This window comes from Aromatoleum aromaticum EbN1 (genome assembly GCF_000025965.1).
GTDB classification, from domain to species: Bacteria; Pseudomonadota; Gammaproteobacteria; order Burkholderiales; family Rhodocyclaceae; genus Aromatoleum; species Aromatoleum aromaticum.
On the sequence record NC_006513.1, the window covers coordinates 345286 to 402361 of the forward strand.

General features: G+C 65.0%; 51 protein-coding genes, 1 tRNA gene and 1 pseudogene (3 of these 53 only partly in view). 23 read left to right on the plus strand and 30 right to left on the minus strand.

What is annotated here, in order from left to right; translation table 11 throughout:
* Together EBN1_RS01555 and EBN1_RS01560 are read right to left on the minus strand one after the other, a co-directional pair.
* Positions 1-648, minus strand: partial view of a diacylglycerol/lipid kinase family protein gene (locus EBN1_RS01555; protein WP_011236162.1) — the 5' portion only. 336 nt of this gene lie to the left of the window's left edge; the window shows 648 of its 984 coding nt (coding positions 1-648); its start codon is at positions 646-648; its stop codon lies beyond the left edge, outside the window.
* 184 nt (positions 649-832) lie between these two features.
* On the minus strand, positions 833-1336 hold the full coding sequence (locus tag EBN1_RS01560; RefSeq protein WP_011236163.1) for an inorganic diphosphatase: 504 nt from the start codon (positions 1334-1336) through the stop codon (positions 833-835).
* A gap of 168 nt (positions 1337-1504) precedes the next feature.
* Between EBN1_RS01560 and trmA the strand changes: the two genes are divergently transcribed.
* The 6 genes from trmA (at position 1505) to EBN1_RS01590 (ending at position 9441) form a co-directional block, all read left to right on the plus strand.
* Positions 1505-2611 (plus strand): tRNA (uridine(54)-C5)-methyltransferase TrmA, encoded by a 1107-nt coding sequence (gene trmA, locus EBN1_RS01565; RefSeq protein ID WP_011236164.1) that lies wholly within the window; start codon positions 1505-1507, stop codon positions 2609-2611.
* Between the two features lie 67 nt (positions 2612-2678).
* Complete coding sequence (locus tag EBN1_RS01570; protein WP_011236165.1) at positions 2679-3893, plus strand: amino acid aminotransferase; 1215 nt, start codon at positions 2679-2681, stop codon at positions 3891-3893.
* Between the two features lie 749 nt (positions 3894-4642).
* Positions 4643-6715, plus strand: a complete 2073-nt coding sequence (locus EBN1_RS01575; protein ID WP_011236167.1) for an LTA synthase family protein — start codon at positions 4643-4645, stop codon at positions 6713-6715.
* Positions 6716-6896: 181 nt separating this feature from the next.
* A complete protein-coding gene (locus tag EBN1_RS01580; RefSeq protein ID WP_011236168.1) occupies positions 6897-7640 on the plus strand; it encodes a glycosyltransferase family 2 protein in 744 nt (247 codons plus the stop codon).
* 1 nt (position 7641) lies between these two features.
* Complete coding sequence (locus EBN1_RS01585; protein WP_041645506.1) at positions 7642-7914, plus strand: lipid-A-disaccharide synthase N-terminal domain-containing protein; 273 nt, start codon at positions 7642-7644, stop codon at positions 7912-7914.
* Entirely contained in the window at positions 7915-9441 is a 1527-nt protein-coding gene (locus EBN1_RS01590; protein ID WP_011236169.1) for an ArnT family glycosyltransferase, read from the plus strand.
* Positions 9442-9524: 83 nt separating this feature from the next.
* Here EBN1_RS01590 and EBN1_RS01595 read toward each other — a convergent pair whose 3' ends face one another.
* On the minus strand, positions 9525-9728 hold the full coding sequence (locus EBN1_RS01595; RefSeq protein WP_041645508.1) for a hypothetical protein: 204 nt from the start codon (positions 9726-9728) through the stop codon (positions 9525-9527).
* A gap of 276 nt (positions 9729-10004) precedes the next feature.
* Between EBN1_RS01595 and EBN1_RS01600 the strand changes: the two genes are divergently transcribed.
* Positions 10005-11453, plus strand: a complete 1449-nt coding sequence (locus EBN1_RS01600) for a tryptophanase (RefSeq protein WP_011236171.1) — start codon at positions 10005-10007, stop codon at positions 11451-11453.
* A 99-nt stretch (positions 11454-11552) separates the two neighbouring features.
* Here the strand turns inward: EBN1_RS01600 and EBN1_RS01605 are convergent, their stop codons facing one another.
* The 11 genes from EBN1_RS01605 to EBN1_RS01655 all read right to left on the minus strand — a co-directional run bounded on the left by EBN1_RS01605 (position 11553) and on the right by EBN1_RS01655 (position 19121).
* Positions 11553-11915: a diacylglycerol kinase gene (locus EBN1_RS01605; RefSeq protein ID WP_011236172.1), complete on the minus strand. Its 363-nt coding sequence runs from the start codon at positions 11913-11915 to the stop codon at positions 11553-11555.
* Complete coding sequence (locus EBN1_RS01610) at positions 11912-12595, minus strand: phosphatase PAP2 family protein (RefSeq protein ID WP_011236173.1); 684 nt, start codon at positions 12593-12595, stop codon at positions 11912-11914. The genes EBN1_RS01605 and EBN1_RS01610 overlap by 4 nt, the downstream gene beginning before the upstream one ends.
* Before the next feature lie 83 nt (positions 12596-12678).
* Entirely contained in the window at positions 12679-14763 is a 2085-nt protein-coding gene (locus EBN1_RS01615; protein WP_011236174.1) for a heavy metal translocating P-type ATPase, read from the minus strand.
* Positions 14760-15143, minus strand: a complete 384-nt coding sequence (locus EBN1_RS01620; RefSeq protein ID WP_041645511.1) for a YtxH domain-containing protein — start codon at positions 15141-15143, stop codon at positions 14760-14762. Before EBN1_RS01620 ends, EBN1_RS01615 begins: the two co-directional genes overlap by 4 nt.
* Positions 15124-15468: a hypothetical protein gene (locus EBN1_RS01625; RefSeq protein ID WP_049780146.1), complete on the minus strand. Its 345-nt coding sequence runs from the start codon at positions 15466-15468 to the stop codon at positions 15124-15126. Before EBN1_RS01625 ends, EBN1_RS01620 begins: the two co-directional genes overlap by 20 nt.
* Positions 15465-15827, minus strand: a complete 363-nt coding sequence (locus tag EBN1_RS01630; RefSeq protein WP_041645513.1) for a hypothetical protein — start codon at positions 15825-15827, stop codon at positions 15465-15467. The genes EBN1_RS01625 and EBN1_RS01630 overlap by 4 nt, the downstream gene beginning before the upstream one ends.
* A 1-nt stretch (position 15828) precedes the next feature.
* Positions 15829-16530, minus strand: a complete 702-nt coding sequence (locus EBN1_RS01635) for a ferritin-like domain-containing protein (RefSeq protein WP_011236176.1) — start codon at positions 16528-16530, stop codon at positions 15829-15831.
* Complete coding sequence (locus tag EBN1_RS01640; RefSeq protein ID WP_011236177.1) at positions 16523-16858, minus strand: HMA2 domain-containing protein; 336 nt, start codon at positions 16856-16858, stop codon at positions 16523-16525. The genes EBN1_RS01635 and EBN1_RS01640 overlap by 8 nt, the downstream gene beginning before the upstream one ends.
* Positions 16859-16884: 26 nt before the next feature.
* A complete protein-coding gene (locus tag EBN1_RS01645; RefSeq protein WP_011236178.1) occupies positions 16885-17400 on the minus strand; it encodes an HMA2 domain-containing protein in 516 nt (171 codons plus the stop codon).
* A gap of 157 nt (positions 17401-17557) precedes the next feature.
* Complete coding sequence (locus tag EBN1_RS01650) at positions 17558-18484, minus strand: c-type cytochrome (protein ID WP_011236179.1); 927 nt, start codon at positions 18482-18484, stop codon at positions 17558-17560.
* Positions 18485-18494: 10 nt separating this feature from the next.
* Entirely contained in the window at positions 18495-19121 is a 627-nt protein-coding gene (locus EBN1_RS01655) for a c-type cytochrome (RefSeq protein WP_011236180.1), read from the minus strand.
* A 301-nt stretch (positions 19122-19422) separates the two neighbouring features.
* Here EBN1_RS01655 and EBN1_RS01660 point away from each other — a divergent pair, with 301 nt between their 5' ends.
* Together EBN1_RS01660 and EBN1_RS01665 are read left to right on the plus strand one after the other, a co-directional pair.
* Complete coding sequence (locus tag EBN1_RS01660; protein ID WP_241762789.1) at positions 19423-20079, plus strand: mechanosensitive ion channel family protein; 657 nt, start codon at positions 19423-19425, stop codon at positions 20077-20079.
* 195 nt (positions 20080-20274) lie between these two features.
* Positions 20275-21357, plus strand: coding sequence for a type I restriction endonuclease (locus EBN1_RS01665; protein ID WP_011236182.1), 1083 nt, complete (start codon positions 20275-20277; stop codon positions 21355-21357).
* 152 nt (positions 21358-21509) lie between these two features.
* Here the strand turns inward: EBN1_RS01665 and EBN1_RS01670 are convergent, their stop codons facing one another.
* From EBN1_RS01670 to EBN1_RS01705, 8 genes are all read right to left on the minus strand, one after another.
* The gene (locus EBN1_RS01670; RefSeq protein WP_049780147.1) at positions 21510-21794 is read right to left on the minus strand and encodes a hypothetical protein; all 285 of its coding nucleotides are present in this window, start codon (positions 21792-21794) and stop codon (positions 21510-21512) included.
* 199 nt (positions 21795-21993) lie between these two features.
* The gene (locus EBN1_RS01675) at positions 21994-23352 is read right to left on the minus strand and encodes an IS1182-like element ISAzo1 family transposase (protein ID WP_011236184.1); all 1359 of its coding nucleotides are present in this window, start codon (positions 23350-23352) and stop codon (positions 21994-21996) included.
* Positions 23353-23382: 30 nt separating this feature from the next.
* Entirely contained in the window at positions 23383-23766 is a 384-nt protein-coding gene (locus EBN1_RS01680; protein ID WP_049780149.1) for a hypothetical protein, read from the minus strand.
* Positions 23767-23987: 221 nt separating this feature from the next.
* Complete coding sequence (gene istB, locus EBN1_RS01685; RefSeq protein ID WP_011236010.1) at positions 23988-24722, minus strand: IS21-like element ISAzo4 family helper ATPase IstB; 735 nt, start codon at positions 24720-24722, stop codon at positions 23988-23990.
* A gap of 22 nt (positions 24723-24744) precedes the next feature.
* On the minus strand, positions 24745-26304 hold the full coding sequence (gene istA, locus EBN1_RS01690) for an IS21-like element ISAzo4 family transposase (protein WP_011236187.1): 1560 nt from the start codon (positions 26302-26304) through the stop codon (positions 24745-24747).
* Between the two features lie 189 nt (positions 26305-26493).
* Complete coding sequence (locus EBN1_RS01695) at positions 26494-26727, minus strand: hypothetical protein (protein WP_041645515.1); 234 nt, start codon at positions 26725-26727, stop codon at positions 26494-26496.
* A gap of 159 nt (positions 26728-26886) precedes the next feature.
* A tRNA-Ser gene (locus EBN1_RS01700) sits at positions 26887-26980 on the minus strand.
* Positions 26981-27040: 60 nt separating this feature from the next.
* Positions 27041-28264 carry an aspartate kinase gene (locus EBN1_RS01705; protein ID WP_011236188.1) on the minus strand — a complete coding sequence of 408 codons (1224 nt, stop codon included), beginning with the start codon at positions 28262-28264 and terminating at the stop codon, positions 27041-27043.
* Positions 28265-28519: 255 nt separating this feature from the next.
* On the opposite strand from EBN1_RS01705, the gene EBN1_RS01710 reads away from it, so the two are divergent.
* Positions 28520-28822: a helix-turn-helix domain-containing protein gene (locus tag EBN1_RS01710; RefSeq protein WP_011236189.1), complete on the plus strand. Its 303-nt coding sequence runs from the start codon at positions 28520-28522 to the stop codon at positions 28820-28822.
* Between the two features lie 25 nt (positions 28823-28847).
* Here EBN1_RS01710 and EBN1_RS01715 read toward each other — a convergent pair whose 3' ends face one another.
* Complete coding sequence (locus tag EBN1_RS01715; RefSeq protein ID WP_011236190.1) at positions 28848-29702, minus strand: radical SAM protein; 855 nt, start codon at positions 29700-29702, stop codon at positions 28848-28850.
* A gap of 97 nt (positions 29703-29799) precedes the next feature.
* On the opposite strand from EBN1_RS01715, the gene queD reads away from it, so the two are divergent.
* Positions 29800-30249, plus strand: coding sequence for a 6-carboxytetrahydropterin synthase QueD (gene queD, locus EBN1_RS01720; protein WP_011236191.1), 450 nt, complete (start codon positions 29800-29802; stop codon positions 30247-30249).
* 53 nt (positions 30250-30302) lie between these two features.
* Here queD and EBN1_RS01725 read toward each other — a convergent pair whose 3' ends face one another.
* From EBN1_RS01725 to purN, 6 genes are read right to left on the minus strand one after another with little or no spacing between them, the layout of a single operon-like run.
* On the minus strand, positions 30303-31472 hold the full coding sequence (locus EBN1_RS01725; RefSeq protein ID WP_011236192.1) for a DesA family fatty acid desaturase: 1170 nt from the start codon (positions 31470-31472) through the stop codon (positions 30303-30305).
* A 14-nt stretch (positions 31473-31486) separates the two neighbouring features.
* Positions 31487-32899 carry a mechanosensitive ion channel family protein gene (locus EBN1_RS01730; protein ID WP_011236193.1) on the minus strand — a complete coding sequence of 471 codons (1413 nt, stop codon included), beginning with the start codon at positions 32897-32899 and terminating at the stop codon, positions 31487-31489.
* Between the two features lie 2 nt (positions 32900-32901).
* Positions 32902-33477 (minus strand): phospholipase D family nuclease, encoded by a 576-nt coding sequence (locus EBN1_RS01735; RefSeq protein WP_011236194.1) that lies wholly within the window; start codon positions 33475-33477, stop codon positions 32902-32904.
* The gene (locus EBN1_RS01740; RefSeq protein WP_011236195.1) at positions 33470-34753 is read right to left on the minus strand and encodes an RsmB/NOP family class I SAM-dependent RNA methyltransferase; all 1284 of its coding nucleotides are present in this window, start codon (positions 34751-34753) and stop codon (positions 33470-33472) included. The genes EBN1_RS01735 and EBN1_RS01740 overlap by 8 nt, the downstream gene beginning before the upstream one ends.
* A 13-nt stretch (positions 34754-34766) precedes the next feature.
* On the minus strand, positions 34767-35744 hold the full coding sequence (locus EBN1_RS01745; RefSeq protein ID WP_049780151.1) for a DUF3108 domain-containing protein: 978 nt from the start codon (positions 35742-35744) through the stop codon (positions 34767-34769).
* Positions 35726-36409 carry a phosphoribosylglycinamide formyltransferase gene (gene purN, locus EBN1_RS01750; RefSeq protein ID WP_011236197.1) on the minus strand — a complete coding sequence of 228 codons (684 nt, stop codon included), beginning with the start codon at positions 36407-36409 and terminating at the stop codon, positions 35726-35728. The genes EBN1_RS01745 and purN overlap by 19 nt, the downstream gene beginning before the upstream one ends.
* Before the next feature lie 240 nt (positions 36410-36649).
* Between purN and mutL the strand changes: the two genes are divergently transcribed.
* The 12 genes from mutL to EBN1_RS01810 form a co-directional block, all read left to right on the plus strand.
* The gene (mutL, locus tag EBN1_RS01755; RefSeq protein WP_011236198.1) at positions 36650-38551 is read left to right on the plus strand and encodes a DNA mismatch repair endonuclease MutL; all 1902 of its coding nucleotides are present in this window, start codon (positions 36650-36652) and stop codon (positions 38549-38551) included.
* 100 nt (positions 38552-38651) lie between these two features.
* Entirely contained in the window at positions 38652-40628 is a 1977-nt protein-coding gene (locus EBN1_RS01760) for a DNA topoisomerase IV subunit B (RefSeq protein ID WP_011236199.1), read from the plus strand.
* Positions 40629-40796: 168 nt separating this feature from the next.
* Positions 40797-41027: an antitoxin gene (locus EBN1_RS01765; protein ID WP_011236200.1), complete on the plus strand. Its 231-nt coding sequence runs from the start codon at positions 40797-40799 to the stop codon at positions 41025-41027.
* A 5-nt stretch (positions 41028-41032) separates the two neighbouring features.
* Entirely contained in the window at positions 41033-41464 is a 432-nt protein-coding gene (gene vapC, locus EBN1_RS01770; RefSeq protein ID WP_197531869.1) for a type II toxin-antitoxin system tRNA(fMet)-specific endonuclease VapC, read from the plus strand.
* On the plus strand, positions 41461-43821 hold the full coding sequence (parC, locus tag EBN1_RS01775) for a DNA topoisomerase IV subunit A (RefSeq protein ID WP_011236202.1): 2361 nt from the start codon (positions 41461-41463) through the stop codon (positions 43819-43821). Before vapC ends, parC begins: the two co-directional genes overlap by 4 nt.
* Positions 43822-44025: 204 nt before the next feature.
* Positions 44026-46923, plus strand: a complete 2898-nt coding sequence (locus tag EBN1_RS01780) for an SNF2-related protein (RefSeq protein WP_011236204.1) — start codon at positions 44026-44028, stop codon at positions 46921-46923.
* A gap of 190 nt (positions 46924-47113) precedes the next feature.
* Positions 47114-48235, plus strand: a complete 1122-nt coding sequence (gene fic, locus EBN1_RS01785) for a protein adenylyltransferase Fic (RefSeq protein WP_011236205.1) — start codon at positions 47114-47116, stop codon at positions 48233-48235.
* A gap of 21 nt (positions 48236-48256) precedes the next feature.
* The gene (locus EBN1_RS01790) at positions 48257-51616 is read left to right on the plus strand and encodes a site-specific DNA-methyltransferase (RefSeq protein WP_041645519.1); all 3360 of its coding nucleotides are present in this window, start codon (positions 48257-48259) and stop codon (positions 51614-51616) included.
* Between the two features lies 1 nt (position 51617).
* Entirely contained in the window at positions 51618-52724 is a 1107-nt protein-coding gene (locus EBN1_RS01795; protein ID WP_011236207.1) for an AAA family ATPase, read from the plus strand.
* Entirely contained in the window at positions 52721-53329 is a 609-nt protein-coding gene (locus EBN1_RS01800; protein WP_011236208.1) for a DUF4276 family protein, read from the plus strand. The genes EBN1_RS01795 and EBN1_RS01800 overlap by 4 nt, the downstream gene beginning before the upstream one ends.
* Positions 53326-56604 carry a DEAD/DEAH box helicase family protein gene (locus EBN1_RS01805; RefSeq protein ID WP_011236209.1) on the plus strand — a complete coding sequence of 1093 codons (3279 nt, stop codon included), beginning with the start codon at positions 53326-53328 and terminating at the stop codon, positions 56602-56604. Before EBN1_RS01800 ends, EBN1_RS01805 begins: the two co-directional genes overlap by 4 nt.
* A gap of 68 nt (positions 56605-56672) precedes the next feature.
* On the plus strand, positions 56673-57076 hold the 5' portion of the coding sequence (locus tag EBN1_RS01810; RefSeq protein WP_241762846.1) for a DUF262 domain-containing protein. Its footprint extends 4 nt past the window's final position; only the first 404 of its 408 coding nucleotides appear in the window; its start codon is at positions 56673-56675; the stop codon falls past the right edge of the window.
* Positions 57046-57076, minus strand: a pseudogene (locus tag EBN1_RS01815) (OmpA family protein); its annotated part runs 380 nt beyond the window's last position; the annotation flags it as partial. The gene EBN1_RS01810 and the pseudogene EBN1_RS01815 overlap by 35 nt on opposite strands.

A 57076-nucleotide genomic window follows, 5' to 3' on the forward strand; every position in this document is an offset into this window, starting at 1 on the left:
GAACACCGTCAGCGTCGACAAGTTCAGCGGCCGGCCGTCGATCTGCAGGGCCAAACGGTACGGACGGTGCTCACGCATCAGCGTGACGAGCCCGGAGACGAACGCGACGAAGCGGTTGCGCCCGAAGCGCCGCTTGTGCACCTCACGCGTTTCGAGAAGACGACGGTAAAGGCCGATGCTCGCGTTGTTGAGGAAGAGCCTGCCATTGACCTCGCCGATCGGGACGCGGCGAATCGACCCGTCCACGGCCACTTGCGCCGCAGCCGCCGGATCGAGCGGAATGCCGAGTTCTCGAGCGAAGTAGTTGAAGGTCCCGAGCGGGATGACCGCGAACGGCAAACTGCGCTGGTACGCGACCGAAGCCACGGCATTCAGCGTGCCGTCGCCACCGGCCGCCGCGAGGATGCCCGGGCGCCGATCGGCCGCCGCGCGAACGAGCGCCGCCAGTTCGCGCGGCCGCTTCGCGACCAGCAGCTCGACGTCGCGGCCGCTCGCCTCCAGCACTTTTTCGATCGCCGCGCCGGCTTCGGACTTGTCCTCGCGGCCGGAGCCGGCGTTCATCACGACGGTGATCGGCAACTGCCGCGGCCCGGCGGCCAGCGGCGAGGCGGGAGGCAGCGGATGAAGGGACAGGCTCTGGCGAGTCAACGTTTCCTCCAGTGCGACCGGGTGGTCGAGCAGTTCGGCTCGACGTAATGACGGCACGCTGCGCCGGCAGTTCCAGAAACACACTGGGGCAAAAGCAGCCGTCCGCGGGCCAACGGCGAGTCCCGCGTCACCGCAACGAGTGCCGAATGGGGCGGCCGTAGCAATAGCATCGACTGCCCTCCGATCAGAACCCGATCGCCGGTCCGCTCCACCTCCCGTCTCTCGGTCGCGCCCGGCCCATCGCTTCGGCGGCTTCGCACCAGCCTTCGCAGGCGTTGCGCCCCGCCCGGCCCCGCCACAGGTTCAGCAGCGCCTTGCAGCGGGCATAAAGATGAAAGAAACGCAGCACCGCGCGGCACTCGGCCGGACTCGGGCGACGCGCGGCGCACACCAGCTTGTCGTCGGTCATGCCGCGGTCCCTCAGGATCACCGCGCCCCAGGCCCTCGTCACGACCCGGCTGCCGAGCGCCAGGCGCGGCCCGAGCACGAGCGCGTCGAGCAGGTCGCCTTCGCATCCGAGGTAGGCCGGCACTGAGCCGTAATTGAACGGACAGGGCAGCGGCGAGATGAAATCGACGTGACCGGTCGAACCGCGTTTTACGAAGCTGCCTTTCGGAATCTCGATCAGGACTTCGAACTCGGGCGGCTCCTGATCGAAAAAAAAAGGACTCGAAGTTGCGTCGTTCATTGCGCAAGCCTACGCCGTTCCGGCGTGCGGGCACGGACAAGGGTATATTTCGTCCTCGGCCGGTGGCCCGGGCCACCGGGCCCTGCGGCTTTTTCGCCGTTTCGCGCGCTTCGCCCGGAAACGACCTCTCTTCGACACGGCAATACCCTCGCAATACCCACGGATTTCATGCCTCTACCCGCCATCGACCCCGCCGAGTACGCGTCGCAGCTCGCGGATAAAGTGACCCAGTTCAAACACGCTTTCACCCCCTTCGCCGTCCCCGAGCCGACGGTCTTCCCCTCCGCGCCGCTGCACTATCGGCTGCGCGCCGAATTCCGCATGTGGCACGACGGCGAGCGCATCGATTATGCAATGTTCGACCCCGCCGAGCCGAAGCAACCGATCGCAATCGAACAGTTCGACATCGCCGCGGAGCCGATCTGTGCGGCGATGCCTCGGCTGCGCGAACGGCTACGAGCCAGCGAAACCCTGAAGCGCCGCCTGTTCCAGGTCGAGTTCCTCGCCACGCTCAGCGGCGAACTGATGATCAGCCTGATCTATCACCGTCCGCTCGACGAAAGCTGGGAAGCGGCAGCACGGGAACTGGCGGCCGAACTCAACGTGCAGTTGATCGGGCGCAGCCGCAAGCAGAAAATCGTGCTGGACCGCGACTGGGTACTGGAACGGTTCGCGCTCGATGGCCGCCCGCTGCAGTACAAGCAGATCGAAGGCAGCTTCACGCAGCCCAACGGCGGCGTAAACCGGCAGATGCTCGGCTGGGCGTGCGAACAGGTGCGCGGAGTCGGCGGCGACCTGCTGGAGCTGTATTGCGGCAACGGCAACTTCACCGTCGCGCTGGCGCCTTTGTTCGATCGGGTGCTCGCCACCGAAGTCAGCAAGACGTCGGTCGAGGCCGCGCACTACAACCTCGCCGCGAACGACATCGGCAATGTCGCGATGGTGCGCATGTCGAGCGACGAGATCAGCGCCGCGCTCGCCCGCACGCGGGAATTCCGGCGCATGAAGGACGTGGACCTCGACCGCTACCGGTTCTCGACGCTGTTCGTCGATCCGCCGCGCAGCGGACTGGACGCGCCGACGGTCGAGCTCGCGCGCGGTTTCGACCGCATCCTGTACATCTCCTGCAACCCGCAGACGCTGCAGGAAAACGTCGCCGCGCTGCAGGCGACGCACGGCATCGCCGGCGCAGCGGTGTTTGACCAGTTTCCGTACACCCGGCACCTGGAGTGCGGGTTGCTGCTGACACGGCGCGGGGGTCCGCGAGCTCCTTGACTTATGCGGGGCGAACGGCACGATGATGTCCGATCCAACCACACCACTGCAAAGGACCCGCTTTCCCATGTTCGAGCACGTCGACGCCTATCCCGGCGACCCCATCCTCTCCCTCGTCGAAACTTTCCACCACGACCCGCGCCCGCGGAAGGTGAACCTCGGCATCGGGCTCTACTACGACGAAGAGGGCCGCATCCCGCTGCTCGGTTCGGTCGAGAAGGCCGAGGCAGCGCTGGCGGCAAATCCCGGTCCGCGGCCCTACCTGCCGATGGAAGGAGCGGCCGACTATCGCGCCGCTGTCCAGAAACTCCTGTTCGGTCCCGACAGCGCAGCGTTGCGCGCGGGCCGCATCGCGACGATCCAGACCATCGGAGGCTCGGGCGCATTGAAGGTCGGCGCCGACCTGCTCAAGCGGTATTTTCCGGCGAGCGAAGTGTGGGTCAGCGATCCGACCTGGGACAACCATCGTTCGATCTTCGAGGGCGCCGGCATCGAAGTGCACGACTACCCGTACTACGACGCGGCGAGCGGCGGCGTGCGCTTTGACGAGATGATTGAGACCCTGCAGTCGCTGCCCGCGCAGAGCATCGTGCTGCTGCACCCGTGCTGCCATAATCCAACGGGCGTCGACCTGTCGACAGCACAATGGCAGGAAGTGATCGCAGTGGTGGCGTCGCGCGGACTGATCCCGTTCCTCGACATCGCGTACCAGGGCTTCGGCGACAACCTCGACGACGATGCGTACGCGGCCCGGGCGATGGCCGACGCAGGGGTGAGTTTCTTCGTCAGCAACTCGTTTTCCAAGAACCTGTCGTTCTACGGCGAGCGCTGCGGCGGCCTGTCGGTCGTGTGCCAGGATGCCGATGAAGCCGAGCGCGTGCTAGGCCAGCTGAAATTCACCGTGCGCCGCAACTACTCGAGCCCGCCCGTGCATGGCGGCCGGGTCGCTGCCGCAGTCATGAACGATGCCGGACTGCACGAGGAATGGGTCGGTGAAGTGCGTGGCATGCGCGAGCGCATCAAGGCGATGCGCGAGAAGCTCCACGAAGTACTGAGCAGCACCTTGCCGGGGCGGGATTTCAGCTATTTCGTCAAACAGCGCGGCATGTTCAGCTATACCGGGCTGACTCCCGAGCAGGTCGATCGCCTGCGCGAGGAGTTCGCCGTGTACGTCGTGCAGTCCGGCCGCATGTGCGTCGCTGGTCTCAACCGGGGCAACGTCGATTACGTCGCGAAAGCGATGGCTGCCGTGCTGCAGGAGGCCGGCACCGCCGCTGCCTGATCCTTCCTTCCGCGCGCCGCGTGCGGACGCAGCGGCGCTCGTCGCCGCGCCGCGCGCCACGATTCCATTCGCCGCGGCGCATATCCTGACGCAGGTGCTCGCCTGTCAGCACCGGCCGTTCTACACCTTCACGCGCGCCGGTGACGACGCCAACCAAACGTTCGCGAGAGCACTCGTCGCCAATTGGGCAGGCGCCGCAGGCGAGAACCCGCCCGACGAACTCGACGTGGCGCTGATCTTCGCCCCCGCGGGCGAATTCGTTCCGGCACCGCCGGACACACGCGGCACAAACGGTCCCGCCGCGTTCCGCCCCGCCCCCCGGCGCTCCTTCACTTTCGATCTTCTGCGCCGGGAAACCTCGCGCCATGATTGCAGCGCGAGCAGGCAGTTCATGTTTTGTTCATGTTCACGCGTTTAGATTCTGCCCGTGCCCCGACCTGGGTGCGCTAACCAAGTCAGGACGCGCGTATGAAAAAGCTGCTCGCATCGGGGCGATGTTCACGGAAATCAAAGTCCGTTCCGGAGCGAATCGGCAGCGAGAACGACCTGCCTTGCCTCGACGCCGGCTTTCCCGTTTGCCACCCACTCCTTCGCCAAGCGCAGCTCATCGCGGCTCAACGAAATTTTCACCTGCATTGCCCCAAAGTCGCGGCGCACCGGCCGCCATGCCTGACTACGGCGGCTTCGCGTGGCGGGCCGGACGCAACCGTATCCACGGCATCGGGCCTCACCAGACTGGATCTTTCGACATGAGTCAACCGCAACTCCCGGAACCGCAGCAGCCCTCCGCTGCGGCGTCTGCGCCCACGCTCGGTTCCCACCTTGCATTCACGGCATTGTCCGCAATCGCCTTGCTGCTGATGTTCGCCGCGCTGCGCCTTGCGCTGCTCGTCTACAACCGGGCGTTGATCGGCGACACCGGGGTCGCAACCTTCACCGAAGCTTTCCTGACCGGGCTGCGATTCGACCTGCGGCTCGTCGTGTACCTTTGCGCGCCGCTGATTCTGGCAATGGGGGCCGTGCGGGCGATGGCAGCGCGAAGCGCGCACAGGGCCTGGCTGACCGCGGCGGCGAGCATTGCGCTGTTCCTCGGCCTGATCGAACTCGATTTCTACCGGGAATTCCACCAGCGCCTCAACAGCCTGGTCTTCCAGTACCTGCGCGAAGATCCGGCAACTGTGCTGAGCATGCTGTGGCACGGCTTCCCGGTGCTGCGCTACCTCGCGGCCTGGCTGCTGGCAAGCTGGGGACTGTTCCGGCTCTTCGCCGTCATCGACCGGCTGACTGCGCCACGGCGCGATGATTCCCGCAGTGCACGCCGCTTCGGTCCCGGCCCGCGCTGGCTTGCGCTGGTGCTGTGCCTCGCGGTTTCGGTCGTTGCCGCGCGCGGCACGCTGCGCCAGGGACCGCCGCTGCGCTGGGGGGACGCGTATACGACCGATTCGATGTTCGCGAACCAGCTCGGGCTCAACGGCACTCTCACTCTCATCGCCGCGGCGAAGAGCCGATTCTTCGAGTCCGGCGACAAGATGTGGAAAACCTCGATGCCGCAATATGAGGCGACCCGGATCGTGCGCAGCATGTTGCTGACCCCGGGCGACCGCCTCGTCGACGCCGAGAGCGCGAACATCCGCCGCGACGTCACTCCGCCCGTCGCCGGCACGTTGCCGATTCGCAACGTCGTCGTGATCCTGCTCGAGAGCTTCGCCGGGCATTATGTCGGCGCACTCGGCAGCAAGGACGGCATCACGCCGCAATTCGACCGGCTCGCGCGCGAAGGCGTGCTGTTCACGCGCTTCTTCTCGAACGGCACGCACACCCATCAGGGCATGTTCGCGACGATGGCATGTTTCCCGAACCTGCCCGGCTTCGAATACCTGATGCAGATGCCCGAAGGGGGACATCGTTTTTCCGGTCTCCCGCAGCTGCTGCGGGCGCGCGAGTTCGACGACCTCTATGTGTATAACGGCGATTTTGCGTGGGACAACCAGTCCGGTTTTTTCAGCAACCAGGGCATGACGCGCTTCATCGGCCGCAATGACTTCGTCAACCCGGTGGTTTCGGATCCGACCTGGGGGGTGTCGGACCAGGACATGTTCGACCGCGCAGCCGAAGAATTGCAGAAGAATTCCGACGGCAAGCCGTTCTACGCGCTGCTGCAAACGCTGTCGAACCATACGCCGTACGCGTTGCCGCAGACGCTGCCCGTGGAACCGGTCACCGGCCACGGTTCCCTCGACGACCATCTGACCGCGATGCGCTATTCGGACTGGGCGCTCGGGCAGTTCTTCGAGAAAGCGCGCAAGTCGAAATATTTCCGCGACACGCTGTTCGTGATTGTCGGCGACCACGGTTTCGGTGCCGACGAACAGATCACCGAGATGGATCTTCACCGCTTCAACGTGCCGCTGTTGCTGATCGGACCCGGCATCCAGCAGGCTTTCGGCATGCGTCGCGATACGGTCGGAACGCAGACCGACATCGTCCCGACGATCATGGGACGTCTCGGCGGCGAGGTGCGTCACCAGTGCTGGGGGCGCGATCTGCTCAACCTGCCGGCAGGAGACGAGGGCATCGGCGTCATCAAGCCGTCGGGAAGCGACCAGACGGTCGCGATCCTCAAGGGAAGCCGCATCCTCGTCGAACCGAAGGGCCTGGCACCGCGGCTCTATGACTACCGGCTCGGCGACGCTGCGGCTAGCACGCGGGTGATCAACGCCGCGGACGAAGCGCAGCTGCGCGGCATGCTGCACGCGTTCGTGCAGACTGCCACGCAGAGCCTGGTCGGAAACACCGCGGGCGTAGCCGCGCAAAGCCGGTGAGCCTGCGGCAGCCGGACCGGGCCAATGCAAAATCCGGATAAAATAATACCCTCGTCCGAAGTCGGGATATTTTCTTGCGAAAAATTGCCTCATCCCGGCCGCAATGCCGGACGTACTTTCGTCGGCAGCTTCGCGCACCGACTGGCGGGGCAACAACCTGTCGCAACAATCGAGTCACCCCATGCACGATAACGTTTATGTTTCCGTCCTTATTCCTGCGAGGAACGAAGCCGGCAACCTTGCGCCGCTCCTCGAAGAAGTGCGCAGCGCGCTCGCCGGCGAAGCCTACGAGGTCATCGTCGTCGATGACGGCAGCACTGACGGCAGCGCGTCCGAGCTGCGGGCGCTGAAAAGCGCGGGCTTCCCCCAGTTGCGCATCCTCAGCCATCCCCGCTCGCTCGGGCAAAGCACGTCGCTCTATCACGCAGTGCTCGCGGCGCGCGGCCCTTGGCTCGCGACGCTCGACGGCGACGGCCAGAACGACCCGGCCGACATTCCCGGCATGCTCGCGCTGGTGCGCGGCACCGAAGGTCGGCCGGACGGCATCAAGCTGGTGGCGGGCCACCGCGTCACTCGCCGTGACACGGCCAGCAAGCGCTGGGCGTCGCGCTTGGCCAACGGGCTGCGCAGCAGGCTGCTGAAGGACGCGACGCCCGATACCGGCTGCGGCCTCAAGCTCATCGAACGGGAAGCGTTCTTGCGCCTGCCTTATTTCGATCACATGCATCGTTTCCTGCCGGCGCTGATCCAGCGCCACCGCGGGCGAACGGTGGTTCATCCCGTGAATCACCGGCCGCGCAGAACTGGCACCTCCAAATACGGAAACCTCGACCGGGCCCTGGTCGGCATCCTCGATCTGTTCGGCGTGTGGTGGTTGATCAGGCGCACCCGCCTGGATGCGGTCGCGACCGAAACGGAGGGCTGAGATGGGCAAGGAAACACTCTGGCTGGTGATCGGCTTCGCCGGCCAGCTGACGTTCACCGGCCGCTTCGCGCTGCAGTGGCTGTACAGCGAATACAAGAAACGCAGCCTCATTCCGGTCGGCTTCTGGTACCTGAGCCTGGTCGGCAGTGCGCTGCTGCTGGCTTACGCGATCTATCGTGAGGATCCAGTGTTCATCGTCGGGCAGTCGTTCGGCTTCATCGTCTACCTGCGCAACCTGCAGCTGATCGCGCGACAAAAAGAGCAGGAAACTTGAGTGGTACGCAACACTTTTTCGCCGCGTGTGGAGCTCCTCGGCCTGATGCTGCTGGCGTTGCTGATGGTTGGCGCCGGACTGGGCCTGCGACAGCCGCTGAACGTCGATGAAGAGCGCTTTCTCGGCGTCGCGCTGGAAATGCTGCAGGACGGGTCGTGGTTCATTCCGCATCGCGCCGCTGAAATCTATCCGGACAAACCGCCGCTGTTCATGTGGACGGTGGCGCTGTTCGTTCAGCTCACCGGCTCGCCGGTGGTCGCGCTGTTCCTCCCGGCGCTGCTCGCCGGCGTCGTCGCGACAGCGTGCCTGTACGATCTCGGGCGACGCTTGTGGCATCGGCGCATCGGGATCATCGCCGCACTGCTGTTTCTCGCGAGCTACCAGACTTACAGCATCCTGAGGGCCGGGCAGATCGACGGTTTCCTGTGCCTGTGGATCGTCCTCGCCGTGTACGGCCTCGTGCGCCATCTCATGCTCGGCCCAGCGTGGGGGTGGTTCTATGTCGCGTGTGCCGCGATGGGACTCGGCGTCATCAGCAAGGGCGTCGGCTTCCTGCCGGCCCTGATGCTGATTCCGTACGCCTGGGCCGTGCACGCCGGCTGGTCGGGCGTCACCCGCATGCCTGGCGAGGGTGTGCGCTGGTCCCTCGGCCTCGCCGCGACGCTGGCAGCGATATCGCTGTGGCTGTTGCCGCTGGTCGTCATGGTGTTGCTGCAGGCGGACGCCGACAGTCTCGCGTACGTGAAAGAGATCCTGCTGCGACAAACGGCCGAGCGCTACACGAAGGCCTGGGCGCACCAAGAGCCGTTCTGGTATTTTTTTGCCGAAGTGATCCCGAAGTACTGGCTGCCGATCGTGCCGGCGCTGCCGTGGCTCATCCCGGCGTGGCGGCGCCAGCTGGCGAAGCGGGACGGCCGCACGCTGGTGCTGCTGGGCTGGGTCGCGCTGGTGCTGCTGTTCTTCTGCCTGAGCAGCGGCAAGCGCAAGCTGTACATATACCCGGCGTTGCCCGGCCTGGTGCTGGCGGTTGCACCCCTCGTGCCGTGGCTGCTGCGCCGCTGGTTTGCCCACCGCCCGCGCGCGCGAAAGATCTTTCTCGGTGCCGCCCTGCTCTGGTTCGTCGCCTGGTTCGTGGAAGGTTTCATCGAACCGGTCCGCGACGGCCTCAATCCTCACGAAGGCATCATGCGCCAGGCGGCCGAACTGACGGGCGGAGCGGAACTGGCACTGATCGACTGGCGCGAAGGGCACTGGTTGTTTGCGCGCCAACCGATCGTGCATTTCGGCTTTCAGTCGGAGGTCACGATGGACGATGCCGCAAGTTGGCTGCGAAGCCATCCGCAATCGTTCGCGCTCGTTCCGCTGCGGGATCTGGCACGATGCTTCCGGCATGACAGGGCGCGCAGGCTCGGCGAGACTTCCCGCGCCGACTGGTTTCTGGTCGGATTGGACGCGGATAACGGGCGATGCGGCGGCAAGCCGCCAGCCAGGGTGTACCGATTCACCTGGCACTCGGCGTTGCAGTAAGCGCCTGAGGGGATCCGGCTCAGCGGGGGCCCCAAAGAGTGCAGGAAGCACCGAGCGTTGTTTTCGGCAGCGCCCGGCTGGGGTTACGTGCTGCCGGACTCTGTCCCACCGTTCGCGGGTGGGGGCCGCAAGCCGGCGTCATCGGCCGACGGCGCTTCGTCGATGTCGGCCGGAGCTTCGCCAGCGCCGGCTTTAGCGGCGAGCTTCTGCCGGCGTTTTTCTTCCTGCCGGCTTTTCTTCGCCAGATCCCGCTGGCGCTTTTCGAACTGGTAATTTGGTTTTGCCAAGAGATTCCCTTTGGTTCGGCCAAGCCGATTGAAACGAGGTGGACGCGGGCCCGCGATCGAGCCTCCCTCCGCCGACTATGCCACAACCGCCCCGCCTGCGCTCGGCCGTACGGGTTTCATACCGTCTCTGCTGCCGTTCCCGCGGCGTGACGAAACGGCAAGGATCGTTCCGCGTTTGGTCCACCGCAACAGGCAGGGGATAATCGCCGCCGGCAATTCTTCCCTCGAGAATCGATTGCTTCACCCCGAAATTCCACAGCATCCGGAGGCAACAACATGGCACAGGTGAAGTTTTTCAGCGGAGAGCAGGTTCCGCTGGAAATGCACAAGGTACGCATCGTACAGAAGCTGAACCTTCCGCCGGTGGAACACCGGCTCAAGGCGATCACCGAAGCAGGCAACAACACTTTCCTGCTGCAGAACAAGGACGTCTTCATGGACATGCTCACCGACAGCGGTGTCAATGCCATGAGCGATCAACAGCAGGCCGCGATGCTGATCGCCGACGACAGCTACGCCGGCAGCGCGACCTACACCCGGCTCGAAAGCAAGCTCCGGGAAATCTTCGGCATGGCCTATTTCCTGCCCGCCCATCAGGGGCGCGCCTGCGAAAACATCCTGTCGCAAGTGCTGGTATCGCCGGGCTCGATCGTGCCGATGAACTATCACTTCACGACCACCAAAGCGCACATCACCCTGAACGGCGGGGTCATCGAAGAGCTGGTCTCGGATGCCGGCCTCGAAGTCGTCAGCGTCCATCCCTTCAAAGGGAACATGGATATCGCCAGGCTGTCGGCGGTCATCGAAGAGCACGGCAGCAACAAGATTGCGTTCGTCCGCATGGAAGCGGGCACGAACCTCATCGGCGGACAACCGTTCTCGCTCGAGAACCTCACCAACGTGCGTCGCGTGTGCGACAAGCACGACGTCCTGCTCGTGCTCGACGCGAGCCTGCTCGCCGATAACCTCCACTTCATCAAGAACCGCGAGGAAAGCTGCAAGGATCTGAGCATTCGCGAGATCACGCGCAAGATGGCGGACCTGTGCGACATCATCTATTTCTCGGCACGCAAGCTCGGCTGCGCACGCGGCGGCGGCATCTGCATCAGGACCGAGGAGCTGTACCGCAGGATGCGCGGGCTGGTCCCGCTGTACGAAGGCTTCCTCACGTACGGCGGGATGTCCGTGCGCGAAATGGAAGCGCTGACGGTCGGCCTCGACGAAACGATGGACGAGGACGTGATCAACCAGGGGCCGCAGTTCATCGGCTTCATGGTCGACGAGCTGCAAAAACGCGGCGTTCCCGTCATCACGCCGGCCGGCGGCCTCGGTTGCCACCTCAACGTCATGCAGTTCCTCGAGCACGTCCCGCAGGCGCAATACCCTGCCGGCGCGCTCGCCTCGGCGCTGTATATCGCCAGCGGCATACGCGGCATGGAGCGCGGCACGCTCTCCGAGCAGCGCGACCCCGACGGCAACGAAGTCTTGGCCAACATGGAACTGGTCCGGCTGGCGTTGCCGCGCCGGGTATTCACGCTGTCGCAGGTCAAATACGCGATCGACCGGATCTCGTGGCTGCACGAGAACCGCCACCTCATCGGCGGCCTCGTGTTCACCGAAGAGCCTGAAATCCTGCGTTTCTTCTATGGCCGGCTGAAGCCCGTTTCGGATTGGCAGCAAAAGCTGTTCGAGAAATTCCGCGAGGACTTCGGCGACAGCCTGTAGGACTGGGCCCAGTAACCGGCGGCCGTGCGGAAGGGGTGGCGGCCGCCGCAGCGGCCCCGTCGGCCGGATGCCTCCTGTTCTCGAGCGGCCATTTCAGTCTCAGGACCAGCCGCGGAACCACTGTGCGGCGAAAACGATCCCGACGACGAACGCCGTCGCGGTGGCGACAAGCACCGCGCCTGCCGCGATGTCCTTGCATGCGCCGATCTCCGCATGCCGTTCCGGGTGAAGATGATCGGCCAGCGTCTCGAGTGCGGTATTGACGAGTTCGGTCACCATGACGAAACCGGCCGTCAGCGCAAGCACCGTCCACCATACGAGAGGCGGCCGGGCCACCAGCAGAACGCACAGCACGCCTCCGCCAGCCAGAACATGCACGCGAAAGCTCCGCTCCCGACTGATCGCGAGCTGCAGGCCATGCAGCGCGAAACCGAGGCGTTCGCGGAAACAACGGCCCTTCATTCGCGCTCGCCGTTGCGGATTTTCACGAGCTCCGCTGCGCCCCACCACCCCAGCGCCCACGCGGCCCCCGCAGCCCAACCGGCGAGAACGTCGGTCGGCCAGTGCACGCCCAGATAGATCCGGCTGAGACCGACGATCACGGTCAGCGCCAGCGCGATCGACATCACATAGAGCTTGAGCCCACGCCGCGGCACCAGCCGCGCCAGCAAGGCTCCGAGTGTCAGATACACGACTGCCGAGAGCATTGCATGCCCGCTCGGAAAGCTTGCCGAGATGACGAAGTCGCCATGCGGAAAGATATCCGGCCGGGGCCGGGAGAAAGCACCTTTCAGCAAGACGGAAGCCAGCGTCCCGCTGCTCGTCCCGAACAGCACGAACATCGCCATGCGGTGCCGCTTGGCCAGAAGGAGAAAGACCGTCACCGCCGCAACCACCAGGCCCAGCACGCTGAAGCTGCCCAGCGCCGTGATGTCCCGCGCGACCGCTTCGATCCATGGCGGACCCAAGGGAGCGTCGGCGTCCCCGGGCGCCCGCAAGGCCATCAGGAGCGCGTTGTCGAGGGCGTGCGTATCCCCTTCGACAACGTCTTCCGCGACCTCGATGAAGATCCACAGCGCGGACGTCACGGCAGCGACTATGCCGAGTATCCGCGGCTCCAGCCAGTTCCGAAGAAAACGCAAATTATTGCCTCCGACGAACCACCGCCGGGCAGGTTGAGGTTCCTGCCGGTTCGGTTCCTTCTGGATTTGCGCTGCCGCGGCGTTCAGACGCTGCTGCGGCGCAAGGCGTTGAGCAGGATCGCGATCGTGCTGCCGTTGTGCAGCATGGCCGTGGTGATCGGCGACAGCAGCCCGGCCGCCGCGGCGGCGAGAATCCCCGTGTTGAGTCCTACCGTCAGTCGATAGTTGGAACCGATGAGCGCCATCGTGCCGTTTGCAAGGGCCTTGGCGTCGGCCACACAGGCGATGTCGTCCTCGAGCAGCGCCACGTCGGCCGTGAGGCGCGCAATATCCGCCCCCTTTTGCATTGCAATGCCGACATGGGCACCGGCGAGCGCAGGAGCGTCGTTGATGCCGTCGCCGATAAAGGCGATGCGCGCGCCTTGCCGCGAAAGTTCTTCGACGATCCGCGCCTTGTCCTCCGGCAGCAGCTCGGCATGGCAGCCATCGAGCCCGAGGTGCTCCGCAAGTTCTTCGGCCCGCTCGCGGTGGTCCCCGGTGAGCATCAATATCCGCCTGGCGCCCAATTCGCGCAGCCGGAGAATGGTCGCCGCGCTGTTGGCGCGTACTTCGTCCTTCAGCGCCAGCACGCCGAGGAACCTGCCGCCGAAGCCGATGTAGAGCAGCGTCTTGCCTTCCTCGTAAAGTCGGTCGACGGTCTCGAGATGTGCCGAAATGTCGATCCCTTCGTCATCGGCGACGAAATGTCGCGAGCCGATGACGATGCGCTGGCCATCGATGACGCTCGCGACGCCGTGGGCGACGATGAACTGCACTTCCTGGTGATCGAAATGCTGCCCGTGTATCGCGCGCGCCGCGGTGACGACCGCATGTGCGAGTGGATGGACGTAGTGCTCCTCGACCGAAGCCGCGAGGCACAGCAGATCTTCCGCGGTGTAGGTGCTGTCGAACGCGATCGAGTCGGTCACGGCGAGCGTGCCTGCGGTCAGCGTGCCGGTCTTGTCGAAGATGAAGGTGTCGGCATCGGCGAGACGCTCGAGGGCGCTGCCCCCCTTGACGAGGATTCCGGCACGCCCCGCCCCGTACATCGCTGACTTGAAAGCGACCGGCGTCGCGAGCTTGAGCGCGCAGGAATAGTCGGCCTGCAGCACCGACGCGGCCCGACGCCAGTCGCCCGAAATAAAATACGTGGCACCCGCCAGCCCCAGCACGATCGGCACGAGACGGTCGGCGAGGCGCGCGGCGTCGAGTTGTGCCGCGCTTTTCGCCGTCAGCGACTGTTCGACGTAGTCGGCGATGCGTGCAGCGGCCGTGCGGCTGCCGACCTGTTCCGCATACACTCTCAGGCGGCCCTCTTCGACCAGCGTCCCGGAAAGAACTGCGTCGCCCCGCCCCTTCGCTACCGCGGCGCTCTCGCCCGTCATCGTCGCTTCATTGACGGTGGCTTCGCCTCCCAGCACAGTGCCGTCAACGGGAACGACAGCGCCGTCCGCGACGATCACCGTATCGCCGACCGCAACTTCACCGGCCGCAACCAACACTTCCTGCCCGCCGCGCTCGATCCAGATCTCGTCGCTTGCCGGACGCAAAAGGTGTTTGAGCAGATCGTCCGAACGCCGGGCGATGGAAATCTCGAGGTACTCCCCCAACGCCAGCATGAAAGTGGTCGTATTGGCGGCCGTATAGTCACCACGCGCGAGCGAGATCGATACCGCCATCGCCTCCAGCACATGCGACGAAATGCCGTTGGCGACGAGGTCCTCCAGCGCATGCCTGAGCAGGGGCGCGGCCGCCCCGAGCGTCACCGGAAGCTGCAGCGGCTGCGGCAGAAAACGCGTGACGGCCAGTGTCACGAGACTCGCCACCATCGGCGCCGGTCCGCCCTGCTCGACAACGGCCGATCCTCGTGCGGCCGGAATCGGCGCGGACAAGGCTGCGAGCGCCGTGCGCAAGGTCTCGAGTTCGACCTCCTTGTCGTCGAAATGCAGCACCAGCGAACGTGCCGCGCGATTGACTCGCGCTTCGAGCACGCCGGGGATGTTTTCGGCCGCCCGCTCGATCGTCCTGGCATCGGTCGGCGTGCCCTTCCGGCAGCGGTAGCGAAAGCGCGCGCGCCCGCGCGTGCGGTGGGCGAGTTCCAGCGTGCCGAACCACGAACCCGAAGTCATGCCTCGTCGCGGCGCTCCGCTTCTGCTTCGGCCTTGAGGTCGGCCATCTGCTCCTTCATCTCCTCGAAGCCGCCGACCACGTTCGAATAGAGCTTGATGCCGGTTTTCACCAGCTTGGCGCGCAGTTCTTCGTCACTGAGCACGTACGCGGCCGCGGCCCCGATTACCGCGCCCATCACGAACTGTTCGTACTGGCCCGACTTGAGCCGGCCGGGAAGCCCACGCAGGAAATCCTCGTCGACCAGTCCGGCGCCGAAACCGCCCGCATGATGGCCCTGCGCGCCGAAACCGCTGTAATGCGGGTGTTCACCCCAGGATCCGCCGGCGTAAGCCGCGGCCTTGTCGCGGTGCTTCGCCTTCTTATGCTTTTTCTTGCCCAAGAGCCTTCTCCTTGTTGTCTTTGCGCGCGGGTTTGCGCAACAGGTAATCGACGGCGACTACCGCGGCCGCGCCGCCGGTGACAGCCACTACGGTCGTCCGGTAATCGCGACGCTGCAGGGCGTCTGCTGCCGTCCCGCCTGCCGCGAGGGCGATTCCGCCTTGCAGTGCCTGACACAGGATGGCTTTGCCGGCATTCGGCGCCGTGGCGCTTGCCGCCCCACTCGGCAGCGCTGCAAGGAGGCCGGTGGCGACGAATCCGCGGACAAAATTCGCCGACGCGGGATCTGTGGCGGGGGCCGGATAGGGGCGCAGCCGCCGCTTCACGACTGGTCCTCGTCGGGCTTGTCGGCTTGCGCGCGTTGACCGGCGGACTCGGCCCTACCGGGTGCGGGTTTGCGCCGGCGGCGTGGAGCCGCCTTCGATTGCGGTGCTGCCTTGGACTCCGCCTGGTTTGGCGCCGCTTGCGCCTGGGCTGCCGTTTCGAGCGGCGGTTCGGCGTCTGTGGCGAGCTTCGCGCGCAAGTGGGCCGACGAATGTTCGATCGCGCTAAGACTCGACACGGTCGCCTCCCGCAGGCGCTCCTGGGCTTTGTCGAGCGTGGCGCGGGTCTTGCCCGCCTTGAACAGCCGGATGCCCAAGGCACCGGTCACCAGGCCGACGGCGAATGGAAGCAAGGGGTACATGTCATCCCTCCTTTTCTTGTTGACTGAGTTTGCGCTTGCCCTTGACGAACAGAACGCCTGCCCCACCCGCCACGAGCCCGGCGATCATCGCGGGGCGAGTGTTGCGCAGGAGCGGGCCGACGACGCCGATGGCGTGGTGCTGGCTCCCAAGCACGGCGAAGGTTTTCTCGAGAAAATCGGCGAATAGACCATGCTGGATATACGCCTGTTCGGGTGCGACGCCCTGCCGCGCATGAAGCGCTTCCTGCCGCAGCGCATCGGCCACGGCGCGTTGCAGCATCGGCAGATGACGTTCCAGCGCGCTCGCCTGCAAACGCTGGAAGGTCCGGCGCACTTGCGGCTCGGCGATTCCCGTCAGGAGCGATTCGTAAAGGCGCACCCGTCCGATCTCGCCCGCCACCGCCCGCTCGCAGTTGGCGCGCCAGTCGGGCGCCAACGCGGTTTCGAGAGGAAATGGATCGAGCGGGAGCGGCACGCCGAAGCGCCGTGCGAGCGTGGAAAGGGTCGCCGTATGCTTCTCTTCCGATTTAGCGAGATCGGCGAACGGAGCACGCGGCCCGAACGCCTCGACCATCTTCGTGTAAAAGGCCCGCGCCGCATAGGCGTCGTAGAGCGCAATGCGCAGCCCCTGCTGCAGCGACGCAAACGGCGCAGCGGGGTCGATTCGCCGGCTGCGCAGGATCGCTTCGTCGTAGTTACGCACCAAGCAGCTCCCGATGCTTGGTCACCAGTATGTCCAGCAGTGTTTCCGCCGCGCTCGAGCGCACGCCGCCCAGCAGATCCGGCCAGGCGGCGGAGGGAATCGTGCTCGTGTCGTATTCGATCGTGCAGGAGCGGGCCAGAATATTGAGCTTGACCGAATGCACGCCGGAGATGCTGTCGAGCGCACGCCCGAAGCGTTTTGCGTCGCCGATTGCCGCGAGCCGAGCCGAGTCCAGATCGCCCTCGAGCTTGAGCCGTATGCGCCCCGGGATGTGGTGCGCGATACGCAGGTAGCCGGTGAAGCGTTGCAGTTGATCGAATTCGTCCATGGGGGATTCCAACACGGTATTTCGAGCTATTTCAGCAAGTGGCGCCGGTGCACGGCCATGTGAATCGCAAGCAGCGCCGTGAACACGCCTCCGCTGGCCGCGTGCAGATGCTTGTTCCCCACCGCGGCCAGCGCAAGCGACGCACCGAGACTGCCGAGCATGCCGATCTTCGAGTAGGTGTTGAGCCGCCGCGCGATTGCACGCCTCGAACCGAGCTTCCAGCGCCCGGGGGAAGGCGGCTGCACCGCGTTCGGCGCGCCCCGCACAGTCTCCGGGACTCCTCTCAGCACCTTCCCGGCCGCGGTCGTCACCTGCGCTTCCATCGTCGCCCTGTCGATCCGGGCGGTGTCGTAGCGCATCAACAGGCTGCCGGCGTTGATGCTCCCTTCGACGGCCAGAGTCCCATCGAGCCCCTCCAGCAGCGCTTGCAGGCGAGCATGTCGATCGGGTTCACGCAATGCCCGGTTGCGAAGCCGCAGCCGGCCCGGTATCGAGGAAACGATGCAATTCATGCGAGTCAACTGTGTCGATATTTCGAACATTATGCTCGACTTTACCGCTCGATGCCCGGGGCGAAGGCGTTCCGGGGTGAAGGACAAACCGGGTCTGCCCGGGTGGCCCAGCGACCATATCGGGCGGTTGGCGCTTCGAGCGCCATCCGGCACCGATCCGCGACGCTGGAACCGAAAGACCTGAGCATCATTCCACGCCCTGGCCCAGCATCCTGCCGTTGACGACCATACCGTACAGGTTCACGCCGTCGTTCGCGTGGTACTTGTCGCGCGTCTTTTCGACCGACCCGTCGATCAGCCGCGGGTCCTGCGGCCGCTCGTGGCTGTTCATGAAAGCCGCGACGTGCCAGGCGTCCTCGTCCGACAGCGTGCCCCCCTTGCCCAGCGGCATGTTCTCCTTGATGAAAGCCGCGGCAGTGTTGATTCGGTGCATCCCGGCTCCCCAGTTGAACGAGTCGGGCCCCCACAGCGGCGGGAAGATGAAGTTTTCGCCCGATTTCTGGCCCTCGCCATCGGCGCCGTGACATATCGCGCACTGGTCGGCGTAGATCTGTCTGCCCTTCGCGAGATCGAAGCCGCCTGCCGGCGGCGGCACTTCCGGATAGGCACGGCCGGGCAGCTCCTGTCCGGTCGGCGCCCCCATCGCGAGCCAGTACGAATATGCAGTAAGCGCAGCGATGACGCGGCCTTCGGCTTCGGGCGCCTTGCCGTTCATGCTGAACTGGAAACAGCCTTGCAGGCGCTCGGTGTAGCTGTTAACCCTGTCGTTTTTCTTGCGATAAGCCGGGTACATCGTGTAGGCGGCCCACAGCGGCGCGGAGTTCGCCCTTCGCCCCTGTTCGAGGTGGCAGTTGCCGCAGCTGAGCCCGTTGCCGACGTACTCCGGCGCGCGGTTCTTCGTATCCACGAAGATCGCGCGCCCTTCCTGAACCAGCTTGCCAAAAGCGTTGTCCGGGATTTCCCTTTCCAACGGCGGCCTGAAATAGCGCTCGCTCGCGGGCGAACCCGGGCGGGTGAGAATCTGCGACTGGTCTTCCGCGATTTCGGCGCCGTGCGCCACGAAGGAGGCAAAGCCGAAGGCGCTGAGCAGCACCGCCGTGCACGAGGTTTTCATGTCTGCGCTCCTATTTCTTCAGGCCGGCGAAGTATTTCGACACGGCCTCGATCTCGTCGGCTGTCAGGCTGCGCCCGATATGCCCCATGAGATCGTTCGGATCGTTCTTGCGCGTGCCCTGTTGCCAAGCTGTCAGCTGAGCGGCGAGGTACTGCGCGGGCTGGCCGGCGAGCGGCGGAAAGGCATTGCCGACTCCGCGTCCACCCGGCGCGTGACAGGCCACGCATTCCGGGATGTTGCGATCCCACGCGCCGCGCAGCGCCAGCGTTTCTCCCGGCTCCTGCACCTCGGCCGCCTTGCCGACCGGCGGCACCTCGGGATAAGCCTTGGCGGCAAGCATCGCGGCCAGAGCGTCGATCTCTTCGCGCATCAGCGCCGAAGCAATCGGCTGCATGAGCGGATTCGCGCGAGCGCCGGAAGCAAAGTCGGCGAGCTGTTTCCTGATGTAGTCGGCGGGCAAGCCCGCGAGTCGCGGGAAGCCGCCCGCTTCCATACCCTCCCCCTGCGCGCCGTGGCAGGTTGCACATGCCACGGCAGCGGGATCCGCGCCGCCGCGGCTGTAAACGTCGGCTGGAGCCTGCGCGTGCACCGCACAAGCGAGGAAAAGCCCGACGATAGGCCCATATCTGAGAATCATGAACGCCTCCGCGCAGTTCCGATCGAGCCATGACGGCCGTCACTGCACCGACAACCGCTGCCACCGAAAAGTGCCCTTCCGCCGCAGCATAGCCGCGGCGGGCGGATCCTCCCAGCGGGGAAAGGCCAGTCGGGACGAATATGTCGGCCGCGGCGGACTCCATTATTCCGGGTCGCTGCAGCTCAGGCTGACGGTTGCGCTGCATCGAGCAGCATCCGCTCGACCATGATGACGAGTTCCTTGCGCCGCGCGGTCAGGCCGGGCAGGCACTTGCCGGGCGAGCCCAGCGGCTTCAATCCTGTTGCCCGTCGCCGCGCGGCCGTATGGCGAGTCGGTCGGCTACAATCTGCGCCTCGCGGCCGGTGCCCGGGTCGCAACTCAGATCCTTCCGACGCCGATGACAGAGATTCTTCCCCAATGGGCCCTTCCCTGGCTCGCCACCATCACCCTCGGCCTGCAGGTCTTTCTGATCTTCATCGGCGCGGGGGTGCTGCGCATGGTGGTGAAACGCCTGATCCGGCGGATCGGCGATCGTTACAGCCTGCCGGCGGAAATGGTCATCGGCGCACGCAGAGGGAGCACGTTCCTCATCTACTCCGGCGCCCTCCTGCTGACCCTCGATCGCCTCGGCGTATCGGCCACCGTCCTGTGGACCGCGCTGACGGGCTTCGCCGCCGTTGCAGCGGTGGCCTTCTTCGCCGCGTGGAGCGTGCTGTCCAACATCTTCTGCACCCTGCTGATCCTCACCGCCCGGCCGTTTCGCCTCTTCGATCAGATCGAGGTGCTGGAAAACGGCGAAAAACCCGGACTCAAAGGCCGCGTGATCGATATCAACCTGATCTACACGACATTGCAAGAAACCTCCGCCGAGCAGGTCGAAACGGTGCTGCGAGTGCCCAACAGCCTCTTCTTCCAGCGCACGATCCGCTGTTGGGGGCGGGAATCGGCATCGGGATGATCGGAGAGCGACGACGGCCTTGGCGATGTCGGCCGTGGTCGTCCTATCGTAGCCTTGCCATCGACCTGACCGGCGAGATGTCCGAGAACGCGCTCATCCTCCGCCCACCCTCGCATCAGCGTCCGTTACCTCCAGTTGCATTCCTTGTGAGTATGGAAATACGATAAGTAAGTTTGACCGGCCAACGAGGGAGCCATGGAATTCATTGATAAGCTGAAGGGACTTGCCGCGAAGATCCGCCAGCAAGCCAGCGCGATTCAAACAGAGGAGGCGACCAAGAACGCCTTCGTGATGCCCTTCATCAGTTCGGTACTCGGATACGACGTCTTCGACCCGACCGAAGTGATTCCCGAGTACGTGTGCGACGTGGGCACGAAGAAGGGCGAGAAGATCGACTATGCGATCCTGAAGAACGGCGAGATCCAGATACTTGTCGAGTGCAAGAAGATCGGCGAGCCGCTGAACATCGGTCATGCTGGACAACTGTTCCGGTACTTCCATGTAACGAGCGCGAGGATTTCGATTCTCACCAACGGGCAGGTTTACAAGTTCTTCACGGACCTCGACGCGCCCAACAAGATGGACGAGAAGCCGTTTCTTGAGCTAGACCTTCTCGACATCGATGAACACTCGGTCCCTGAACTTCTCAAGCTGACCAAGTCTGCCTTCGACGTCGAGTCGATTCTCAGTGCTGCGGGAGAGCTGAAGTACGTCAGCCAGATCAAGAAGCTCATCGGCTCCCAATTCACTACGCCGGAGGACGACTTCATTCGATTCGTTGCCGCCCGCGTGTACGAAGGTGCGATTACCCAGAAGGTGCGCGAACAGTTCGCCATCCTCACCCGGAAGGCCACCATTCAGTTCCTGAGCGATCAAGTGAACGAGCGGCTCAAGTCCGCCATCAGCACTGGTGCGGTGGCGGGCACACCGACTCAGACGCCGACCCCGGAAGAAACCAGCAAGGAACCCACGCCCAACGATGCGGACAAGGTCGCTACCACGCTGGAAGAACTCGAAGGGTTCCACATCGTCAAGGCGATTGTTCGCTCTGTGCTGGACGCGAAGCGAATCGTGATGCGCGACACGCAGAGTTACTGTGGGGTCTTGGTGGACGACAACAACCGGAAGCCGATCTGTCGGCTGCACTTCAACCGCAGCCAGAAGTACCTGGGGCTGTTCGATGAAGCGAAGAACGAGACTCGGCACCCAGTAAGCTGCCTCGACGACATCTACCAATTTTCCGAGCAGTTGAAGACCGCAGCCAGCATTTACGCATAGCCGAGGGAGGGGGGCATAAATCGCAGGCCCCCGTACTACCGCTGCACGCCCGGAATAACGCACCAGAACATCCCGTACCCACCAGGGCGAACTTGGACGCGACCGAAAGGGTGCAAGTAAAACTGACAACCTCTCTCGCTATCCCGCGCCCGTCATTCGTCGTGGATCACTCGATGGACTTGAATGATTGCCGGTACGTACTTCTTCCCCGACGGCGGTCTCTTGTAGTGGACCGTCACATCGGCCCGAACTTGAAACCGACCAGCAACATCGCGTGGTGAAACTCCGTCGTCAAGCTCCATCCGGACGCGGCGGTCCACCCGCCCGGGAATGAGAGCAGCCCAGCCCCGGGTGGGGTGATCCAAGTTGGTGGCTCGAATTTGCAGATCGACATCGAGGAGGCGTTCGCTGGTTTCATCCGGCTCAACCTCCAGCATGGCGGGAGTCGCCTTGATGGCTTCGGGCGAAATTTGCAGCGCATCGTTACCATCGAATCGGAGACTAGCAGCGTGTCGGACTTGAGCACCGCCGGCGCTGTATCCGGGGGCTTGATTTCACAATGTGAGAAACGGTCGGCATTTCAGGTTCCAATCAGCGGTTTCCTGTCCGAAATCGCAATGCCCCTGTCCTTTTTTCTCACTGCGGACGCAATACGGCCATGCGCTTCAAGTTCCACGCCAAGCACACCAGGGTCCACTCGGCGCGCACGTTGTCGAGCCCGCGCAGCAGGAACTGGCGAAATCCCATCACCGACTTGATGATGCCGAACACCGGTTCCACGGTCTGTTTCCGGAGCGCGTAGGCGGCGCGGCCGGCCCGGGTCTTGAGGGCGTGCTTCATCTGTTCGACGGGGCTGGCGGGCTGCTCGAGCGGGGCGGGCTCTTCGAAGCGGCGGCGCCAATCCGGATGGTGCTCGTCGCGCCCGACCGCGATCAGCGGTTCGATCCCGGCGGCCTGGCAGCGCTCGACGTTGCGCTCGCTGAAGAAACCGGTGTCGGCCAGCAGTTGGTCGGGCTGATTGAGCCCTTCGGGCAGGGCCGCGATGCGGGCCAGCATCGGCTCGACCTGCTCCTTGTCGTTGCCCGCCTGGGTGAGGTGGGGCACCATCACCAGCATCGACTCCGTATCGACCAGCGCCTGCGCGTTGTAGCACTGCTCGAAGCCGCCGCCGGTCACTTTCATGATGCGCGAGTCTTCGTCGGTCAGATTGAGCTGGTCGTCCGCGCGCGGACCGGGGGCAGGCGGGGTCGGCGGCTTGCCGCCGGGCTTCTTGCCGGTGGCCGCCGCCTTGGCCTGACGCTTGGCCAGCTTGGCATCAAACTCGGCCTGTTCGCGCTCGAAGCGCTCCTTGGCGCGCGCTTCGATCTTGGCCTTGGCGGCCGCGATGGCGGCCAGCCGGTCTTCTCGGCGCTGGATCTCCGCGGGCAGATCCACGCCCTCGGGCACGCAGCTCCGATCGGCCGCTTCGGCCAGCGCGAGCATCTCCTGCACTTCGGCCTTGAGCTGGGCCTCGATCTTCTCGGCGTGCCCATACGAGAGCGCGCTGTGTCGGCTGGCGTTGGCGTGGATCTTGGTACCGTCCAGGCTCACGGTGCCAAAGCGCGAGAGCTGGTTCTCGCGGGCGACTTGCAGCACCTGCACGAAGGCATCGGCGAACTGATCGCCGAAACGGCGGCGGAACGTCGCCAGCGTGTCGTGGTCCGGATGCTGGTCGCACGCGATGAAGCGGAAGGCCAGCGAGTCGTACGTGGCCCGCTCGATCTTGCGGCTCGAATGGGTTCCCGTCGCGTAGCCGTAGATCAGCAGCGACAGCAGCAGCGCCGGGTGGTAGGCATCGCTACCGCGACCCGCGTAGGCGCGCTCCAATGCCGACAGGTCCAGCCCTTCCACCACATCGACCACGTAGCGCGCCAAGTGCGATTCGGGCAGCCAGTCCTGCACCGACGGTGGTAGCAGGTAGTCCGTTTGGCGATCGATCGGGCGGAAGCGGCTCATGCTCTCGGGTTCCAGGGGCGACGCGTCATTTTACAGGGGATAGTCCGACACGCTGCTAGCTTCGGGGTCAAGCCTCGCGGGTTTCAGCACGAGAGCCGTAGCCGACGCGAGTTCCTTCCTGCTCGACACGGCGGCCTCCACGACCGATTTGAACTGCTCGGGTGAAAGACTCGTTTCGCCCGCGCCGATGGTCATGATCACGTTGTTTGTTGCGGTGATCGTCGTTGTGTTGCCGCCCGCCGGGGCTGCAAGGAAGTGCATACCCAGACCAACGAGAGCAGCCACAACGGCACCTATCAGTACGACTTGACCCACGCCAGGCTTCCTCACGACGTTTTCACGTACCCATTCGACAAACCGCTCGAGCTCGTCTTCGTTCCGAAATACGAGGCGGATGCCCAGCTTCTCAAGCAACGACCCCGATTCGAGTGCGCATTCCGACGAACGTGACCGCCTGCACCGACGAACGTGACCGGGGGGTCTGCGCGCGAAGCGTGGTGTTCAGATTCTAACCGCGTCGGTCACGATCACGGTCAATTCGAGGCACGGCGCAGGCTTATCCACAGGCGGCCGCCAGCGCGCCTCATACGCTGGCGGGCGGGCGCCTGTGGGTAAGGCGTCTCGCGCGCACGGCCTCATGCCTTTTCCTTTCTTCTCATCGACTCGCCCTTGAGGGCGAGCTTGTGCGCGGCGTGCACGACGCGATCGAGGATCGCATCGGCGAAGGTCGGGTCGCCCAGGTAGGTGTGCCAGTGCTCGATCGGCAGCTGGCTGGTGATCACGGTCGAACGCGTGCCGACGCGGTCGTCGAGCAGCTCCAGCAGGTCGCTTCGCTCCTGCGCCGACGGCGCGGCCAGGCCCCAATCGTCGATGACGATGAGATCCATGCGCGCGAGCTGCATGAGGCGTCGGCTGAAGCTGCCGTCGGCATGCGCGATGCGCAGCTCTTCGAAGAGCCGCGGCAGACGCACGTAATAGGCCGCGAGGCCCTGCCGGCACGCGGCATTGGCGAGCGCGCAGGCGAGCCAGGTCTTGCCGCTGCCGGTGGGCCCGGTGATGAGGCAGTTCTGGTGATGGCGAATCCACTGGCCGGTTCCGAGCGCGGCGATCTGACTGCGCTCGAGGCCGCGCCCGGCGCGGTAGTCGACGTCCTCCAGGCAGGCGGCAGCGGCTTTGATGCGGGCGGCCTTGAGCAGCCGATCGATGCGTTTGCCGTCGCGCAGCAGGATCTCGCGATCGATGAGCTGGGCGAAACGCTCCTCGAAGCTGAGCGCGGTGATGGCGGGCTGGGTGAGCTGCTCCTCGAAGGCGCGGGCCATGCCTTCCAGGCGCAGGGTGCGCAGTTGTTGCAGGCTGTGTTGCATCAGCATCGATGTTCTCCGGTGGGTGGAATCAGTGGTAGTAGCGCGCACCGCGCAGGTTCTCGTGAGCGGCCGGTAGCGCGAGCTCGCTTTGCTGCGCAGTGGATGCGGGGAGCGGTGCGCGGTCGAGCCCGCTCTTGAGGATCGAGGCGACGTTGCGGTAACGCATCGCCCCGAGGGTGACGGCGCGGGTCGCCGCGGCTTCGAGCCGTTCGTTGCCGTATTGGCGACCGAGGCGCATCAGCCCGAGGCACGCCCGGTAGCCCTGCTCGGGGTGCGGCATGCGTTCGAGTTGGTGGCTGACCACCTGCTCGGTGTGCGGGCCGACGGTGGCGCCCCAGGCGATGAGTTTGCCGGGCGACCACTGGCGATGCGCCTGATGGGATGCGGGCATGTGTTCGGTGAGCGTGGAGTAGACGCCGGGCCGGTGGCTTCTCGCATGCACCGCGACGCGACGGCCCGCGGCAAAGCATTCGATGCTGCTCGCGGTGATGCGCAACTCCACCGCTTGGCCGGCGAGCGCATACGGCACGCTGTAGTAATGCCCGTCGAACTCGACGTGGTAATCGATATTGGGCTTGGCCCGTTTCCACTGGGCGAACTGGAACGCGGTGGCGGGCAACGGGCGCAGCGCCGGCCGATCGAGCGTCTCGAACGCTTCGTGGCGCGAGCCTGGCAGGCGCCGGAAGGCACGCGTGTTCAGCGGCTCGAGTAACGCGGCGATCGCCTCGTTCAACTCCCCCAGCGAGAAGAAACGCTGATGCCGCAGCCGCGCCAGAATCCAGCGCTGCACGATCTGCACGCCGACTTCGACCTTGGCCTTGTCCTGCGGCTTGTAGGGGCGCGCGGGCAGGATCGCCACGCCGTAGTGCGCGGCGAACTCGGCGGTGGTGCGCTGCAGTTGCGGCTCGTAGCGGTCGGCCTGCCCGACGAGCGAGCGCGTATTGTCGGGCACCACGAGCTCGGGCACGCCGCCGATGAAGGCCAGCGCCCGGGCGAGCGAGCCCAGCCAGTCGGCCTGCGACTGCGTCGCCGTGGCGCAGGCGAACGTATAGCTCGAGGCGCCGAGCACCGCGACGAAGATCTGCGCGCGCGAAATCTCGCCCGTGTCGGCGTCGACGATCGGCACCGTGTCGCCCGCGTAATCGATGAAGAGTTTCTCGCCGGCGCGGTGCACCTGGCGCATCGAGCGCTTGAGCGTGCGGGCGAACGCGCGGTACAGGTCGCAAAAGCGCGAGTACTGATAGCTCGGCCCGTCGGCCGTCTGCACGTACTCTTCCCACAGCAGCGCCAGCGTGACGTTCTTTCGCTTGAGCCCCTGATGCACCGCCGCCAGATCCGGCGGCACATTCGCGACGCTCGCGCCACGTCCACGCCGGGCGACCCCCAGCACCCGGCGCAACTCGGCCTCGTCGGCCGCCGACAACTCGGCCCACGGCCGGCCGCACTCCTCGGCCGCCTTCACATACTTGGCGACCACTCCTTTGGAAATCGACAGCGCGCGGGCAATGCGCTCGTGCGACAGCGCGCAGTCGTATTTGAGCCGCAACAGCTCCCTGATCTTGTGCATGGCAATCCGCTCCGCCGGCATCCTCGGTCTCCGCGCAAAGCGCGCGAGGGTAGCCGGCCTGACAAACGACGTTGCCACGCTTGGCCTCACAAACCCGTTCCGATTTGATCGTGACCATTGATTCCGACATCGTGACCGCCCATTCCGACAACTCGCCGAAATCGGTCACGATCAAATCGGAATCCGCGGTCACGACCGCGGATTCACCGGTCACACTATTTCGGAATCAGCGGTCACGTTGGGTCGGAATCCGCATTCGAGCTGTTCTACAATTACTTCAGCGTGGTCGATCGGGACGCCCGTAATAGCATGGAGCGCCTTCGGGCACATCTTAACGATGCGCTCGATGCCGAGGAGGGACTCGACGATCTCTTTGATCGGCACCGGCTCACGGTTGGAGAAGAAGATCTCGTGAGTCGTGGTGAAGACAAACTGGTCTGACAAGGCGATCGTTCCTTATAGCCGGTTTCGCCCTTCACCTGGTGGCCGCGTCGCGTGTGACCACAGCGGGAGGATCAGGTCGGCTAAACGCTTTTTCTTTGATGGGCCGGTTGATGGGTGCAAGAAAAAAGCGGCCCGGAGGCCGCTTGTTTCTTCATCGATTGGCGGAGAGTGAGGGATTCGAACCCTCGATGCGAGTTTTAGCCCGCATGCTCCCTTAGCAGGGGAGTGCCTTCGACCTCTCGGCCAACTCTCCAACCTTTAGAGGCCGTGATCATAACGATTCTGCGGCCACCGGTCAAACTTCGGCAGCAATTCAGGCGGATTCGAGACCGAAAGCCTTGTGCAGCACGCGCACGGCGAGTTCGAGATACTTATCCTCGATCACCACTGAGATCTTGATCTCGGACGTCGAAATCATCTGGATGTTGATGCCCTCTTCGGCGAGCGTGCGGAACATTTTCGATGCGACACCCGGATGCGAGCGCATCCCGACGCCGACAACCGACACCTTCGCCATCGCCTTGTCGGCCTCGATCGCCCGCGCACCGATGTGCGCCTTGACGCCCTCGAGGACCTTCGCCGTCTTGTCGAGCTCGCCGCGCGGAATCGTGAACGAGAAGTCCGTCGTGCCGTCATGGCCGATATTCTGGATGATCATGTCGACGTCGATGTTGGCGTCGGCGACCGGCCCGAGGATCTGATAAGCGATGCCGGGCTTGTCGGGCACGCCGAGTACCGTGAGCTTGGCCTCGTCGCGCGTGAAGGCGATGCCGGAGATGACGGGTTGTTCCATGTTCTGATCTTCCTCAACTGTGATGAGCGTGCCCTCACCTTCCTCCTGGAAGCTCGACAGGACGCGCAACTTGACCTTGTACTTGCCGGCGAATTCGACTGAGCGGATCTGCAGGACCTTCGAGCCGAGGCTCGCGAGTTCGAGCATTTCCTCGAAGGTGATCGTATCGAGCTTGCGGGCTTCCGGGACGACGCGCGGGTCGGTCGTATAGACGCCGTCGACGTCGGTGTAGATCTGGCATTCGTCGGCCTTCAGCGCCGCAGCGAGCGCCACGCCGGTGGTATCCGAACCGCCTCGGCCGAGCGTGGTGATGTTGCCGTGCTCATCCACGCCCTGGAAGCCCGCGACGACGACGATATTGCCTTCGTCCAGGTCCTTCTTGATCGGGGCTTCGTCGATATTGAGGATCCGCGCCTTGGTATGGGCGCTGTCGGTGAGGATGCGGACCTGGCCACCGGTATAGCTCTTCGCCTTGACGCCGATGTCGTGCAGGGCCATGCACAGCAGCCCGATCGTGACCTGCTCGCCGGTCGATACGACGACGTCGAGTTCGCGGGCATCGGGGTGCGTCGCGACCTCCTTGGTCAGCGCGATCAGACGGTTCGTCTCGCCGCTCATCGCCGACACCACCACCACGACCTTGTGCCCCTGCGCCTGGAACTTCGCCACTTTGCGGGCGACGTTCTTGATGCGCTCCGGGTTACCCACCGAAGTGCCGCCGTATTTCTGAACTATCAGTGCCATCGTCGTATCCAAGTGCCTGTGGATAAAGGGAGGAATTCTATCGAATGCGGCGAAAATTTGCAGGCCGGCGTCGTGCCCCCTCCCGATCGCACGATTTATTTATTTTGACTAGGTTAGGATGCGCCGGCTTTTTTCATTGTATGTGGAAAGAATAGTGATCTATACTTCGGCCATCCTACAACTTAAGTCGTAGGAACTCGGCTACGTACCGCGTTGTCTTATAAGCGGGCTGGATACCCTACAGAGGATGTGAGCATGAAAAACACCGACACCATCGACGTTCGCGAGATCCGGCGCAAGCTGGGTCTGAACCAATCGCAGTTCTGGTCGAAAATCGGGGTCACGCAGAGCGGCGGCTCGCGCTACGAGAGCGGACGCAACATTCCGCGCCCCGTGCAGGCCCTGCTGCGCCTCGTGCATATCGAGCAGATCGACATCAACAAGGTCAAGAAGGAAGACGTGGAAGTCGCGGAATTCCTGAAGACTTCGAACCCCGAGCTGTACAAGTCGCTAAAGAAGGAAGCGCGTGCCAAGCGCAAGGAACGCACGACGCGCTGACCCGGTTGTCACTTCCCGCCGCGGATCAGGGGCTGATGCGAACCATCAGCCCTTTTTTTCGCACCTTCGCTGCAATCGCCTCGAGCTCGACCTCATCGAGCGGCGCCAGATGCACGGCCTCGGGCTGCATCGACGGCCGCGCGATTCCATATAGCAGCACGCCGGCAATGCGCTCAGGCCCTGCACGCATAAGCAACTCGATATAAGCATCGATATCTTCACCGGGCGGTGAGGCGCCATCCCAGCGGAACATGCAGGTCTGGACCCACGTTGTGCAAAGGCCCGCGCTGACTGTGAGGTTGCGCGCCACGACGTCGGGATCGAGCGACACGCCGTTGATGCGTTCGATCGACGCCTGCGTTCCCGCATCGACCTTGAACCAGACTTCTCCGCCTGCCTCGCCGAGACGCCTTAGCCCTTCTCTCACCCTCGCCTGTCCGATCAGACTGCCGTTCGTGATCAGGCGCAGCGGCACCTCGCGACCGAGGCCGACGGCGTCGCGCAACCGCACGACGAGCGACACCACTTCCGGGAACGCGGCCGCGCTGGTCGGCTCGCCGTTGCCGGAGAATGCGATGTCGCGCACGACGCGCAAGCCTTCCGGGACATGGCGCTCGAGGTAATCGCCTTCGACCAGCGCATGGAGGAAATCCGACAGTTCGGCTTCGAGCAGCGACAGGTCGATCTCGGGCGCCCGGCCCCGCACGAGACCAGGCACCTGGCAATACGCGCAGTGCCAGTTGCAGGCGTTGTTCGGATTGAGATTGATGCCGACCGAGACTCCGCCCGCGCGCCGGGACAGCACCGGGTAAACATAGGTCAGCCCCGCCAGGTCGCGGTCGTGGTTGCGTATGGAAAGGGTCTGGTCGCGTGCAGTCATGGGTCGAAGCCGGTAAATGAAAAGGTGCCCGAAGGGCACGCCGGGAAGAGCATCGGGAAGCAGCTATAATTCGAGCCTGTTTTCCCCCGGATCAATCATGCGCATCACTCGCCGACTGGAATTCGACGCCGGGCACCGGATTCCCGATCATGCCAGCCAGTGCCGTCACCTGCACGGTCATCGCTACGCGATCGAGATCACGCTGTCGGGCGATATCATTGACGCCGCCGGCGAGGCCGTCAACGGCATGGTGATGGATTTCGGCGACATCAAGCTGATCGCCAGGACGCACGTCATCGATCGCTGGGATCACGCGTTCCTCGTGTACCGCGGCGACAGCGCTGTCGTCGATTTCCTGGCGACGATGCCGGCTCACAAGACAGTCGTGCTCGACACCGTACCGACCGCTGAAAACCTCGCCAGCGAAGCGTTCCGCATCCTCGACTCGTGCTATCGCGACCTCTACGGCAATCACCTGCGACTCGAACGCGTCCGCCTTTACGAAACCCCCAATTGCTGGGCCGACGCACTGCGCCCCGGGGAGTGAGCCCTTTCCGGCTCCCGTGACGTTTGGCCGGCGGGCGTGCGGGCCAGCGGAAATCAGGCGGTATACTGGCGCAAGCGGAACGAAAACTCCTGCAATTGCGCGATGCCGCTCTGCTCGGCGCGCGCGATCCAGTCGTGCAACTGCTTGAGCAGCTGCTCGCGGGAAGCTGTCGAACGCCCCCAGATCGCGACGAGGTCCCGTCGCATCGACGCAATCGTCGATAGCGCGGCGCTGTCGACGATCACGAGCTCGAGCGTGCGCCGGTCGTCCGGCGCGAGATTCCTGTCCTCTCCCGACAGCACCCAGCGGCGCAGCGCGCGCGGGTTGAAGCTCCTGCCGTGGGTCGCGGCGAGCCGCTCGATCTCGTCGCCGCAGAGGCGCTTGAGCGACGCGACATAGCGCGTCATCACGTCGTAGCGGTGGGTGATGATCGCCTGCAGCGTGTCGAGGTCGGGAACATTCTTGGCCTCGCCGAACTTCGGCGACGGAATGACTTTCCGCACTTTAGCGAGGCCGAGCAACGCGAGCATGCGGATATACATCCAGCCGATGTCGAACTCGTACCACTTCGCCGAAAGCTTGGCCGAAGTCGCGAAGCTGTGATGATTGTTGTGCAGCTCCTCGCCGCCGATGAGGATGCCCCACGGCACGAGATTCGTCGCCGCGTCGCTGCAATCGAAGTTGCGATAGCCGATGTAATGCCCCAGTCCATTGACGACGCCAGCCGCCCAGATCGGGATCCACATCATCTGCACCGCCCAGATCGTCAGCCCGAGCGGGCCGAACAGCACGAGGTCCGTGATCAGCATGATCGAGATGCCGACGATCGAATGCCGGTAGATATGGCGCTCCAGCCAGTCGTCCGGTGTGCCGTGGCCGTAGCGTGCGAGGGTTTCCTTGTTGCCCGCTTCGGCGCGGTAGAGTTCCGCGCCCTCGAACAGGACCTTGCGAATCCCCAGCACTTGCGGGCTGTGCGGATCGTCGGCGGTTTCACACTTGGCGTGGTGCTTGCGGTGCACCGCAGCCCATTCCTTCGTCACCATGCCCGTCGTGAGCCACAGCCAGGCGCGAAAGAAATGACTCGCGATCGGGTGCAGTTCGAGCGCGCGGTGGGCCTGATGCCGGTGCAGGAAGATCGTCACCGAGGCAATGGTCACGTGAGTGAGTCCCAGCGCGACGAGAATGTAACCCCACCACGGAAGATCGATAAGTCCTGCAAGCATATGGAACCCGTTCCTTAAATGTCGATATCCTCCGAATCATCGCGGAGGAGTGCTGTGCGCGATCCTGCCGCCCTACTCGCGCGGGTCGGCTCGTCGATCGCATGGCCTGCACCCGAAACCTTTCCCGTTTCCGCAAAAACGACCGAAGGCAGCGGTGACAGCAGCCGCACTTCGCGTTGCGGGAACGGAAACTCGATTCCTTCTGCGCGGAAGCGATGCCATACCGCGAGATTGATGTCCGAACTCACGCGGAGCGAGCCTTCCTGGGGGTCCGCAATCCATAGTCCGAGGCGCAGGTTGATTCCGTTATCGGCAAATCCCGTCAGGAAGACGTTCGGAGCCGGTTGGTCGAGCACTCGGGGCTGAACCTGGGCAACCTCCACGAGGATTGCCATTGCACGCTCGACATCAGAACCGTAACTCACCTGAAAGTTCAGGGGCACGGCGACCCGTGTGTCGGTGTACGTTTCGTTCTGCACCACCGAGCCGACCAGCACTTCGTTCGGCACCAGCGATTCGACGCCGCTGGGCGCGCGGATGACGGTGTATCGGGTGTTGATCTGCGTGACGATGCCGCGCTCGGCGCCGACGCTGATCATGTTGCCGATGCGCAGCGAGCGGTCGAGCAGGATGATGAAGCCGGAAACATAGTTCGCAGCGATCTTCTGCAGGCCGAAGCCGAGACCGACACCGAGCGCGCCGCCGAACACCGACAGCGTCGTCAGGTCGATGCCGACCATCGGCAGCGCGACGAGCACTGCCACCAGCACCAGCGCGGCCTTCGCGACGCGCAGCATCACGATGCGCACGTTCTCGTCGAGCCCGGCCGTCGTCGCCAAGCGGCGCTCCAGCAGCCCGGCTGCCCACAGCGCGACGAGCAGCGTCAACAGCACCATCGCGATGCCCTGCAGCACGGTCCACAGGGAAAGCCGCTGGCTGCCGAGCGTGAACGAAACCGAGTCCAGCCCGCCAATGACCTGTGGCAACCAGCCGACGATGTGCAGCGCGACGACCGACCATGCGACGGCAGCGAAGATCCGCTCGAAACTTGCGATCCAGCTCGACCGGGCGACGGCCTGCCGCACCGCGAACATGACGAGGCGGATCAGCGCGAGCGAGATCAGCAACGGCACCGCGACATTGAGCAGGCTCACGTTGTGAAACTCTTCCAGCACGGCACGCGCGCCGATGACCAACACCAGCGCCGCAAGCGGAAACAGCACGCGGCGCAATCCGCTGCGCCCGAATCGGTAAGCCGGGGTGTCGGCGTGGTTGCCCGCCGCGACCCGCAGCAGCGTCGAGCGCGCGAACAGCCACGCCAGCAGCAGGCAGCCGGCGAGCGCCGCAAGCTGCCACAGCACGGCAGGGCTTTGCAGATCGCGCCAGGTTTCGGTCAGCAGCAGTGCAAACTGCGAGTCACCACGCACGTTCAGGGCTTCCAGGGCAGACGGGTGACGGGGGTCGCGTCCTCGCGATGGCGACGCCAGTTGTCGAGATAGGCGGCGGCGAGCGGACAGTTGTCACGCAGCACGAGCAAGTTTTCGGCATTGCGCTTGTTCGCCGACCACGTGAAATTGTACGAACCGGTCGCGACCACGCACGCCGGTCCGCCGCCGTCGGCGATCAGCACCTTGTTGTGGGCCGCGGCGTAACGCGTCTCCAGCGCCACCGGCACGCCGGCGGCGAGGAGCCTGGGCAGCGCATTGCCTTTGCCGCGCCGGTTCATCTGGGCATCGGCGAGCACCTGGACCTGCACGCCGCGCCGATGAGCCTTGACGAGCGCATCGGCGATCGGACGGCTGGTGAATACGTACGCCTGCACATGCAGCGTTTCGCGTGCCGCGCCGATGACGCGCAGCAGCGCCTCTTCGCCACCATCCTCGGGCGAGAACACGACTTCGATGGAACCGCGCGCCGGCAGCGTGCGCCCGCCGGAAGCGGACGCGAGCGCCGGCGCCGCAAGCGCCACGAGCAGCAGCAACGCACGGCACAGATGTTCACGCATCGGCCGGCGCCCGCTCCAGCACCGCGGCGAAGAAGCCGTCGGTATCGTGCTTGCGCGGCGACAGGCGCAGGCGTGCGCCGGTATCGAGCGCGATGCCCTGTTTCTTCAGCACCTCGGTCGCGTCGATCTCGCGGAACTCCGGGTGCGCCGCCAGGAATGCGTCGACGACGGCGTCGTTTTCCTCGACGAGCAGGCTGCAGGTCGCATAGACGAGCCGTCCTGCGGGCTTCACGAGGCGCGCCGCCGATTCGAGGATCGCGCCCTGCTTGGCGACCATTTCGGCGACCGATTCCGGCGTCTGGCGCCATTTCAGGTCCGGGTTGCGGCGCAAGGTGCCGAGGCCGCTGCACGGCGCATCGACGAACACCCGGTCGGCCTTGCCGGCGAGGCGCTTGACCTTCGCGTCGCGCTCGTGCGCAATCAGCACTGGATGCACGTTCGACAGCCCGGCGCGCGCGACGCGCGGCTTGAGTTTCGCGAGCCGCTTCTCCGACACGTCGAATGCGTACAGCCGGCCGGTCGAGCGCATCATCGCGCCCAGCTGCAGCGTCTTGCCGCCGGCGCCGGCGCAGAAATCGACGACCAGTTCGCCCCGCTTGGGCTGCACGAGGAAGCCGAGCAACTGGCTGCCTTCGTCCTGCACCTCGAACGCACCTTCGAGAAACAGCGGATGCTTCTGCAGCGCGGGCTTGGCGCCGAGGCGGATGCCGTGCGGCGAGAACGGGCACGGCTTCGCCTCGATGCCGGCGAATTTCAGCTTTTCGAGCACTTCGCCGCGATCGGCCTTCAGCACGTTGACGCGCAGGTCAAGCGGCGCCGGCCGGTTCAGGCTGTGCGCGAGTTCGAGCACCTCCGCTTCGCCGTGCGTGGCGAGCAGCCGCTCCGCGAGCCAGTCGGGCAGGTCGGCGCGCTCGGCGAACGAGCCTTCGTCGAGTTCGCGTGCCTTGATACCGGAGATCCAGTCGCGCTCGGTCGCCGACGCGAGCCCTTCGAAATGGCGCATCGGCCAGCCTTCGCCGCGCGCAAGCCACGCGAGCAGCAGCGTGCGCGGCCGCACATCCTCGCCGACCAGGCGACGCAGCCAGCGCAGGCGGCGCACGATGCCATACACCGCCTCGGCGATGAAGCCGCGGTCGCGGTGCCCGATTTCGCGGTTCTCGCGGAAGTAGCGCGACAGCACCACGTCAGCCGGGTGTTCGAAAGTGAGCACCATCCCGAGAACGCGGGCGGCATGGATCAGCAGGCTGCGCGAGGCAGCCTCGTCGTGTTTGGACATCGTCAATCGGTTCTCACTCGTGGTTGGATGCGGCGGCGCGGTCGTCCGCCCGTAATTCGATCTTTTCCTGCGCTGCGGCGAGTGTGCCGACCGGCCCAGGCGAAGCGCCTTTGCCATCGTCGGACCCAACAAGCTTCACCGCGGCCTGGCCCGGGGGCGCCAGGCGCACTTCCACCGCCTGCTGATCGAGCACGTCGCCCTTGTCGTCGGTGATGCGGATGCGCACCGGCAACGTGCCGTATTCCCGCGCCAACCACACGTCGATCGAGAGTTTCCCGCTCAGCGCACGGGCGCGCAGGCGTTGCGTGTCGAGCCTGCCGATCGGCAGCACCAGCTGTTCGGCGCCGACCCGCTCGAGCACCGAAGGCGTCGCCGACTTGCCGCTGACGACCTTGAGTTCATCCGGCAGGGCGGCGGCGTCGGTCAGACCGATCTGGTGCCACAGGCTCAGCAGGTCCTGGTCGCCGCGTTCGACGGGCGCGGTACGAGTGCGGCTGCCGCGTCGCATCGTCACCTGTCCGGTGTTCCAGTCGAACTCCGCCGTCTCGGGTTTCTTGCCCGACTGCTCGACGCGGAAATGCTCGGGGACGAGCCCTTTCGGGCCGATTCGCCCCTCGCTGCGCTGCTCGTACTGCAGCGAGCGCAGCAGATCCATGACGCCGGTGGTCTTGAGGCTGACCGTCATCCGGTAGCGCTTGTCGTCGTGCGTCCAGTCGTGCAGCGCCTCGCCGACTTCGAAACCGCCTTCGCCGTACATCACGCGATAGCGGATGCTGCCCTGCGCGGGCCATGCAGCAACACCCGGTTTACTCGGAGCGGCCGACGGCACGGCGGCGAGCTGCAGCGGCCGTGCCGCCGCCGATGGCGCGGCCAGCGGCTGCATCCGGACAGCCGCCTGCGGCGGCGCGGCGAGACTCTCAGCCGCCCCCGCCAGCGCGGCATGGACCAACAGGGATGCGCCGACCGCGGCGATCAGGAGTCGGTGCCGCATGCTCCGCTCGCGCTTGTCGGCGTCGCTTCGAGCGCCGGGACGGTCCAGCCGGCGTCCGGCCGTGCTTCACCCTGCACCGACACCCTGCCTTCGGGGGAAAGCGCCAGGCGGCCTTCGACGAACCAGCGCACCGCCTGCGGATAGATGCGGTGTTCCTGCACCAGCACCCGCGCGGCGAGAGCTTCCTCGTCGTCGCCGCACAACACCGGCACGGCCGCCTGGATGACCACCGGGCCGCAATCGAGCGCCGCGGTGACGAAATGCACTGTCGCGCCATGGATCCGGATGCCCGCTTCGAGCGCGCGGCGATGAGTGTGCAGGCCCGGGAATGCGGGCAGCAGCGACGGATGGATGTTGAGCAGACGGCCTTCGTAATGCCGCACGAAATCGTCGCTCAGCACGCGCATGAAGCCGGCGAGGACGACCAGGTCCGGCCGATGCATGTCGATCGCTTCGGCCAGCGCCTTGTCGAACGCTTCGCGGGTCGCGAACGCCTTGTGATCGACGACGCCCGTCGCGATACTGCGGGCAGCGGCGAACTCGAGGCCCTTTGCGTCCGGCCGGTTGCTGATCACCGCGCTGATGATCGCACCGGGGATGGCGGCGCGCACGATGGCTTCCATGTTGCTGCCGCGGCCGGAAACGAGAATGACGATCGACTTCATAGGTGGATTCTTGAGGTTTGAATCGGGCGCGCCTTAACGCGCCGGCGGGAAAAACGGCGGCCCATGCCCTGCAGCGCCGCGGAGCCGGCCGGGATGATGCGCGCGAGGCTCCGCCGGCATGATACCGGAAGGCCGTCGAAGCTTCAGGCCGGCGGGGCAAATGAGCGCCCCTGGCTGCAGCGGCCGGTGCGGGCGCGCGGGCCCGTATAATCGTCGCTCCCCGAGCTTCCCGCTGCCCGCATGTCCGCCCATCGCCCCGCCGCCATCCGACCGCTCGCCGATGTCCTCGTCAACCAGATCGCTGCCGGCGAAGTCGTCGAGCGGCCGGCGTCCGTCCTGAAGGAAGTGCTCGAGAACGCGCTCGACGCCGGCGCACGCGCGATCGACGTGCAGCTCGAACAGGGCGGCGTGCGCCGCATCCGGGTGGCCGACGACGGCTGCGGCATCGCACGCGACGATCTCGCGCTGGCGCTCGAACGCCACGCGACGAGCAAGATCGCGACGCTCGAAGATCTCGAACAGGTCGGCACGATGGGCTTCCGCGGCGAAGCGCTCGCGGCGATCGCGGCGGTCGCGCGCCTGACGCTGACGAGCCGCGCCGAAGGCAGCGCACACGCATGGCGCATCGACGGCACCGACCGCAGCCTCGCGCCGGCCGCGCTGAACCAGGGCACTGTCGTCGACGTTGCCGATCTCTTCTACAGCACACCAGCGCGGCGCAAGTTTCTCAAATCCGAGGCAACCGAATATGCGCACTGCGACGAAGTGTTCCGCCGCATTGCGCTCGCCCGCCCCGACATCGGCCTGCAGCTTGCGCACAACGGCCGCGTCGTCCATCGCCTGCCCGCCGGGGACCCGCTGCGGCGCGTCGCGGCGCTGATGGGCGACGATTTCCTGCAGCACGCGCGCAACCTCGATGCCGATGCCGGGCCGCTGCGCCTCGCCGGCGTCGCCGCGCTGCCGGCATATTCGCGCACGAGCCGCGACGCGCAGTATCTCTTCGTCAACGGCCGCTTCGTGCGCGACAAGCTGCTGACGCACGCAGTGCGCCAGGCGTACGCCGACATCCTGCACGGCAGCCGTCATCCGGCCTACGTGCTGTTCCTCGAGCTCGACCCGGCCGGCGTCGACGTCAACGTGCATCCGGCGAAAATCGAGGTGCGCTTCCGCGAGGCGCGGGCGGTTCATCAGTTCGTGTTCCACGCACTGACGCGCAGCCTCGCTGCCTCCGGCGCCGGCATCGGCGTCACGGGCGACAATGCCAATGCGGCTGCGGTGGCTGCGGAAGCCGATCCGGGCGGTTCCACCGCGCCGGCACGCGCTGCGAATCCGCTTCGGTACGCGAACGCTGCCGGCCACGACGCGGCACCGGTGCAGGGCCGCCTCGCGATGGAGGCGGCGAGCCGCAGCTATTACGATTTCGCCGCGAGCGCCCGCCCGGCCGAAAGCCCCTCTTCGCCGGCCGACGCCAGCGGATTTCGCCCGACGGCTTTCGCCCCGTCCGCGGGTCGGGGGGCGGCTACGGCCGCTGAAGCACCAATGCCGCCCATTGAGGCTGCGAGCGCTCCGCTCGGCTACGCGATCGCACAGCTCCATGGCATCTACATCCTCGCGCAGAACGCCGCCGGCCTCGTCCTCGTCGACATGCATGCGGCGCACGAGCGCATTCTCTACGAGAAGCTCAAGACGGTGCTCGACGGCCAGCCCGCGGTGCAGCGCCTGCTGATCCCGGCGGTGCTGTCGATTAGCGCGAAGGACATGGCAGCCGCCGAAGAATGCGCCGAAGTCCTCGCCCGCATGGGCTTCGAAGTCGCACCCGTCGGGCCGGCCGAACTCGCGGTGCGCAGCGTGCCGGCGCTGCTCGCGTCCGCACCGATCGGCGAGCTGCTGAGGAAGCTCCTCGAGGAACTGCGCGAATTCCCGGCCTCCGAAGTCGTCACCGCACGGCGCAACGAGCTGCTCGCGACGATGGCGTGCCACGGCGCGGTGCGGGCGCACCGCAGTCTGACGATCCCGGAGATGAACGCGCTGTTGCGCGACATGGAAGCCACCGAGCGCGCCGACCAGTGCAACCACGGCCGCCCGACCTGGACGCAGCTGACGATGGGCGAGCTCGACCGCTTCTTCATGCGCGGGCAATGAACCGGGCGGCCCGCTGCCGCGTGTCCGATCCCCGTTCAACGAGTATCCTTGCACCCCCCGGCCTTTCGCCGAGCGGCCACGAAGCGCAGATCACACACTCATGACAGGCAAGCAGCACTACGACGAATCCTCCTTTCGCGTCCTCAAAGGGCTCGAACCGGTGCGCGAGCGCCCCGGGATGTACACCCGCACCGACTCGCCCGCCCACATCATCCAGGAAGTCATCGACAACGCTGCCGACGAGGCGCTCGGCGGCTTCGCGAAGAAGATCCACGTGACGCTGCACCTCGACGGCTCGATCAGCGTCGCCGACGATGGCCGCGGCATCCCGGTCGGCCTGCATCCGGACGAACGCGTGCCGGTCGTCGTGCTCGCCTTCACGCGCCTGCACGCCGGGGGCAAGTTCGACAAGCGCGACGGCAACGGCGCGTACGCGTTTTCCGGCGGCCTGCACGGCGTCGGCGTCGCGGTGACGAACGCGCTGTCGACGCGCGTTGAAGTCGAAGTCAGGCGCGAGGGCAAGATCCATCGCATCGAGTTCAGTGACGGCGGCGAGAAAGTCGGCGCGATCACTGTGGCCGGCGACTGCGGCCGGCAGAGCGGCACGCGCGTTCGCGTGTGGCCGGACGCGAAATATTTCGAGGCGCCGCGCGTGCCGCAGGGCGAGCTCGAGCGCCTGCTGCGCTCGAAAGCGGTGCTGCTGCCGGGCGTGTCGGTACGGCTCGACATCGAGCAGGCGGGCGGCGCAGCGCTGACGAAGACCTGGACCTACCCCGAAGGCCTGGCCGGCTATCTGCGCGAGCAGGCCGGCGACATCGAAGCGGTTGCGCCGCTCTATACCGGCGAAAAGTACGCCGGCAAGGACGACCCTGCCTACGCGCCCGGCGAGGGCGCGGCCTGGGCGCTGGCGTGGTTCGAGCACACGGTGCCGAGCGAGTCCTTCGTCAACCTGATCCCGACCGTCGCCGGCGGCACGCACGAAAGCGGCCTGCGCGCCGGCGTGTTCGACGCAGTGAAGAGCTTCATCGAACACCACGCGCTGTTGCCGCGCGGCGTCAAGCTGCAGCAAGAGGACGTCTGCGGCCGCATGAGCTTCGTGCTGTCGGCGCGGCTGCTGGACCCGCAGTTCCAGGGCCAGGTGAAGGAAAAATTGAACTCGCGCGAAGCGGTGAAGCTTGTGTCGTCGATGATCCGCGACCCGTTCGAGATCTGGCTCAACAACCACGTCGAAGCCGGCCGTGCGATCGCGGAACTGTCGATCCGGCAGGCGCTCGCGCGGCAGAAAAGCGCGCAGAAAGTCGAGAAGAGAAAGACCTCCGGCGTCGCGGTGCTGCCGGGCAAGCTCTCCGACTGCGAATCCGAGGACCTTGCCGACAACGAGCTTTTCCTCGTCGAGGGCGACTCGGCCGGGGGCTCGGCGAAGATGGCGCGCAACAAGGAAACCCAGGCGATCCTGCCGCTGCGCGGCAAGGTGCAGAACTCGTGGGAGATCGACCCCGACCGCCTGCTCGCGAACGCCGAGATTCACGACATCGCAGTCGCGCTCGGCGTCGATGCGCATGCGGCTGGAAGCACCCCGGATCTGTCCGGCCTGCGCTACGGCAAGGTCGTCATCATGTCCGACGCCGACGTCGACGGCGCGCACATCCAGACGCTGCTCCTGACGCTGTTCTTCCGCCACTTCCCGGAACTGATCGCGCGCGGCCACATCCATGTCGCGCAGCCGCCGCTGTACCGCGTCGATGTACCTGCGCAGGGCAAGAAACGCCCGGCGCGCAGGCTTTATGCGCTCGACGACGGCGAGCTCGCCGCGATCCGCGACCGCCTAGAAAAGGAAGGCTTCAAGCCCGACGCGATCGAAGTCGGCCGCTTCAAGGGCCTCGGCGAGATGAACCCGGACCAGCTGCGCGAGACGACGATGGACCCCGCGACGCGGCGCGTGCTGCCGGTCGAAGTGCGCGCGGACGCGCTCGACGACACGCTGAAGATGTTCACGCTACTGATGGGCAAGGGCGAAGCGTCCGGGCGGCGCGCGTGGATGGAAGCGAAGGGCGACAGCGTCGAAGCGGACGTCTGACGCAGTCCGCGCCACGTGCGTGGCCTCGCGACTTCGCCGCCGTGATGGTCGGATCCGCTGCTCACGTGCGACTCACTGTGCCCCTCCGCAGCGATGTTGCCGGGGGATAGCTGCTCGATGCACGTGATGATATATACTGATGATAGATTCCACAAGTCCGGAGCCGCCATGGATACCGCCAAACTTTTCACGAACGGCCGCAGCCAGGCGGTACGCCTGCCCAAGGAGTTCCGCTTCGAGGGCGACGAAGTGTTCATCAAGCGCGTCGGCGACGCCGTCGTGCTGCTGCCGCGCCACGGCTGGGGTACGCTGTTCGGGGCGCTGGAGGCCTTCGAGCCGGGATTCACGATCGAGCGCGGCGCGCCGGAACAAGCGGAACGCGAGGCGCTGTTGCCGTGAAGTACATGCTCGATACCAACATCTGCATCTACCTCATCAATCATCGCCCAGCCCACGTGCGCGCCCACTTCGATGGGCACCCGATCGGCGACATCGGCGTATCGGTCATCACCGCGGCGGAACTCGCGTATGGCGTAACGAAAAGCGCTTCACCCCGCAACCGTGCAGCGCTGGAAACCTTTCTGCTGCCGCTGGAGGTGGCCCCTTTTGACGACAGGGCGATCTGGCGCTATGCCGAACTGCGTACGCAACTGATGCGACGCGGCACGCCGATCGGCGCGCTCGACACCCAGATTGCGGCGCATGCGCTTGCGCTCGACTGCACGCTGGTCACCAACAACACACGCGAATTCGAACGGGTGGACGGCCTGCGCCTGGAAAACTGGGTCGACCAGCGCCTGATGGAATCCCCTGCCGCTTACTTCACCGCTCCATGACTACCGAATCCCTGGACCTTTTCAGCAGTCTCCCGCCAGCGCCGCCCTCTCCACCCGCTTCCGCCGGCAACGAGGCTTTGCCCCCCGGCGACGGCCCGCTGCCACTCGACCGCCACGCCGAGCGCGCCTACCTCGCGTACGCGATGAGCGTCGTCAAGTCACGCGCGCTGCCGCAGGTCGAGGACGGCATGAAGCCGGTGCAGCGGCGCATCCTCTACGCGATGAACGAGATGCGCCTGTCGGCGGCGTCGAAGCACGTCAAGTCGGCGCGCGTTGTCGGCGATGTCATCGGCAAGTACCACCCGCACGGCGACACCAGCGTCTATGACGCGATGGTGCGCGTCGCGCAGGACTTCTCGCTGCGCTACCCGCTCGTCGACGGCCAGGGCAACTTCGGCTCGCGTGACGGCGACTCGGCCGCGGCGATGCGCTACACCGAATGCCGGCTGACGCCGATCGCGGAACTCCTGCTTGCCGAGATCGACCGCGGCACCGTCGACTTCGTACCGAACTACGACGGCGCGTTTCATGAGCCGCAGCTCTTGCCGGCCCGCCTGCCGTTCGTGCTGCTCAACGGCGCCTCGGGGATTGCCGTCGGCATGGCGACCGAGATCCCGCCGCACAACCTGCGCGAAGTCGCCGACGCCGTCTGCCACCTGATCCGGCATCCCGACGCCGGGCTCGACGACGTCCTGCCGCTGCTGCCCGGTCCGGATTTCCCCGGCGGCGGCCAGCTGATCTCGTCGGCCGACGCGATCCGCGACGCTTACGCCGGCGGGCGCGGCAGCCTGCGCATGCGCGCTCGCTGGCACGTCGAGGAACTCGCCCGCGGGCAGTGGCGCGTGATCATCGACGAATTGCCGCACGGCGTGTCGGCCGCCAGCGTGCTCGCGGGAATCGAGACGCTCACCAACCCGCAGCCGCGCGGCGGCAAGAAGGACGTCAGCCAGGAGCAGAAGAACCTCAAGCAGCTCGTGCTCGGCGTGCTCGAGACGGTGCGCGACGAGTCGAGCGACAAGTCGCCGGTGCGCATCGTGCTGGAGCCGCGCTCGTCGCGCCAGAGCCGCGACGAGTTCATGGCGGTGCTGCTCGCGCACACCAGCCTCGAAAACTCGGTGTCGGTGAACATGACGATGATCGGCCATGGTCCCGTGCATGGCGGCCGGCCGCAGCAGAAGAACCTCGTGCAGATCCTGCGCGAGTGGATCGACTTCCGCTATGTCACCGTCGAGCGGCGCACGCGTCACCGCCTCGACGAAGTCGACCGGCGCCTGCACATCCTCGCAGGCCGGATGATCGCGTTCCTGCACATCGAGGACGTGATCCGCGTGATCCGCGAATCCGACGAGCCGAAGCCGGCGCTGATCGATGCGTTCGGCCTGTCCGAGATCCAGGCCGAGGACATCCTCGAGATCCGCCTGCGCCAGCTCGCGCGCCTCGAAGGCTTCCGCATCGAGAAGGAGCTCGCCGAACTCAAGGAAGAGCGCGAGAAGCTGCAGCACCTGCTCGACAGCCGCGCGGCGATGACGAAGCTGATCCTCAAGGAGATCACCGACGACGCGAAGAAATACGGCGACGAGCGGCGTACGCTGATCGAGAGCGTCGCCGCCGTCGCTCCCGCCGAAATCAGCGTGCCCGACGAGCCGGTGACGGTGATCGTGTCGAAGAACGGCTGGGTACGCGCGCGCCAGGGCCACGGCATCGACGCCGCGGCCGTCACGTACAAGGCGGGCGACTTCGCGTTCGCGCTCGTCGAGACGCGCAGCACGTGGCCGCTCGTCGTCCTCGACACGCACGGCCGCGCTTACACGATACGCGTCGCCGAGCTGCCGGGCGGGCGCGGCGACGGCGTGCCGATCGCAACACTGGTCGACTTCCAGAACGGCGCCAAGCTCGCGCAGGTCGTCTCTGCCGAACCCGAGTCGGCCTGGATGTTCGCCAACTCCGGCGGCTACGGTTTCATCTGCACGCTCCTCGAGGCGACGAGCCGCCAGCGCGCCGGCAAGGCGTTCATGACCGTCGAGAAAGGCGAAAAAGTGCTGGCGCCGGCGCGCGTGCTCGGCGAGCGCATCGCCGCGGTGTCGGAGAACGGCCGCCTGCTGGTGTTCCCGCGCAGCGAGATGAAAGTGCAGGCCGGCGGCCGGGGCGTCATCGTCATGGCGCTCGACGAGGGCGAATCGATGGTCGCGGTCGCGGCGCCGGCCGATGAAGCGGTGCTGAAAGTCGCAGGCATCGGCCGCGGCAACAAGGCGACGAGCGTCGACCTGAAACCGGCGCAGCTCGCGACGCTGGTCCACCGCCGCGCGCGCAAGGGCTCGCCGCTGGCGATCAGGATCAAGCCGCTAACGCTGGGCTGATCTTTCGGCCATGACGCCCTTCAAGTATTGACGGCGTAAGCACCCGGTTTTCTAAGAACCGGGTGCTTACAGATCTGAAACGGCTGCTGCGACGTTTCACTTCCCCCCATTTTCGATAGGACTCCTGCATTTTCCGCACATGCTTTTGCTACGATGCACTGACACGGGCACGCCGCTTCGCGCAGGCCTACAAGAGTGAGGCCAATGTTCAATGCCGAATGCCTGACACCGCATCATGCGAAGTATTACGCTTGGGAGCTGACTCGTCGCCACGCGGCTAGTGAGGAGGGCCGTCTCTCCCAATCGCTGTTCGACGCCAGCGTCGACCTCAACCCTCACCAGATCGACGCGGCCCTCTTTGCCCTGGAGAACCCCCTCAGCAAGGGAGTCATGCTTGCCGACGAAGTCGGTCTGGGCAAGACCATCGAAGCGGCGCTCGTCATGTGCCAGCTGTGGGCGGAACGGCGCCGGAGGCTGCTGGTAATCTGCCCCGCCGCACTGCGCAAACAATGGGCGCAGGAGCTTTCCGACAAATTCAACGTTCCCGCACAGGTGCTCGACGCACGGACCTGGCTCCGGCTCCGCCAGGAGGGCATCTACGAACCGCTCGATCGCGACGTCATCAGCATCATGTCGCTGAACTTCGCGGCCCGCATGGAAGCGCAGCTAGGCTCCGTTCCGTGGGATCTCGTGGTCATCGACGAGGCGCACAAGCTGCGCAACGCACACCGCAAGAGCCACGAGACCGGCCAGTCGCTCAAGCGCTCGCTGGCGGGGCGACGCAAACTGCTGCTGACGGCGACGCCGCTGCAGAACTCCTTGCTGGAGCTCTACGGACTCAGCTCCCTGATCGACGAAGACATCTTCGGCGACGAACGCAGCTTCCGCGCCCAATACGGCAACAGCGGCGGCGACCTGATCGCCCTGCGCCGCCGCCTGCAGCCCTTCGTCAAGCGCACCTTGCGCAAGGACGTCCTCGAATACGTGCCCTACACCCGGCGCCATGCGCTCACGACGCCGTTCACGCCCAGCGACGACGAACAAAGGCTGTACGACCTCATCTCGGCCTATCTCCAATGCGACTTCAGCTACGGTTTTCCGCAACGTCAGAAGCACCTCGTCGCGCTCATCCTGCGCAAACTGCTGGCCTCTTCGACCGAAGCCGTCGTCACGACACTGGAAGCCATTCGCGATCGCCTGCAGAAGCTGTTCGAACGCCAGAGCATCGGCGCGGATTGGTTCGAGCACCTTGTCGAGGGCGACGAGCTCGACGAGGAGCTGCTCGAGGCCGCGGCAGAAGACGCCGAGGCCGCGGCCGCGGCCGGCGAAAACCCGGCTGGCATCGACTTCGACCTGCTGCGCAGCGAGATGGTCGAGCTCGACACCTACATCTCGATCGCCCATGGCATCCGGGAAGACCAGAAATCCCATGCCCTGCTGAACGCACTGGAACAGGGCTTCGCCCGCCTGGCCGACATGGGCGCGCCGCGGAAGGCAGTGATCTTCACCGAATCCCGCCGCACACAGGAATACCTCGCCCGCTTCCTCGAAGCCCACGGCCACGCTGGAAAGGTCGTCACCTTCAGCGGTGGCAACCAGGGCACCGGCGCTACCGGCATCTACCAACGCTGGCTCGCGCGCTACGCCGGAAGCGACCGGGCCACCGGTTCTCCGGCGGTGGACCGCCGCACCGCGCTCATCGACTACTTCCGCGAGCACGCCGAAATCCTGATCGCCACCGAAGCGGCTGCCGAGGGCGTGAACCTCCAGTTCTGCTCGCTCGTCGTAAACTACGACCTCCCCTGGAATCCTCAGCGCGTCGAGCAGCGCATCGGCCGCTGCCACCGCTACGGCCAGCGCTTCGACGTGGTGGTCATCAATTTCCTCAACCAGCGCAACGAAGCGGACCGGCGCGTGCTGGAACTGCTGCAGGACAAATTCCGGCTGTTCGACGGCGTCTTCGGCGCCTCCGACGAAATTCTCGGGCGCATCGAAGCCGGCATCGATTTCGAGAAGCGCATCGCCGAGATCTACGACCGCTGCCGCACGCCTCAGGAAATCGACGCCGCCTTCGCCGACCTGCGCGCCGAACTCGATGCCGACATCCAGGCCCGCATGCAGGAAACCGAAAAACTCCTGCTCGAACACTTCGACGCCGACATCCACAACCTGCTGAAAACCCACCGCGAGCGCGCCGAAACGCAGATCGACCGCATCTCCCGGCTGTTCTGGCTGCTCACCCGCCACGTCCTGGCCGGCAAGGCGCGCTTCGACGCCCGGCAGCTCGCCTTCGACCTCGCCCTGCCGCCCCTGCCGCATATCCCGGCCGGGCACTACCAGCTCATCCGCAAGGGCGAATCCGCCAGGCAGGCGCCGCCCGAACACACGCGGATCTACCGCCTCACCCATCCCCTCGGCGAATACGTACTCGACCAGGGGCGCAACGCCGCAGCCGCCGACGCCACCCTGCAGTTCGACTATGCCCGCTGGCTCGAAGCACGCAATCCCCGCATCAGCGTCATCGAACGACTCGTCGGGCAGAACGGCTGGTTGCAGCTCAACCTGCTCGAACTCGACAGTTTCCAGCGTGAAGAACATCTGGTCTTCACTGCGCAGGCCGACAGTGGCGAACTCCTCGACCAGGAAACCTGCGAAAAACTGTTCCAGCTCATGGCATCCGTCCAGCCCGCCGCCGGTGCAGCGCCGGAAGCCTTGCACGGCAACGCCCGCCGCCAGCTCGACGCCGCCCTGAGCCGCGCACTGGAGCAGAACGACAAGTACTTCCAGCAGGAACGCGAAAAGCTCGACGCCTGGGCCGACGACCGCATCCTCGCCGCCGAACAGGCGCTGCAGGACACCAAGCTCAGGCTCAAAGGCCTCAAACGGCAGGCCCGCCTGGCCCAGAGCATGGACGAAGCCCGACGCATGCAGGACGAAATCCGCAGGGCCGAAGGCGAACAGCGCCGGCAGCGCCAGGAGATCTTCGCGGTGGAAGACGAGATCGAAACCCGCCGCGACGCCCTCATCGAGGCACTCGAAAAGCGGCTGCACCGCGCCAGCCGCACCCACACGCTGTTCACCGTGCGCTGGACGGTGCGCTGACGTGTCGCCGAAAACACGTTTCGACGACATGTTTTCGGGTCATGTCGTCGCCGGCGACACGTTGCACAAACGTGTCGCCAAAACGCGAGAACAGCGACACGTTATCGCGACATGTTTACACTGACGACACGAGACGGCGCGCCCCAACGGCGCGCCGTCTGTCATCGCGCACTGCAACAGGACCACCTTCATGACCATCACTCCTCCCCGCTGGCAGGCAGACGTCCCCTACAACGCCCTGCCGCCGATCCCGCCGGGAGTCGAACTCGAAACGAAGGCCGTGCTCAAGCGCTGCATCGACGCGCGCAGCGCGCTGGCTGAGCTCAAACAGGCGGCCGGGCTGATCCCGAACCAGACCGTGCTCATCAACACCATCCCGCTGCTCGAAGCCAAGGACAGCTCCGAGATCGAGAGCATCGTCACCACCACCGACCTGCTTTTCCGGCATGCTCAGGACGGCGACAACCAGGCCGACCCCGCCACGAAGGAAGCCTTGCGCTACCGCACGGCCCTGCACCGCGGCTTTCACTCCCTGACAGAACGCCCCCTGTGCACCGGCACGGCAGTCGAGATCTGCCGCATGCTCAAGGGCGTCGACATGGACATTCGTCGCACCCCGGGCACGCAACTCGCGAACGACCGCAGCGGCGAGATCATCTACACCCCGCCGGAAGGCGAAACCCGCCTGCGCGAGCTCCTCGCCAACTGGGAACGCTTCCTGCACAACGAAACCGGCCTCGACCCGCTCGTCCGCATGGCCGTCGGACACTACCAGTTCGAAGCCATCCACCCGTTTTCCGACGGCAACGGCCGCACCGGGCGCGTGATCAACATCCTCTACCTGATCCACGAAGGCCTGCTCACGCTCCCCATCCTGTATCTCAGCCGCTACATCATCGCGCACAAGGCCGATTACTACCGCCTGCTGCTGGACGTGACCCGCGAACAGGCGTGGGAGCCCTGGCTGCTGTACATGCTCACCGCGGTGGAAGAGACAGCACGCTGGACGGGCGCGAAAATCGCCGCCATCCGTGCGCTCGCCGAACACACCACGGGCTTCGTGCGCGAGCGACTGCCCAAGACCTACTCGCGCGAACTGGTGGACGTGATCTTCGAGCAACCCTATTGCCGCATCGGCAACGTCGTCGACAAGCAGATCGCCCAACGTCAGGCGGCCTCACGCCACCTCAAGGAACTCGTCGCGATCGGTGTGCTGCGCGAAGTCCAGGTCGGCAAGGAAAAGCTCTTCATCCATCCCAAACTGATGCAGTTGCTCATCCGCGACAGCAACGACTTCACGCCCTACGCCTGAAGCAACCCGGAACGCATGACCATGAGCAAGCACAAAGAACGATTCATCGAACTGCTGAACGAGCTCTTCCAGCTCAACCAGCCCGAGCTCGACTTCGGCCTCTACCGCATCCTTCACGCCCGCAGCGCGCAGATCAAGGCCTTCATCGACACCGAACTGGGTGCCGAAATCGACGCGCAGTTCGCCGGCGAATCGCAGGCCGGCGCGCACGACGCGTTGGAAGCCGCCCGCGTGCGCGTGGCCGAAACCCTCGGCGAAGACGTCTTCCTGCCCACCGGCCAGCTCAAGCCCGAATACCGCGTCACCAAGGTCGGCAAGGAATTCGAGCTCGCGCAGCAGCGCGCACGCGAAGGCGGCGGCGTGCTGGCAGACGACGCGCAGGTGTACGACCACCTCTACCGCTTCTTCAGCCGCTACTACGACAAGGGCGACTTCATGTCGAAGCGCTACTTCGTCGCCGAGAACGACAGTCGCGCCGCCCCCTACGCCATCCCCTACGACGGCCGCGAAGTGATGCTGCACTGGGCCAACAAGGACCAGTACTACATCAAGTCCAGCGAAACCCTGACGAATTTCAGCTTCGATCTCGCCACGGCGCAGGCGCGGGCGCAGGGCGCGCAGGCCGGTTTCGACTTCGACATGCGCAGCGATGCACCGCTCAAGGTGCACTTCCGCCTCGCCGCTGCCACCGAAGGCGAACACGACAACGTCAAGGAAGGGCAGGAGCGCTTCTTCATCCTGCATGCCGCGGAACCGCTGCGCCTCGAAACCGGCGCCACCGGCCAGCCCGAACTGGTGATCCAGTTCGACTACCGCCCGGACCCCGAAAAGACCGGGCAGGCCGGCACCTGGCAGCAAAGACGCCTCGCCGAAGCCGAACAGGCCGTGCGCGAACGGCTCCCAGCCTTCGCTACGGAACACCCGCTGGCGCGCGCCTTCGAACAGCCCCTGTTCGCCCCCGCCCCCACCGAGAAGCAGCCGAACCGCACGCTGCTGGCCAAGTACCTCGGCCAGTTCACCGCGCGCAACACCATGGACTACTTCATCCACAGGAACCTGGGCGGCTTCCTGCGGCGCGAGCTGGATTTCTACATCAAGAACGAAATCATGCGCCTCGACGACATCGAGGCCGCCGACGCGCCGCGCGTCGAGGACTACCTGACGAAGCTGCGCGTGCTGCGCCGCATCGCCCGCCGCATCATCGACTTCCTCGCCCAGCTCGAGGACTTCCAGAAGAAGCTGTGGCTGAAGAAGAAGTTCGTCGTCGACACCCAGTACTGCATCACGCTGGACCGCATCCCCGAATCCTTCTACCCGGAGATCGCCGCCAACGAGCGGCAGCGCGAGGAGTGGGTGAAGCTGTTCGCGATCGACGAGATCGAGGGGGATATGGCGCAGCCGGGGTACAGCGTGCCGCTGGCGGTGGAGTTCCTCAAGGCGAACCCTTTTCTACAAATCGACACGAGCTTTTACGACGCCAATACAAAATCACGGATACTTGCGAGCCAAGAAAATCTTGATCAATCCTGCGACGGTGTTTTGCTTCACGCCGAAAATTTCCAGGCACTGAATTTCGCACATAGCCGACTCAACAGGCAGATCAAAGCAGTTTACATTGACCCCCCCTACAATACTGACGCAGGGCCAATCGCTTATAAAAATGGCTACCGGAGCTCTTCATGGTGCGCGCTAATTGCAGATCGTTTGGCTGCGACGCCCCCCTTGATGAGCATTGACGGCGTACTGTGCGCAACGATCGATGATTACCAGCAGCGAGAATTAAGCTACCTGCTTGAGCAACAATTTGGGCAAGACAGTTTACTTGGAACAATTGCCATTCGAATTAATCCATCTGGCCGGCCTGTTCCGAGTGGATTAGCTCAGGCGCACGAGTATGCCATTTTTGCCAGAGCGACTTATCTTGGCGAATTGGATAAACTTCCACGCAGCGATAAGCAGGCCGCACGATACAAGCACGAGGACGGCGATGGAAATTTCATGTGGGAGTTATTCAGAAAGCGCGGATCCGGTTCTGAGCGAAAAGATCGCCCTTCTTTATTCTATCCACTTTATGTCAAAGGCGAGACGATCCGAGTACCTCAAATGCGATGGGACGATGATCGACGCATCTGGACCGACATCACCCCACCGGAAAACGGAGAGCTAGTTGCCTACCCACTTGACGAAATTGGAACCGAACGTCGGTGGCGCGGAAAACCAGAAAGCATTAGAACCTCACCCGAAAATTACAAGGCAAAGGTAGATACAAACGGATCAATCACGATTTATTACAAGTTCAGACCGGGCTCCGAAGGAGTTCTTCCCCCTACGAACTGGATCGATGCAAAATACTCCGCGACCGAGCATGGGACGGGGGTATTGAAACACTTTTTCATCGGAACATGTCCATTCACCTATCCGAAATCGATCTACGCTGTAGAGGATTGTCTTCGCGTTTCTGGAATGGGCAAATCGCATTTTGTACTGGACTATTTCGGGGGCTCCGGCACAACTGGGCATGCGGTGATTAACCTCAATCGAGAGGACGGTGGGAGACGAAAATATGTACTTATCGAAATGGGAGCGTACTTCGATACAGTTCTTAGACCGCGCATTCAAAAAATTGCGTACTCCAAGACTTGGAAGGACGGAAAACCGGTTTCGCGCGACGGTATCAGCCACTGCTTCAAATACCTCCGCCTCGAATCCTTCGAAGACACGCTGAACAACCTGCAACTGCCCGAGCAGCCGCCGCTCGACCTCGGCTCGCCCGAGACCCGCGACATGGCGCGCGACTACCTGCTGAAGTACTGGCTGGACTTCGAGACCGCCGGCAGCCCCAGCCTGCTCAATGTGCGCGAGTTCGCCGACCCCACCGCCTACCGGCTCAAGGTGAAGCAGCCCGGCAGTGACGCGCAGGTCGAGCGCGCCGTCGACCTCGTCGAGACCTTCAACTGGCTGATCGGCCTGCATGTGGCGCTGCTCGACCAGCCGCGCCGCTACGCCGTCGAGCTGGTGCGCGAGCCCGACCCCGACCTGCCGAAGGACCAGCGCACGCGCTGGCGCGCCACCTCGATCAAGGAACGCGAAGACGGCGAATTCTGGTTCCGCTGCGTCGAAGGCCATGTGCTGGCCGTGCCTGGCGACGAGCGCTCGCGCGAGCGCGTGCTGGTGATCTGGCGCAAGCTCGGCGGCGACCCCGGCCGCGACCAGGCCGCGCTGGAGGCGTGGCTCGGCAAGCGCGGCATCAACCCGCGCGACAGCGAGTTCGACTGGATCTACGTGAACGGCAGCCACGCGCTCCCCAGCGACGGCACTGCCGCCACACGCGTGCGCCTGATCGAGGACACTTTCGCGCAGTGCATGTGGGAGGACGCCTGACATGGACCAGCCGCCTAGCCTGCAGCGCGTGGCCCTGCGGGGGTTCCGCTCGATCCGCGCGATGGATCTCGAACTCGGGCCACTGAATGTGCTGATCGGCGCCAACGGCGCCGGCAAGTCGAATTTCATCAGCTTTTTCAGGTTCATGAACAAGCTGCTGGACAAGGATCTGCAGTTCTACGCCCAGCAGCAGGGGGGGGCGGACCGGATTTTGCATTTCGGCCGCAAAACGACCGATAAGCTGGAAATTGAACTCCGCTTTACCCTCAACGGTTACGCGGCCGTCCTCGCTCCCACGCCGGATAACCGTCTGGTGTTCAGGGACGAGTTCCATGCCCCGCCCGGCCTGAAGCCGCCGGCAAAGGGCGGTGACGGCGCCTATCGCAAGCGACGGACGCGCCTGGGGCGCACCGGCGCGGAAGAATCGGCACTCCCCAAGCCGGACATCACGACGGAACGCGGGCGCCTCGCCGCCTTTCTTGCGGACTGGAAGACCTATCATTTCCACGACACCAGCGACACCGCCAAAGTGAAGGGCACTTGCAGCGTGCACGACACGACACGTCTGCGATCCCAGGGCGAAAACCTCGCAGCCTTCCTTTACGGCATCCGCGACACCGACGCCTACGCACGCATCGTCCGGACCGTCCAGCGCGTGGCACCCTTTTTCCATGACTTCGTGCTGCAACCGGACAACAGCGACTGGATCCGCCTGCGCTGGAAGCACAAGGGCAGCGACGACTATTTCGACGCGTCCATGCTGTCGGACGGCACGCTGCGCTTCATCTGCCTCGCCACGCTGCTGCTGCAACCGCGCCTCCCGACCATCATCCTGCTCGACGAGCCGGAGCTTGGCCTGCATCCCTACGCCCTGCAGTTGCTGGGCGCCATGATGCGCATGGCCAGCACGCGGACCCAGATCGTCGCAACGACCCAGTCCGTAACGCTGGCCAACGAATTCGGCTGGCAGGACATCGTGGTCGTCGACCAGATCGACAACGCATCGCGTTTCCGGCGCCTTGAGGAACAGGCGGTCGGGCACTGGCTGGAGGATTACCGCGTCGGCGAGATCTGGGAGATGAACCTTCTCGGGGGCAACCCGGCATGATCCGTCTCGGCATCAGCGTCGAAGGGGCGACCGAGCGCGAATTCATCCTGCAGGTGCTGGCCCCGCACCTGGCTCGTTACGGCGTGTTCGCAAGCCCGGTGGACATGCGCGGCAACGTCAGCCGCGACCGCATTCGCGGCGCACTACCGCACCTGATCGCCAGTTTCGACCACGTCAGCACCCTGTACGACTATTACCGCTTCAAGCAGCGGGAAACGCTCTCGGTCGACGCGTTGCAGGCGACCATGCTCGAACTGGTCGCCCCTGCGCAGCGCCGGCATTTCACGCCCTATATCCAGCTGCACGAGTTCGAGGCCCTGCTATTCGCAGTCCCCGAACTGACCGTGCAGACACTGGGCGGAACCGAAAGGCAACTGCACGCCCTGCGGGCCGCTGTGGAAGCTTGCGGCTCGCCGGAAGCGGTTAATGACAGGCCCGAAACCAGCCCATCCCACCGGCTGCTTGCCCTGTTCGGCAGGGATTACGAAAAGCCGTTCCACGGGCCGGAAGTTCTGCGCATCGCCGGCTTGCCCGCCATACGGGCTCAATGCCCGCGCTTCGACGCCTGGGTGACCCGACTCGAAAACCTGGGAGGCCGAGCATGAGCCGCGCCCCACGCCGCACCAGGACGCAGCCGCCGCTCGTCGCCAGCCACTTCCAGGACGCGCTGGTGCTGAACCAGTACCTGCTCAGCCTGTTCGGCATCGACCCGCTGGCGCCGCACCGCGACGGCGGCCGCCCAGCGCGCCCGCTGGAACTGATCGCCAAGACGCTGCGCGATGCCGAACCGGGCATCGGCCCCGACGGCCGGCACCGCTTCCTCGCCGAGCTGATCTCGCATCTGCCGAAGAACTCGACCCTGACGCCGGCGGCGCTGGCGCGCTTCGACGCCAATCTCGTCGCACATACGCAGGCGATCAACGCCCGGCGCCGGCACAAGGGCGAGATCGCGTGGAAATACTTCCAGTGGCTGACGCTGCTGTTCGTGGAGATCTACCTCGACCGCTACTTCAACGACCGCCAGGGCCTGTGCGCGGCGCTCAACGACTTCGTCGAACGCTTCAACCGCCACCATCTGGCGCAGGGGCGCGAGACGGGCCTGACGCCGTATGCCGTCGAGGACCTGAACAAGCTGTGCCTGCAGAACGCCACCGGCAGCGGCAAGACCCTGCTGATGCACGTGAACCTGCGCCAGTTCGCCCATCACGCGCGCGCCACCGGCCAGGCCGACAGCTACAGCCGGGTGATCGTGCTGTCACCGAACGAGCGCCTGACCGCACAGCACGAACGCGAGCTGCGCGACAACGGTTTCTACCCGGAAGCGCTGCGCCAGGAAAGCGACCTGGTGTCGCGCGGCCAGAGTGCCCTCGACATTCCGCTGCTGACCGAGATCACCAAGCTCGCCGAAGAGCAGAAGGTGAAACAGATGGCCGTCGACAGCTTCGGCGATGCCAATCTGCTGCTGGTCGACGAGGGCCACCGCGGCATGAGCGGCAGCGACTGGAAGGGCAAGCGCGACAAGCTGGCCGCGAAGGGCTTCACCTTCGAGTATTCCGCCACCTTCAAGCAGGCGGTGCGCGCCGCCAACGACCGCGTGCTGGCCGAGAACTATGCCAAGGCGGTGCTGTTCGATTACAGCTACCGCTATTTCTACGCCGACGGCTACGGCAAGGACTACCGCATCTTCAACCTGCCGGGCGACGAGCTGGCATACAAGGACACCTACCTGACCGCGGCCCTGCTGGCCTTCTACCAGCAGTTGCGGATGTTCGCCGAAGCAGGCAGCCGCTATGCCGGCTACAACCTTGAAAAGCCACTGTGGGTGTTCGTCGGCGCCAGCGTGACCGGGCGCAAGGTGGACGAGGAAAGCGTGTCGCCGTCCGACGTGGCGCAGATCCTCGATTTCCTCGCACGCTTCCTCGCCCGGCGCGAGGAATTCATCGGCCTCGTCCGCAGCGTGCTCACCGGCGACAGCCAGCAGACCGGCCTGCTCGACGCGCACGGGCGCGACATCTTCGTGCGCTCCTTCCCGTATCTGAAGGGGCTGAAACAGGATGCCGCGCAGATTTACGCGGATATCTGCGTGCGCCTGTTCCACGCGCCGGGCGGCGGCCATCTCGTCGTCGAACGCGTCAAGGGCGACAGCGGCGAACTGCTGCTGAAGGTGGGCGAGTCCGACACGCCGTTCGGGGTCATCAACGTCGGCGACGCCGCGGCGCTCGCCAAGCACGTGCAGGAGGCGCTCGAGCACAAGCAGTCCCTGACCGAAGTGCGCCCGAGCGAGTTCGGCGAACCGGTTTTCGGCGACGTGCATAAACCGACCTCGCCGATCCACCTGCTCGTCGGTTCGAAGAAGTTCATCGAAGGCTGGGATTGCTGGCGTGTATCAAGCTTGGGGCTGATGCGCATGGGCCAGAGCGAGGGCGCCCAGATCATCCAGCTCTTCGGGCGCGGGGTGCGGCTGAAGGGCAAGGACATGAGCCTGATGCGCACCAGCCGCTATCAGCCGGTGAACCCGCCGCGGGATATCCACTTCCTGGAGACGCTGAACGTGTTCGGCGTGCAGGCGGACTTCATGGCGACCTTCCGCGACTTCCTCGAAAGCGAAGGCTTGCCGCCGAACGATGTGCCCCACGTCGAGGAGATCACGCTCAACGTCACCCACGATTTCGGCCAGAAGCTGAAGATCCTGCGGGCGAAGCTCCGCAGGGACACGCTGGAGCAGTACGACTTCCGCAAGCATGGTCCGGTAGTCGAATTCGGCCTCGCGGCACTGCCGCCGAGCCTGACGATAGGAGGGGTGCCGCTGGTGGTGGATCGCTTCCCGCGTTTGCAGGTGATCCAGGCTGCGGAGATTACCGGGGAGGCTGTCGACGCCCCGGTGTCGGGACCTCGCCATTTCGACGCCTTGCGCCTCGTGATGCTGGACTGGGACAAGCTGTGGTTCGATCTGGAGCGTTTCCGCCGCCAAAGACACTTGGAGAACGCCATCGTGCCCCGCGATGCGCTCCGCCCTCTGCTGGAAAAGCCGGACTGGTACTGCGTCCTGGTGCCCACGCAGTGGTGGGCGCCGTCGATGGGGAACGTTCGGCACTGGCAGTCGATTGCCGTTGAACTGCTGAGCGCCGCCCTCGAGCGCAGCTTCAATTACCAGAAGCGCAAGTATCTTGACCCGCGCATGGAGCTGGTACCGCTGACCTGCGACCATGAGAACCTGCCCGCGGACGGCACAGACTATCAGCTCATCGTCGAGGCAAACGAGCAGTACCTGATCGACGACATCAAGGCGCTGAAGGAAGAGCTCGCGCAAGTAGGCTGGCGCGACCACGGCCACGTCCAGGGCGTGCGGTTGGCGATGCACCTGTATGAGCCGCTGCTATCGAGCGAGAAAGTGAAGATCCAGCCGGTCGGCCTAAACAAGTCCGAGTTCCGCTTCGTCGAAGACCTCCGGCTTTGGCTGCAGACCAACGCGGCGGACGTAGAGACGCGCGGGGAGCGCCTGTTCCTGCTGCGAAACCTCGCCAAGCAAGGCGTGGGCTTCTTCGAGGCCGGAAACTTCTACCCGGACTTTATCCTGTGGTGCCTGAAAGCCGACGGCAGCCAGCGAATCTGCTTCATCGACCCTCATGGGCTGGAGCATGAAGGACCGGGCAGCGACAAGATTCAGCTCGCCGAGAACATCAAGGATCTTCAGGCGCGCCTGAACGACAAGACTGTCACGCTCGAATCCATCATCTTGTCGCCTAATACCAACCGCATGCGCATCGAGCATCTGTGGACACAAAAAGGCCTTCCTCGGCCCGACCTCGACGCGCTTCACGTGTACTTCATCGGCGAAGGCGACTACCTGGCCAAAGTCATGAAGGTAGTTATCGAGTAGCCCCTGTTCGCAATCATTACCTCATGAAAACGCAAAAATACGCCGTTAATCAGTACCTTATTGAAAGCATGCTCGCCAAAGTGAAAGAAGGCGAGATTGCCATCCCGGAAATCCAGCGCCCCTTCGTCTGGGACGGCACCCAAGTGCGGGATCTTCTGGACTCGCTGTACCAGGGCTTCCCCGTCGGATATCTGATCGCTTGGCGGAATCCGGATGTGAAGCTGAAGGACGGTTCGACCGCATCCGGGAAGATGATCCTGATCGATGGCCAGCAGCGGGTAACTGCGCTGACTGCCGCGGTGCTCGGTGAGCAGGTGGTGAACAAGGACTACAAGAAGACGCGTATCACCATCGCCTTTCATCCGGTCAACGAACGTTTCGAGGTATGCAACACAGCGATTCGCAAAGACAGCGCGTGGATTCCTGACGTTGCGCCGGTGGTCGCGCCCGGCCTTCTTCGTTCGTATTGTCG

What these genes read in the sequence shown, in the direction of transcription:
- EBN1_RS01560 (WP_011236163.1), bottom strand. Translation starts at nt 1,336, where the DNA reads ATGAACGACGCAACTTCGAGTCCTTTTTTTTTCGATCAGGAGCCGCCC.
- trmA (WP_011236164.1), top strand. Translation starts at nt 1,505, where the DNA reads ATGCCTCTACCCGCCATCGACCCCGCCGAGTACGCGTCGCAGCTCGCG.
- EBN1_RS01570 (WP_011236165.1), top strand. Translation starts at nt 2,679, where the DNA reads ATGTTCGAGCACGTCGACGCCTATCCCGGCGACCCCATCCTCTCCCTC.
- EBN1_RS01575 (WP_011236167.1), top strand. Translation starts at nt 4,643, where the DNA reads ATGAGTCAACCGCAACTCCCGGAACCGCAGCAGCCCTCCGCTGCGGCG.
- EBN1_RS01580 (WP_011236168.1), top strand. Translation starts at nt 6,897, where the DNA reads ATGCACGATAACGTTTATGTTTCCGTCCTTATTCCTGCGAGGAACGAA.
- EBN1_RS01585 (WP_041645506.1), top strand. Translation starts at nt 7,642, where the DNA reads ATGGGCAAGGAAACACTCTGGCTGGTGATCGGCTTCGCCGGCCAGCTG.
- EBN1_RS01600 (WP_011236171.1), top strand. Translation starts at nt 10,005, where the DNA reads ATGGCACAGGTGAAGTTTTTCAGCGGAGAGCAGGTTCCGCTGGAAATG.
- EBN1_RS01605 (WP_011236172.1), bottom strand. Translation starts at nt 11,915, where the DNA reads ATGAAGGGCCGTTGTTTCCGCGAACGCCTCGGTTTCGCGCTGCATGGC.
- EBN1_RS01615 (WP_011236174.1), bottom strand. Translation starts at nt 14,763, where the DNA reads ATGACTTCGGGTTCGTGGTTCGGCACGCTGGAACTCGCCCACCGCACG.
- EBN1_RS01630 (WP_041645513.1), bottom strand. Translation starts at nt 15,827, where the DNA reads ATGTACCCCTTGCTTCCATTCGCCGTCGGCCTGGTGACCGGTGCCTTG.
- EBN1_RS01640 (WP_011236177.1), bottom strand. Translation starts at nt 16,858, where the DNA reads ATGGACGAATTCGATCAACTGCAACGCTTCACCGGCTACCTGCGTATC.
- EBN1_RS01645 (WP_011236178.1), bottom strand. Translation starts at nt 17,400, where the DNA reads ATGTTCGAAATATCGACACAGTTGACTCGCATGAATTGCATCGTTTCC.
- EBN1_RS01650 (WP_011236179.1), bottom strand. Translation starts at nt 18,484, where the DNA reads ATGAAAACCTCGTGCACGGCGGTGCTGCTCAGCGCCTTCGGCTTTGCC.
- EBN1_RS01655 (WP_011236180.1), bottom strand. Translation starts at nt 19,121, where the DNA reads ATGATTCTCAGATATGGGCCTATCGTCGGGCTTTTCCTCGCTTGTGCG.
- EBN1_RS01665 (WP_011236182.1), top strand. Translation starts at nt 20,275, where the DNA reads ATGGAATTCATTGATAAGCTGAAGGGACTTGCCGCGAAGATCCGCCAG.
- EBN1_RS01670 (WP_049780147.1), bottom strand. Translation starts at nt 21,794, where the DNA reads ATGCTGGAGGTTGAGCCGGATGAAACCAGCGAACGCCTCCTCGATGTC.
- EBN1_RS01675 (WP_011236184.1), bottom strand. Translation starts at nt 23,352, where the DNA reads ATGAGCCGCTTCCGCCCGATCGATCGCCAAACGGACTACCTGCTACCA.
- istB (WP_011236010.1), bottom strand. Translation starts at nt 24,722, where the DNA reads ATGCTGATGCAACACAGCCTGCAACAACTGCGCACCCTGCGCCTGGAA.
- istA (WP_011236187.1), bottom strand. Translation starts at nt 26,304, where the DNA reads ATGCCGGCGGAGCGGATTGCCATGCACAAGATCAGGGAGCTGTTGCGG.
- EBN1_RS01705 (WP_011236188.1), bottom strand. Translation starts at nt 28,264, where the DNA reads ATGGCACTGATAGTTCAGAAATACGGCGGCACTTCGGTGGGTAACCCG.
- EBN1_RS01710 (WP_011236189.1), top strand. Translation starts at nt 28,520, where the DNA reads ATGAAAAACACCGACACCATCGACGTTCGCGAGATCCGGCGCAAGCTG.
- EBN1_RS01715 (WP_011236190.1), bottom strand. Translation starts at nt 29,702, where the DNA reads ATGACTGCACGCGACCAGACCCTTTCCATACGCAACCACGACCGCGAC.
- queD (WP_011236191.1), top strand. Translation starts at nt 29,800, where the DNA reads ATGCGCATCACTCGCCGACTGGAATTCGACGCCGGGCACCGGATTCCC.
- EBN1_RS01725 (WP_011236192.1), bottom strand. Translation starts at nt 31,472, where the DNA reads ATGCTTGCAGGACTTATCGATCTTCCGTGGTGGGGTTACATTCTCGTC.
- EBN1_RS01735 (WP_011236194.1), bottom strand. Translation starts at nt 33,477, where the DNA reads ATGCGTGAACATCTGTGCCGTGCGTTGCTGCTGCTCGTGGCGCTTGCG.
- EBN1_RS01740 (WP_011236195.1), bottom strand. Translation starts at nt 34,753, where the DNA reads ATGTCCAAACACGACGAGGCTGCCTCGCGCAGCCTGCTGATCCATGCC.
- EBN1_RS01745 (WP_049780151.1), bottom strand. Translation starts at nt 35,744, where the DNA reads ATGCGGCACCGACTCCTGATCGCCGCGGTCGGCGCATCCCTGTTGGTC.
- purN (WP_011236197.1), bottom strand. Translation starts at nt 36,409, where the DNA reads ATGAAGTCGATCGTCATTCTCGTTTCCGGCCGCGGCAGCAACATGGAA.
- mutL (WP_011236198.1), top strand. Translation starts at nt 36,650, where the DNA reads ATGTCCGCCCATCGCCCCGCCGCCATCCGACCGCTCGCCGATGTCCTC.
- EBN1_RS01760 (WP_011236199.1), top strand. Translation starts at nt 38,652, where the DNA reads ATGACAGGCAAGCAGCACTACGACGAATCCTCCTTTCGCGTCCTCAAA.
- EBN1_RS01765 (WP_011236200.1), top strand. Translation starts at nt 40,797, where the DNA reads ATGGATACCGCCAAACTTTTCACGAACGGCCGCAGCCAGGCGGTACGC.
- vapC (WP_197531869.1), top strand. Translation starts at nt 41,033, where the DNA reads ATGCTCGATACCAACATCTGCATCTACCTCATCAATCATCGCCCAGCC.
- parC (WP_011236202.1), top strand. Translation starts at nt 41,461, where the DNA reads ATGACTACCGAATCCCTGGACCTTTTCAGCAGTCTCCCGCCAGCGCCG.
- EBN1_RS01780 (WP_011236204.1), top strand. Translation starts at nt 44,026, where the DNA reads ATGTTCAATGCCGAATGCCTGACACCGCATCATGCGAAGTATTACGCT.
- fic (WP_011236205.1), top strand. Translation starts at nt 47,114, where the DNA reads ATGACCATCACTCCTCCCCGCTGGCAGGCAGACGTCCCCTACAACGCC.
- EBN1_RS01790 (WP_041645519.1), top strand. Translation starts at nt 48,257, where the DNA reads ATGAGCAAGCACAAAGAACGATTCATCGAACTGCTGAACGAGCTCTTC.
- EBN1_RS01795 (WP_011236207.1), top strand. Translation starts at nt 51,618, where the DNA reads ATGGACCAGCCGCCTAGCCTGCAGCGCGTGGCCCTGCGGGGGTTCCGC.
- EBN1_RS01800 (WP_011236208.1), top strand. Translation starts at nt 52,721, where the DNA reads ATGATCCGTCTCGGCATCAGCGTCGAAGGGGCGACCGAGCGCGAATTC.
- EBN1_RS01805 (WP_011236209.1), top strand. Translation starts at nt 53,326, where the DNA reads ATGAGCCGCGCCCCACGCCGCACCAGGACGCAGCCGCCGCTCGTCGCC.